This is a genomic window from Microlunatus antarcticus (genome assembly GCF_014193425.1).
GTDB classification, from domain to species: domain Bacteria; phylum Actinomycetota; class Actinomycetes; order Propionibacteriales; family Propionibacteriaceae; genus Microlunatus; species Microlunatus antarcticus.
The window spans coordinates 1,937,221-1,993,438 of the sequence record NZ_JACHZG010000001.1 but is presented as its reverse complement, the minus strand read 5'-3'; the positions used below and the strand labels follow the sequence as shown (position 1 = coordinate 1,993,438).

Here is a 56,218-nt window from a genome sequence, read left to right as displayed (position 1 = left end):
CGAGCCGTACGGTCAGGGCACCAGATCGGGAGGTGCGGGGGCGATGGCGGCGACCATGCGGGAAGTGGCGGAGGCGGCCGGCGTCTCGATCGCCACGGTGTCCTTCGTCGTCAACGACTCCAAGCGGGTGGCGCCGGAGACCCGGCGCAAGATCGAGGACGCCATGGCGCGGCTGGGGTTCCGACGCAACAGCGTGGCCCGGGCCCTGGCCAGCCGGCGGACCCGGATCGTGGCGCTGGTCTACCCGGCGATGGAGCACAAGCTGGGCGGGTCGGCGATGGAGTTCATCACCAGCGCAGCGCGGACGGCCGGCGAGGCCGGCTACCACCTGGTGCTGTGGCCGGTGAGCAACGACGCCGACGAGCTGACCGAGCTGGTGGGCCAGGGGCTGGTGGACGGCGTGCTGCTGATGGAGGTCCAGCTCGAGGACGCCCGCGTCGAGGTGCTCCGGGCGACGCAGACGCCGTTCGCCCTGATCGGTCGTTCCGCGGACCTCACCGGGCTGGTCTACGTCGACATCGACTTCGACCGCACGATGGAGCAGGCCGTCGACCACCTGTACGGGCTCGGTCACCGTCACCTCGTGCTGGTCACCGGCAGCCAGGCCGACGCGAGCTTCCGCAGCTACGGCCCGTACGTCCGCGCGGCGGACGCCTACCGACGCCTGGCCGCCGAGCGTGGCTTCGCGGTCGTGGTTCTGGAGTGCGGGCAGGACACCGACGGGGGCCGCGCGGTCGCCGAGGAGATCGTCTCCACGCGACCGTGGACGACGGGGGTCCTCGTCCTCAACGAGTTCGCCGCACCGGGGCTGGTCTCCGGCCTCCTGCGGCACGGGCTGCGCGTCCCCGACGACGTCTCGGTCCTGTCGGTCCTGACGTCGACCGAGATGAGCACGCTGGTCGACCCCGCCCTGACCGCGATGTCCTCACCCGGCCCGGAGCTCGGCGAGCTGGGCGTGCAGGCCCTCCTCCGGGTCCTCGACGGCGCCGACACCCTGCCGCCCCGGCTCCTCCCCGGCGTCCTCGTGCCCGGCGGCTCGACCGGACCGGTCCGGGCCGGGGCGGCTCCCGTCCCTGACCCGAGCTGCACCCCACGCAGTTAGGTCGTGCGCGACTGAGTTAGCGTCAGAGCCGACAGGATGACGACCGGAAGGCACGGGACCATGATCGACCTCTTCGCCGAGCCAGCACGATGAGCAGGGTCCGCACCGTCGCGCGCGTGGCTCTCGGCGGGATCCTGGTCTTCGCCGGGACGAGTCACCTCACGTTCGCCCGCAGGCCGTTCCGGGCCCAGGTCCCCGAGACCGTGGTCGAGGTCACGCCCCTGAGCACGGACCAGGTCGTGCTCGCGTCCGGGGTGGTCGAGATCGCCTTCGGTGCCACGATCGCCCTCGCGCCGGAGCGGCACCGCCAGCTCGTCGGGAACGTGGCCGCGACGTTCTTCACCGCCGTCTTCCCCGGCAACCTCGCCCAGCTCGAGCACCACCGCGACGCCTTCGGCCTCGACACCGACCGCAAGCGCCGCCTCCGGCTGCTCGGCCAGCCGCTCCTCGTGGCCTGGGCCCTCTGGTCCACCCGCACGCGCCGCTGAACCCCACGAGCCCACCCACCTGCGACCTCCGCCCCGCCCGTCGGCCGCACGACGAGCCGGGCGCCGACCGCCCCCGGCCTGCTTACGGCCGGGCGGGCCGGGTAACCACGTCGGGTCGGAGACGGGGAAGGGACCTGGACGTGACGCTGGAGCATGCGCACCGGAAGGCCGTCCGCCACCGGGTCACCATGACCGGGAGTCCCGAGGTGAGCCCGTCGGTGCTGTCCGAGGCGTGCGTCGACGTCCTGCCGACCGTCGAAGGTGCGGGCATCAGCCTGGCGCAGAGATCGCTGCGGGTGCCGCTCGGCTGGAGCAGCCCCACCGTCGGCATCGCGGAACGTGCGCAGACGACGCTCGGCAGCGGGCCGTGCATCGCCGCCATGCACGCCGGCGCGGCCCGGTCCGCCGACGCGGCGTGGATGGCGCAGTGGTGGCCGGTCTACTGGGACGAGCTGTTCCGGCTGACGCCGTACCGCTCGGTCGTCTCCCTGCCCCTCCGGCGGGCCGAAGAGCCTCCTTTCGGGGCGCTCGACCTGTACTCGACCGGGGAGGACCTCGCCTCGACCCTCTCGCTCCCCGACCTCGAGCACGCCGTGGCCGACCCCATCGCGGCCGTGCTGTCGGGGGCCTTCGCGGCGCTGTACGACGCCGACGCCGAGGTTCCCGAGTGGCTCGGCGACGACCCGGCGGTCGACCGGACGACCGTCTGGACGGCGGTCGGGATGGTCATCGCCGCCACCACCCAGAGCGACGTGGACGCCCTGGCCACGCTGCGGGGCTGGGCCTACCGCAACGGTCTCGATCTCGACGAGGTGGCCAGCAGCCTGGTCGACCGGGAGACGGAGGTCGCGACGGTCCTGGCTGGTTGACCCGGCCCCGCCGCCTCGGTCACCGAGCCAGGAGGCCCGCAGGGTCAGGACGTTGGTCCCTGGGTCCGCCGCCGTCCCCCTGCCATCCTGGGTCGGTCGGTGGCGCGGGGACCTGGTTCGACGCGCTGGGGGGCTCAGTTTCGCTCGGCTCCCGCGCTGCCGGTTCCCACGGGCCATGTCGCTCGGCACCGACCCTGGGACGATGCGCCGTGACCACGCCGCGCTCGCCCGGAAGTTCAGCTTCCGCGTCCAGGCTCCTCCGGCTCCGCGCCGCCCCACGCCCAGCAAGGACATCATCGCTTCGACGCGCTCCACCGACCTCGACCTCTCTGCACCGCCGACCACCGACACCGAACCCCGCCCCGAGTTCCTCGAGCTCGTCGGGCGGCTGTCGGCGACGTACTGCCCGCCCCTGCTGACGACCGAGGTGGTCGACGCGTCCCGGGCGGCGCTGGTCGGCCGGGCCCGCGGGCCGCTGGACGAGGTCGAGGTCCTGGCCCGCTCCGCGCTCGACGCCCGGCTGGCGGAGGCCGCGTCCCGGCCGACCGGCCCCCAGCAGTCATGACCACGGACGGCCGGGCCACCGTGCGCGACCCCGGCGACCTCCGCCTCGACCTGCGCCTCCACGGGCGGGGCCGGGTGCCCGGCCGGCGGGGACCGGTGTTCGACCTGACCGGTTTCGTGCGCGCCCGGGAGCACCGTGACCTCGGCGCCCGGGTCGCCTGGTATGCGGAGGACGCCGACATCCACGTCGTCGACCCGGCCAGCCCGCCCCCCGGCTCCCGGACCGTCCACGGCCGTCCGGCCATCCGGGCGTGGTTCGACAGCCTGGACGCGGCCGGCGGTCTGGTCACCGACCTCGTCGACGGCGGCGACGTCGTCGCCTTCACCGAGCGCTGGACGCGGCGGGACGGCACGTCGGTCGTGGCGGCCAGCACCGCGGAGGTCCGCGACGGCCTCGTGGCCGTGCAGCGCACCGTCCTCGCCTGGGGTGGCGCTTCCACCGCCGACCCGAGCGACGGGTGGACGCGGCTGGGCAAGGACCTCTGGACCACGGCGGGCTGACGCGGCCGTCACACCAGGCCACTGCCGCACGTCAAGGACCGCCGGCTGCCTGACGACCCCGGGGCTCGTCGTTCGCGACCCGGGAAATGCCATAGTCGGGATATGAAGATCCTCTTCGCCTCGGCGCCGGGCTACGGGCTGATGATGCCGCTCGTGCCGCTCGTGTGGGCGGCCCAGGCGGCCGGGCACACGGCCCGGCTCGCCACGACCGGTCGAATGTGCGCCGTCGCCGCGGGCGCCGGCCTCGAGGTGGTCGACGTGTGCCCCGACCAGGACCTCTGGGCTCGGTTGCAGGCCGGGGTCGGCAGGGGGCCGGGCGGAGGTCCGCCCGTGTCGCCCTTCCGCATGTTCACCGAGGAGATGACGCCGGGCACGGTCGAGGCGGCCCGGGAGCACGGGGCCGACCTCGTCGTCTGGACGTCCGACCACGGCAGCGGCGAGCTGGCCGCGACCACCCTCGGGCTGCCCGGCCTGGAGGTCGGCAACCGCGTCTCCTGGTCCACCCGCGACCAGGGTGGACCCGGGAGCGACATCTCCGGCGTCGCGGCGGTCCGTACGCAGCTGGGCCTGGACGGCACGCCGCTGCACATCGTCGCCCGCGTCGACCCACGGGCGCCGAGCATGGGCGGGCTGGTCGACGACGAGCCCGACCCGCGCGACGGCGTGCCCTGGTGGTCCATGCGGTACGTGCCGTTCAACGGCGGCGCCGTCGTCGAGCCGTGGGCCCGGCAGACTCCCGCCCGGCCGCGGGTGCTCGTGACGCTGGGCACCGTCGTCCCCACCGTGGCCGGGACCGACGTCGTCTCCGTGCTGCTGGCGGCGCTGGCCGACCTGCCCGTCGAGGTGGTCCTCGCGCTCGGTGACGCCAGCCTCCCGAAGGGGACGGAGCTGCCCTCGAACGTCCGCGCGGTCGGCTACCTGCCGTTGTCCGCCGTGCTCCCGACGTGCCGGCTGATCGTCCACCACGGCGGCTCGGGCACCACCGCCGCGCCGCTGCACTTCGGGGTGCCCCAGCTGGTCCTGCCCGCGTTCGCCGACAACCCGCTCTCGGCGAAGCGCGTCAGCGACCGTGGTGTGGGGCTGGCGCACGACCCGACCACGCTGGACGTCGAGACGGCCCGGGAGCTCGTCCTCCGGCTGCTGGAGGAGCCCGCCTTCACCACCGCCGCCGCCGAGGTCGCCGCCGAGATGGCGACCCAGCCCAGCCCGGCCGCGGTCGTGGCCCGGGTCGAGGAGGAGCTCGCCCGCTGAGGACGGCGACCCGGCTTGGCTCCGGCCGGGCAGCGGTCAGGCCGACGGCTGGCGCGGACGGGGGTGGTCGGCGCCGGTCCGGTCGTCCTCGAGCTGCCAGTGCACGACGCGGTACGCGAACCCGCCTCGGCCCGCCCCGACGAGCACCGCCACCACCGACGCGACGGCGAGGGCGGTCGCGGCCAGGTCGAGGAGGGGGATGCCGGCGCTCCGCAGCACCAGGTAGCCGCCGATGCCGAGGGCCCAGCGCAGGAGACGCGCCCCTCTCCCCGAGGTCGCTCCGGCCGTGCTCGTCGGCCGGAGGCGGACGACGAGCTCGCCGAGCGTGCGGCCGGTCCGCAGGACGAGCAGGGCGAGCAGCAGCCCCGGGACGAGCCCGGTCAGGACGACCGGCACCAGCCGGTCGGCGCGGGCCGGCAGGTCCACGTCGAGGGTCGCCGCGAGCACGCTCCACCCGACCGCGAGCACGCCCCCGGTGCCGACCCCGGCGGCCCAGTCGCACAGCATGCCGAGCAGCCGCCGACGGGCGGTGACCGGCCGGGGCTCGTCGGGGTCGCCGGTGCGCTGGCCGGGCACCAGCCGCAGCACCGGACCGAGCAGCGCGCCGAGCAGCGCACCCGACGTGTTGGCGATGAGGTCGTCGACGTCGAAGAGCCGGTAGGCGCAGGGGAACAGCGTCCACACCCCGGTCAGCTGGGTCAGCTCCACCAGCAGGGAGACGCCCAGCCCGATCGCGGTGCTGACCACAATCCCGCGGCGCAGCAGGTGCCGCAGGAACATCCCCAGCGGGACGAAGAGCGCGACGTTGAAGACGACCTGCTGCAGCGCCCGGTTCGTCGCCAGCCCGAAGACGCCGCCACGGTTCTCCCGGAGGACGTCGGCGACGAACTGCCCGGGACGCAGCTGCGGCGACACCCGGTGGACCGAGCAGAAGTCGGCCGTCAGCTCGGGCAGCGGCAGGAGCGTGTACGACACGAGGGCCAGCGCGTAGACCAGCGCGGCGAAGCTCAGCACGGTCGGCCCGAGCCCCAGCGTCCCTCGCCGCCGGTACTGCACGGCCACGAACGGCACCAGCAGGGCCAGGGCCACGAACAGGCTGGCGATCACCGCGATCACGGCCGGCAGGACGGTGCTGCTCATCCGGGTCTCCTCCCCGCCCGCGGCGCGGGCGCCCCTACTCTGCACCACGCGGGCCACGCGCCGGACTCCACTAGAACGTTCAAGTACGGTGGCTCGCGTGGGGACGACGGAGGTGGTGCGCGCGCCGCGCACGGGCGGTCGTGAGCTCGCCCCGCTGGTGCCGCTGGCCCTGGTCACCGGGATCTCGCCGCTGGCCACCGACATGTACATCCCGGGCCTGCCCGAGCTCGCGGCCGACCTGGGGACCACCCCCGCGGTCGCCCAGCTCACGCTGACCGCGTTCCTGGTCTCGTTCGCCGTCGGACAGCTGCTCATCGGTCCGCTCAGCGACGCCGTCGGCCGTCGGCGGCTCGTGCTGCTGGGCACGTTCGCCTTCGTCGTCGCGTCGGTCCTGTGCGCCGTCTCCCCCACAGCGCCGGTCCTGCTGGCGGCCCGCGTCCTGCAGGGGCTGGCCGGGGCCGCCGGCTCGGTGGCCGGGCGGGCGATGGTGACCGACGTCCTGGCGGGCGTACGCCGGGCCCGGGTCATCGCCGCGTTGTCGGCGATCAACGCCGTCGGGCCCGTGGTGGCGCCGCTGATCGGCGGCGCGCTGCTGGGGGTCGGCACCTGGCGGCTCACCTTCTGGGCGCTCGCCGCGGTCGGGCTCGCGCTCGCCGTGTCCGTGCTGGTGAGCTTTCCCGAGACGCTCCCGGCGGAGCGACGCTCGGCCGGGTCGGCCTGCTGGCCAGCGCCCGGCGGATGGGGTCGCTGCTGCGCATCCCGCGCTTCTCGCTCTACCTGGCCACCTCGTGCGTGGCCACGGTCGGCTTCTTCGCCTACATCGCGACGAGCGCCTTCGTCTTCCAGACCTGGTACGGCTACTCGACCGCGCGCTACACCCTCGTCTTCGCCACGAACGCGTCCTGCATGATCATCTCGACCCTGGTGTTCGGGAAGATCGTGGGCCGCGTCTCCGAGGACCGCCTCCTCACCGTCGGGCTGGCCGTGGCCACGGTCGGCTCGGCCGGCGTGCTCAGCGCCGCGCTCCTCCACGCCCCGGGCTGGGTCGTGTGGGTCTGCCTCGCCCTGGTCACGGGAGCGCAGGGCCTGGTGATCACCGGCTCCGCGACCCGGACGCAGGCCCTCGGGCAGGCGTCGCCCGGCACCGCCGCCGCCCTGGCCGGCGGCCTCGCCTTCGGGGTCGGAGGCCTCGGGACACCCCTGGCCGGACTGCTCGGCGGCACGCCCGCGGCCATGGGCGGCATCATGCTCGCGGGCCTCGGTCTCGGGCTGGTCCTGCAGACGGTCGGGCCCCGCCTGCTCGTGCGCGACCGCTGAACGACCTCCGGAGCTTCCCTCCGGGTGGCAGGTCGCGGGACCCGCGCGGTCAGCCCCGCTCCGACGCCACCGCCCCCGCAAGGCTGGCGGCGACCGGGAGCCGGGAGAGCAGCACCGCCTGGTAGGCGTGGTAGAGGTCGGGCTTGCCCGACCAGATGGTGCTCGTGGGTGAGTTCGTGGTGTCGAGCTGGTGGTGCCACGAGCCGCGGTCCTCGTCGACGAACACCCCGGCCACGTGGTCCCACCACGCCACGTACCGCTCGCGGTAGCGCGGTTCGCCGGTCAGCTGAGCCAGCGCGGCGGCGGCCCCGATCGCCTCCGCCGGCACCCAGAAGACCCGGTCGGGCACGACCGGCACCCCGTCCCAGCCCGTGGTGTAGACGAAGCCGGGGTGCTCCCCCTCGACCCAGCCGTCCTCGACGGCCCGGTCGAACAGCCGCGCCGAGGTCTCGAAGTGGCGGTCGGGCTCGCCCAGGGCGTGGCCGGTCTGCAGCATCAGCCGGGCCCACTCGAAGGCGTGCCCGATCGTCGCCCCGTACGGGCGGAAGGGGTCGTCCGGGTGGTCGCGGTTGTGCTCGAGCTGCGGCACCCAGCGCTCGTCGTAGTGCTCGGGGATGCGCCAGCCGTGCGTCCGGACCTGCCCCTCGACCCAGGCGCAGATCGCCCCGGCACGTTCGGCGTGCGCGCGGTCGCCGGTGGCGTCCGCCGCGGCCAGCAGCGCCTCGACGAGGTGCATGTTCGCGTTGAGGCCGCGGTAGGGACGGGTCACCGAGAGGTCGGCGGAGACGCTGTCGACGAAGAGCGGCGTCCCGGGGTCGGCGAACACCTCGTACGTCGTCCGCAGCGCGTCGGCCAGCAGGGCCGGACCGCCCGACTCCCCCGCGACCGTCGCCGTGGCGCCGGCCAGGACGACGAACGCGTGCGTGTAGGCCTGCTTGTCCGCATTCGGGGCCGGGTCGGCGGGGTCGGTCGGGCCGGCGGCGGGGTCCGGCACGTGCTCCAGCCAGCCGCCGTGCTCCCGGTCCCGGGCCGCGGTCGCCAGCCCGGCCAGCAGCCGGGCGGCGAGCGGCGTGCAGCCGGGGACGCCCCGCATCCCGCCGAGCAGGTAGACGTGGGCCATCCGGGCGGCCACGTAGACGTCGCCGGTCCGGGCGGGGTCGGGTGCGCCGTCGTCGTCGAGCCAGTGCGCGAGACCGTCGGAGCGGACCACGTGACGACCGAAGCGCAGCAGCGCGCGTTCGTGGGCCGCCAGCCAGCCGGTGTGGGCCGGCGGGTGCGACCAGCCGCGGGCCTCAGGCACCCCGCACCCACACGGTGGTGTCGGTCGGGACGGACCCGTCGACGAGCGGGCCGCTGGCCAGGAGCAGCTCGCCCGGCGGGACGGGCACGGGATCCGGTCCGAAGTTGGTGAGGCAGTGCCAGCCGCCCGCCCTGACCACGTGAAGGACGCCCGGCTCCGACGGGACCCACGTCAGGCCCTCCCCCGAGGTCAGCTCCCGGCGCAGCCGCAGGGCCCGGCGGTAGAGGGTGAGGCTCGAGGCGTCGTCGCCGTTCTCGCGGGCCACGCTCAGGTCGGCGAACCACGCCGGCTGCGGCAGGTGCGGCGGCGCCGAGGCGGGGTCGGGGCTGAAGCCGTACGACGACGGCTCGCTGGTCCAGGGCAGCGGCACGCGGCAGCCGTCGCGGCCCAGGCGCGTCCCGCCCGTCCGGAAGAACGTCGGGTCCTGGCGCTGGCCCGCGTCGATCTCGGCGACCTCGAAGAGGCCGAGCTCCTCGCCCTGGTAGAGGTACGCCGACCCGGGCAGCGCGAGCATCAGCAGCGTGGCCGCCCGGGCGCGCCGGGCCCCGAGCGCCTCGTCGACGGTGATGTCCGGGTCGACGCCGAAGCCGGGGATGTAGCCGATTGCGTTCGGCTGGCCCGCCGCCGCCGTGATCCCGTAGCGCGTCGGGTGCCGGATGACGTCGTGGTTGGAGAGCACCCAGGTCGAGGTGGAGCCGCTCTCGGCCGAGAGGTCGAGGTTCTCGGTGATCACGCGACGCCACGTCGGCGCGTCCCAGGGCGCGGAGAGCAGGTCGAAGTTGAACGCCTGCCCGAGGCTCTCCGGCCTCGCGTAGCGGGCCCGCCGGTGGGCCGGCACCCACGCCTCGGCGACGGCCATCCGCGGCGGGTCGTAGCGGTCGAACAGGGTCCGCCACTCGGCGTACACCTCCTGCACGGCATCGCGGTCGGAGTACGCGTGATTGCCGTCGGCCACGGTCGCCAGCGCGGCGAGGTCGGGCAGCGGCTCGGTCAGGTCCTTCACCAGCAGGTTGGCGACGTCGACCCGGAAGCCGTCGACACCGCGGTCGGCCCAGAAGGCGAGGGTGGCGAGGAAGTCGTCGCGGACGTCGCGACGGTCCCAGTTGAGGTCGGGCTGCTCGGGGGCGAAGAGGTGCAGGTACCACCAGCCGTCGGGAAGGCGCGTCCAGGCGGGCCCGCCGAAGTCGGACTCCCAGTCGCTCGGCGGCTGGTCGCCACCGGGCCCGCGCCCCGACCGGAAGACGTAGCGGTCGCGCTCGTCGGACCCCGGTCCCGCGGCCAGCGCCGCCTGGAACCAGCGGTGCCGGTCCGACGTGTGGTTGGGCACGATGTCGACGATCACCTTGATCTGGTGCGCGTGGAGCGCCGCAACCATCGCGTCGAACGCGGCCAGGTCACCCAGTTCCGGCGCCACGTCGCGGTGGTCGTCGATGTCGTAGCCGCCGTCGGCGAGCGCCGACGGGTAGAACGGGCTCAGCCAGACCGCGTCCACGCCGAGCGCGACGAGGTGGTCGACGTGCTCGCGCACCCCGTCCAGGTCGCCGATGCCGTCGCCGTCGCTGTCGGCGAAGCTGCGCGGGTAGACCTGGTAGACGACGGCGTCGCGCCACCAGTCGGCGGCTGCCGCGCCTTCGGCGAAGTGGGTGGAGCCGACGGAGTCGGGGGGCAGCGGCATGCGGACGTCCTTGTCACGAGAGTTCGGCGACCTGTGCACCGACATCGGTGCACAAGTGGACTACATCCCCATCGCGCCCGTGCCGGGGGGCGTCACCCCGCCGCGATGAGCTGGCGGCGGGCCTCGTCGATCGTGGCCATGATCGAGACCAGCTCGGCGTGCGGGTGCACGGGCGACTCCAGGCGGCCCTCGCCCACGTACGCGGCGAGGTGGACGGCCTGGTGGGCCAGGCCCTCGTTGAGCCGGTCGAAGGTCTGGTCGCGCCAGGTCGACGTCTCCTCCGCCGTGGCCGAGCCCGACGTCAGCGTCAGCCCGGTCGGGCCGAAGAACGGGCTCCAGACGTCCAGCCGGGCCTGCGAACCCATGACCGACGCCGTGACCGGCAGCCGCGCCACCAGCGACGTCGACGCCAGCGCGGTGGCGCCGCCCGACGGCAGCAGGAGGTCGGCCCGCTCGTCCACGCCGGTCGGCGCCAGCGAGCCGACGGCGGTCACGGAGTCGGGCGGCCCGAGGACGGACGAGGCGAACGAGATCGGGTAGACGCCGGCGTCGAGGAGGGCCCCGCCGCCGAGCTCAGCGTTCCAGAGCCGGTGGTCGGCGTCGAAGGGGAACACGAAGCCGAAGTCGGCCCGCACCAGCCGTACGTCGCCCAGCAGGCCGTCGGCGAGGACCTGACGGATCACGTCGGACTGCGGCAGGTAGCGCGTCCACATCGCCTCCTGCACCAGCACCCCGGCGGCGCGCCCGGCGTCGGTGATCTCGCGGGCCTCCGCCGCCGACATGGCGATCGGCTTCTCGACCAGCACGTGCTTGCCGGCCGCGACCGCCTCCAGCGCCTGCGCGTGGTGCAGCGGGTGCGGGGTGGCGACGTAGACGACGTCGACCTGCGGATCCTCGATCAGCGCCGACACGCTCCGGTGCACGGTGCCGATCCCGTGCTCGCGGGCGAACGCCTCGGTCTTCGCCTGATCCCGCGCCACCACGGCGACGGCGCGCTGGGTCGTCCGCCGGTGGAGCGCGGACACGAACGGTCCCGCGATGCCCGTGCCGATCACGCCCCACCGCAGCGCCGGGACCGAGGCGGGGTCGAGCAGACGAGGGCGGGGCAGGGTGACGGGCATGGGTTCATGATCGCGCGAACGCTCGAGCCGCCCGAACGCTCCCTTTGCCTGTCGAAGGGGCGCACAAGTGTCGTGCTCGACACATTTCGCGGATGCCGGAAGGTTCCGGGGTGGTTGCTTGCTCAACCTCTTCGTGAAGATCTACTCCCCCGTCGCGCTCGGCGACCTCCAGCTGTCCAACCGCGTCGTCATGGCGCCGCTCACCCGCAGCCGTTCCGGGGCGGACGGCGTCCCCGGCGAGCTCGTCGCCGAGTACTACGCGCAGCGCGCCAGCACCGGCCTCATCGTCACCGAGGGCACCTACCCCACCCACGAGTCCCGCTCGTACGCCGGCCAGCCCGGCATCGTCACCGACGAGCAGCAGGCCGGCTGGGCCCGCGTCGCCGACGCCGTCCACGCCCGCGGCGGCCACCTCTTCATGCAGGTCATGCACGGCGGCCGCGTCTCGCACACCGCCATCAACGGCTGCGATCGTGTCGTCGCCCCCAGCGCCATCGCGGTCGAGGGCGAGGCCCACACCCCCGAGGGCAAGCTGCCCTACCCCGTTCCCCACGCGCTGACGACCGCTGAGGTCGAGCAGACCCGCGACGCGTTCGTCGCCGCGGCCCGCCGCGCCGTGGACGCCGGCCTGGACGGGGTCGAGCTGCACGGCGCCAACGGCTACCTGCTGCACGAGTTCCTGGCCGCGGGCAGCAACCAGCGCGACGACCAGTACGGCGGCTCGCCGGAGAACCGCGTCCGCCTCGTCGTCGAGACCGCCACCGCGGTGGCCGCCGAGATCGGCGCCGGCCGCGTCGGCCTCCGCATCTCGCCGTCGCACAACGTCCAGGGCGTCGTCGAGGAGGACGCCGACGACGTCGCCACGACGTACGGGCTGCTCGCCGACGCGCTGCGCCCCCTGGGCCTGGCCTACCTGAGCATCCTGCACGCCGACCCGACGAGCGAGCTCGTCCAGGGCCTGCGCGCCCGCTTCGGCGGACACCTGATGATCAACGACGGCTTCGGGGTCGTCACGAACCGCGAGGACGCCGAGAACCTCGTCGACCAGGGCGCGGCGGACACCGTCGCCGTCGGCCGCATGGTCATCGCCAACCCCGACCTGGTCGAGCGCTGGCAGGGCGGGCACGCGGAGAACGAGCCCGACCAGGACACCTTCTACACCGGCGGCCCGAAGGGCTACACCGACTACCCCTTCCTCGACGCCGCCTGACGCGGAAGGCACTCTTCTCACCCGGACCGGACGGTTCTGACGCTGCCGAGCCCTATGCTCGGCGGTCAGAGTCGACCGGTCCGGAGGTGTACGTGCAGGAGGAGCCCCGGGCGAGCGACCTCGCCTACGCCCTCCTGCGCGACATGGTGGTCGACCTCCGGCTGCCGCCCGGCGCGGTCGTCAACGAGCAGCAGCTGACGGGCGAGACCGGCTTCGGACGCATGCCGGTCCGCGAGGCGGTCGCCCGGCTCGCCGCCGACCGGTTCGTCACCGTGGTGCCGCGGCGGGGCACGTACGTCACCCCGCTCGGCCTCGCTGACGTGCTCGGCATGTTCGAGGCGCGGGAGGCGATCGAGTGCGGGGTCGCCCACCTCACGGCCCGGCGAGCCACGCCGACGCAGCTCGAGCGGCTCCGGGAGCTGGCCGACGCGGCGGACCGGGTGCGTTCCGCGGACGAGATCGAGCAGCACCTGCACGCCGACCACGCGATCCACGCGCACCTGGCCGGCGTGACCGGCAACGCGATCCTGCAGGAGTCGGTCGACCTGCTGCTGCAGCACAACCTGCGCTTCTGGCGCTCCTACTGGACGACCCACGAGCCGCGGGCGTCCGACATGCTCTCCCACGCCGACCTCGTCGACGCGATCGCCTCGCACGAGCCCGAGGCGGCCGAGCTGGCCATGCGCCAGCACATCGGCGCGTCCCGCGGGCTGCTGCAGGACGCGTTCCGGCACTAGTCAGCCCCGGGGCACGACCTCGTCGAGGAACCCACGGACCGTGGCGAGGAAGAGCTCGCGCTGCTCGACCTGGGGCGAGTGCCCCGACTCCTCGAAGACGACCAGCCGCCCGTCCGGCACCAGGTCGGCGATCGTCTCCGACATCGACACCGGCGTGACCCAGTCGTGCCGCCCTACGGTGACGAGGACCGGGCAACGCAGCGCGGGGAGCTGCGCCTTGAGGTCGTACGACGGCATGTTGTGCTGGAAGCACCAGTTGTGCGCCTCGTGCCTGTAGATCCCGGCCTCCACCGACGCGGCGTCGCGGACCGGGTCGTGATCATGGTCGTAGAGCGGGATGAGCTCGGCCCACAGCGCCTTGAGCTCGGCGTCGTCGCGGACCCGGCCCTGCCAGTAGCGGTCGAAGTGGTCCCAGTCGATGGCCACCCGGGTCTGGCTGCGGGCGTTCGCGTACGCGAGCGCCAGGTTCGAGGAGTCCGGTGAGGTGTCGCGCAGCACGACCGCCGACACGTGCTCGGGGTGGGCGAGGGCGTACTCCATCGCGATGAACCCGCCGTACGACCCGCCCGCCACCGCGCAGCGCTCGGCGCCGGCCCAGACCCGCAGGGCGTCGACGTCGGCGGCCCACTGCGCGTGCGAGTAGGGCGGCACGGCCTCGCTCCGCCCGCAGCCGCGGGCGTCGAACACGAGCACCCGGTACCGGTCGGCGAGCGGCCCGAACGTCCGCCGGGGCTCGGCCAGCGACCCGATGCCGCCGCCCCCGTGGTGGGCGATGATCAAGGGCGCGCCCTCGTCGCCGTAGAGCTCGACCTCGAGCTCGGCCCCGTTCACCCGCAGCCTCATCAGAAGATCCCGTGCCCGCCGTCGACGGCGATGGTCTGCCCCGTCACCCAGGACGACTCCTCGGCGGTGAAGAACCGCACCGCGTTGGCGATGTCCTCCCCCGTCCCGAGCCGGCGGACGGCGATGCCGGCGACCAGCGCCGCCTGGCCCTCCGGCCCGTAGCTCTCCCACTGCCGCTGCGTGCTCGGGTTGGAGAGCACGAAGCCCGGGGCGACGCAGTTGACGGTGATGCCGAAGCGGCCCAGCTCGTGCGCCGTCTGCCGGGTGAGGCCGATCTGGCCGGCCTTCGCGGTCGCGTACGCCTGGATGCCGGTGAGGCTGACGCTGCGGCCGGCGCCGGAGGAGATGTTGACGACGCGCCCCCACCCCCCGGCCTTCATCCCGGCGACTGCGGCCCGGGTGCAGACGAACGTGCTGGTCAGGTTGGCGTCGACGACGGCCCGCCAGTCGTCGTCGGTGACGTCCTCCAGGGGGCGGCCGGTCTGGCCGCGGACCCCGCCGGCGTTGTTCACGAGGACGTCGACGCCGCCGACCCGCTCGACGAACGCCCCGACCGCGTCGGCGTCGGTGACGTCGAGGGCCTCGACGCCGGCCGGTCCGTCGTCGGGCTCGAGGTCGACCGCGTGCACCCGCGCGCCCTCGGCCGCGAGCATCGTCGCGATCGCCGCCCCGATGCCGTGCGCGGCGCCGGTGACCAGGGCCGTACGACCGCTCAGCCCGCTCACGCGGCGTCCCCGCCCAGCACGCGCTCGACGGTCGCCGCCGCGGCCATCAGGTCGGCGTCACCGCCGCGTCGGCCCATCAGCTGCAGACCCACGGGGAGTCCCCCGTCGGTGCCGCAGGGCAGGACCACCGCCGGCTGGCCGGTCAGGTTGGCGCTCATCGAGAACAGTCCTTCCGTCTCGCCCTCGGGCGAGTCGATGACGGGGGTGGTGACCGGCGCGACGAACGGCACCGCCGGCCCGAGGAGCACGTCCACGCCGTGGAGCAGCGCGTCGGCGGCGGGCAGCAGCGCCTCACGGAGGGCGAGCGCGGAGGTGTACGCGTTCTCGGTCACGTCGCGCCCGGAACGGATCAGCCGGTCGGTGTCCGGGCCGAACCAGGTCGGGTCGGCGGCGAACGGACCGAGCTCGCGCCAGGCCTCGTAGAGGATGACGGGCCCGAAGACCTCGTCCAGCGCCTGCAGCGGGGTCGGGTCGACCTCCACGACAAGGACGCCCGCCGCGACGAGCCGCTCCACGGCCGCCTCGACGGCGGACCGCGTGCCCGGCTGCACCCGCGGGTCCGCCACCTGCTCCGCCAGCAGACCGACGCGCAGGGCGCCGGGCTCGGGCGCGGGCACCGGGGCGACGCCCGTCAGCGCCATGAGCACCGCGGACGCGGTGGCGACGTCGGTCGCGAGCACGCCGACGTGGTCGAACGACGGCGCCAGCGGGGTGACGCCCTCGACCGGGACCAGCCCGTGGCTGGGCTTGAGCCCGACGCAGCCGCAGTAGGAGGCGGGGACGCGGATCGACCCGCCGGTGTCGGTGCCCAGCGCGGCGGGGCAGACCCCGGCGGCGACCAGGGCGGCCGACCCACCGCTCGACCCGCCGGCGGTGAGCGTGGGATCGGCCGGGTTCCGGACCTCCGGTAGACCCGGGTGCTGCGCGCCGGCGGCGTACTCGAGCAGCGCGGCGGTGGCGAAGACGTCGGCCCCCGCGGCACGCAGCCGGGCCACGACCGGGGCGTCGGACTCCGCCGGGCGACCCTCCGCCATCGCGCGCGGGTTGCCGTTGCCCCGCACGACCCCGGCGACGTCGATCATGTCCTTGACCGCGACCGGCATCCCGAGCAGCGGCCCGTCCGCCGCCCGGGCGGGCGCGGGCAGCGTCTCCACCACCGCGGCCAGCGGCCGGCCGAGCCGGTCGAGGCGCTCGTACGCGGCGAGCAGGTCGAGGTTCGCCACGTCGCAGCGGCGCTCCCCGCGCTCGATCGCCCGGACGAGCTCCGCGACCTGGTGGACCAGCGCGCCGCCGACCGCGTCGAGGTCGTCGACCTCGGTCTTGCGGCGCCGGACGGCGAGGTCGCGCCACACCCCGGTCCGCGCTTTGCCGCTGGCCGCGTTGAACGTCACGAGCCGGTCGAGCGAGCCCTCCAGGTCGGCGGGGTCGAAGCCGTCGAACGGCTCCGGCTGGACCGGGGCCAGCGCGAGCACCTCGCGGGCCAGGGCCAGCATCAGCGGCCGGTACGCCGGGCGGCCCAGGGCGTCCGCGATGGTCAGGTCGGAGACCGAGGTGGCGAAGAGCATCGCCCCGTACGCCTCCTTGCTCCACAGGTAGCCGGCGATGGTGTCGGTCGCCTCCGCCCAGGGCAGGAGCGCCGCCACCTCCCGCACGCGGTCCGAGATCCGCCCCGGGCGCGCACCCAGCTCGCCCACCCGGACCGTGGCGACGTTGCCCTGCGCGATGACCCCGGGCGCGATCAGGTCGGCGCCGAAGTTCACGAACCCGACGACGACGCGCTCGGGACCCAGGACGTCACCGAGCGCGTCGGCGGTCATCCCGTTCTGCAGCGACACCACGTAGCCCTCGGGAGCGAGCCGGTCGCGCAGCAGCTCGGCGGCGGCCCGGGTGTGGTGCGACTTCACCGCCACGAGGGCTCGCTCGACCCGGTCGGGGAGGTCCGCCGGCAGCACGGCGCGTACGGGCACGGTGACGTCGTCGGTGTCGGCGGGACCGGTGACCCGGAGCCCGGACGCGTTCAGGGCGTCGACGTGCGCGGGGTCCGCGTCGCAGAGCAGGACGTCGTGGCCCGCCCTCACCAGCTGCGCCGCGATCGTCCCCCCGACGGCTCCCGCCCCGACCACCAGCGTCTGCACGGGGAGAGCATGCGGCCCGGTGCGCCCTTCCGCAAGGCGACACGAACCCGTAACATCCGCGTGATGTTCGGCTGACATCTCAGGCATATGTTCACCCTCGCCGTTCCACCCCACGTCTCGGGAGACTCCTTTGCGCAAGCCACTCGTCGCACTCGCCACCGCCGTCCTGCTGCTGGGCGCGTCCGCCTGCGCCGACAACGGGTCCACCCCCTCGAGCAGCGGCTCGGGCGCCGCGGGCGGCGGGAACCTGACGATCGTCCGCGCCCAGGACAGCGTGTCGATGGACAACACGATGGTCTTCTCCAACGCCTCGATCTGGGTCTTCCAGCAGATGTTCGAGTCGCTCTACGAGGTCACCCCCGACGGCAAGGACGTGCAGCCGCTGCTGGCCGAGGGCTACAAGCTCTCCGACGACAAGCTGACCTGGACCTTCACCCTCAAGCAGGGCGTGAAGTTCAGCACCGGTGCGCCGATGACGTCGGAGGACGTGAAGTTCAGCCTGGACAAGGCCCGCGCCACCAAGGGCGGCTGGGAGTTCCTCGACGTCGCGATCAAGTCCGTCGACGCGCCCAACCCGAGCACCGTGGTGATCAAGACCAAGTACCCGTGGGCGCCGCTGCTGGCCGACCTCGCCAACTTCAACAACGCGGTCCTGCCCAAGGACTACGGGGGCAAGACCTCCGAGGAGTTCTACAAGGCGCCGGTCGGCACCGGGCCCTTCGTCTGGGACCACTGGGACAAGGGCACCGAGCTCCAGCTCAAGAAGAACCCGACCTACTGGGACGCCGGCAAGCCGAGCATCGACAGCGTGACCTGGAAGGTCGTGCCCGACGACAACTCCCGGAACGTGCAGATCCAGGGCGGCCAGGCCCAGATCAACGAGAACCCGCCGTTCTCCAGCATCGAGCAGCTCAAGGGCCAGCCGAACGTCAAGGTCGACCTGTTCCCGAGCACCAAGACCGACTACGTGATGATGAACCAGAACGAGAAGCCGTTCGACGACGTGCACGTGCGCCGCGCGATCTCGTACGCGATCGACCGTGAGGCCCTGGTCAAGACGCTGCTCTTCGGCAACGGGACCCCGGCGAACTCGTTCCTCATGCCGAACGTCCCCTTCTACGACCCCGCGACCCCGGGCATCAGCTACGACATGGCGAAGGCCAAGGAGGAGCTGGCGCAGTCGTCGGTGCCGAACGGCTTCACCACCACGTTCCTGGCCTCCTCCGGCGACTCGACCGACCAGGCTCTGGCGCAGGTGCTGCAGTCCTCACTCAAGCAGCTCGGCATCGACATGAAGATCCAGAACGTCGACCCGAGCGCCGCGCACGACCTGCAGCAGAGCCAGAAGTACCAGATCAGCCACAGCTACTGGACGATGGACATCGCCGACCCGGACGAGCTGGTGACCTTCGCGGTCGACCCGAGCGCCGGCAGCCACTCCTTCTACACCAGCTACGACAACCCGCAGGTCATCGCCGACACCAAGAAGGCCGAGCAGACCTTCGACACGGCGGGCCGGCAGGTGCTCTACAGCGCGATCCAGAAGCAGGCGGCCGACGACGCGTTCATGGGCTTCCTCTACTACTCGCCCTTCAGCTACGCCTACAGCACCAAGGTCAGCGGTTTCCAGGTCTACCCGACCGGCAACTACCACCTCGAAGACGTGACGCTCGGCCAGTGAGGCACCTCGCGTTCCTGGGCCGACGCCTCGTCGGCACCGTCCCGGTCCTGCTCGGCATCTCGGTGATCGTCTTCTTCATGATCCACCTGGTGCCGGGCGACCCGGCGCGGACGCTGCTCGGCAACCGCGCGACCGACGAGGCCGTGGCCGCCCTGCACGCCCGCTTCGGGCTGGACCAGCCGCTGTGGCAGCAGTACCTGTCGTTCCTCGGCCGGCTGCTCCACGGCGACCTCGGCCGCTCGATCCTGTACGACACGGACGTGAGCGAGCTCGTCGGCCTCCGGCTGCCCGCCACGCTCTGGCTGCTGGTCGCGGCGACCGTGCTGGCGCTGCTGATCAGCATCCCGCTGGCCGTGCTCGCGGCGACGCACCGCGGCCGGGCGGCCGACCAGGTCGTCCGGGCCGTGCCGCTGCTCGGGCTCGGCATGCCGACCTTCTGGGTCGGGATCATGCTCGTGCTGCTGCTCGCGCTCAAGGTCCACGCGTTCCCGGTCTCGGGCTTCGGCAAGACCCCGGTCCAGCACCTGAGCTCGATCGTGCTGCCCGGGCTCACCATCGCTCTGGCCATGACGCCGATCCTGATCAGGAGCCTGCGGACGTCCATGATCGGCGTGCTCGACAGCGACTACGTCGTGACCGCGCGGGCCAAGGGGCTGTCGCACCGCCGGGTGATCCTCGCGCACACCCTGCGGAACGCGTCCGTCTCGTCGATCACGGTGCTCGGCGTCAACATCGCCTACCTCGTCGGCAGCACGCTCGTCGTCGAGCGGGTCTTCGCCCTGCCCGGGCTCGGCACGATGATGCTCGACGCGATCTTCAACCGCGACTTCCCCGTCGTGCAGGGGGTGACGCTGGTGTTCGCGCTCATGGTGGTCGCGGTCAACCTGCTCACCGACCTCGCCCACGCCGCCCTCGACCCCCGGATCGAGCTCGCATGACCACCGCCCCCCTCGCCGGCGCGCCCGGCCTGCCCGGGCTCCGCGACCGGTCCCGCACCCGGACGCGCTCCCTCCGGCTCAACCCGACGCTCGTGATCGGGCTGTCCCTGCTCGCGCTGATCGTGCTCGCCGGCGTGGCCGCCCCGTTGATCACCCGCTGGGACCCGGTGCAGCAGGACCTAACCAGCTCGCTGCTGGCCCCCGGCAACGGTCACCTGCTCGGCACCGACCAGCTCGGCCGCGACGTGTTCGCCCGGCTGCTCTACGCCGCCCGGGTCGACCTGCGGGTCGGCGCGCTCGCCGTGCTCTTCCCGTTCCTGATCGGCACGACCCTCGGGCTGCTGGCCGGCTGGTTCGGCGGCTGGTTCGACGTCGTCCTGATGCGGCTGGTCGACATGGTCGTCGCGTTCCCGTCCTTCGTCCTGATCATCGCGCTGGTCTTCGTGCTCGGCCAGGGCACCACGAGCATCTACGTGGCGATCACGCTCGTCGGCTGGGTCGCGTACGCCCGGATCGTCCGCGGCGAGGTGCTGGTGGCCAAGGAGCAGGAGTACGCGCTGGCCGCGCGGGCCAGCGGGCTGCCGACCTGGCGGATCCTGCTGCGCCACCTGCTGCCCAACGTGCTGCTGCAGGCGTTCGTCTTCGCCATGAGCGACGTGGTCCTGTCGATCCTGGCCATCGTCACGCTCGGCTACCTCGGGCTCGGCGTGCCGCCGCCCACCCCCGACTGGGGCTCGATGATCGCGGAGGGCCAGGGGTTCGTGTTCACCAAGTGGTACCTGACCGCGGCACCCGGCTTCGCCGTCGTGCTCGTGGGTCTGGCCCTCGCGCTCGTCGCCGACGGGACCGTCCAGCGGAGCGGGCGCCGATGAGCACGCCGCTGCTGGAGCTGCACGACCTCGACGTCGAGATCCCGCTCGCCGACGGCACGCTGCACGCCGTCCGCGGGGTGTCGCTCACCGCGTACGCGGGGCAGGCCGTGGGGCTGGTCGGCGAGTCCGGCTCGGGGAAGAGCCTGACGCTGCGGGCGGCGATGGACCTGCTGCCCGTCCCGGCCAAGATCACCGGCGGCAGCGTCGTGGTCGCGGGTCAGGACGTCACGGCGATGAAGCCCGCGCAGCGCCGGGCGGTCGTGTCGTCGCAGATGGCGATGATCTTCCAGGACGCGCTCACCGCCCTGAACCCGACGATGCGGATCGGCGACCAGGTCGCGGAGGTGCCGCGGCAGCGGCTCGGGATGAGCGCCTCCGCGGCCCGGGCCCGGGCGCTCGACCTGCTCGACCAGGTCGGCATCCGCGACCCCGAGCAGCGCTACCGCGCCTTCCCCCACGAGCTGTCCGGTGGCATGCGGCAGCGCATCTGCATCGCCATCGCGCTGTCCGCCGAGCCCGGCCTGATCCTGGCGGACGAGCCGACCACGGCGCTCGACGTGACGATCCAGGCGCAGGTCCTCGGCGTCCTCGACGGGCTGCGGCAGGAGGGCGTCGGGCTGGTGCTCGTCACGCACGACCTCGCCGTGGTCAGCAGCACCTGCTCCGAGCTCAACGTCATGTACGGCGGCCGCGTCGTCGAGCACGGCTCGACCGACGTGCTGCTCTCCGCGCCGCGGCACCCGTACACCGCGGCGCTGCTGCGCTCCGTGCCCGACCCCGACGAGCCGGTCCACCGCCTGCTCACGATCCCGGGCGCCCCGCCCGACCTGCTGCAGCCGATCACCGGCTGCGCCTTCGCGCCGCGCTGCCCGGCCGTGGTCGAGCGGTGCGCGACGGAACGTCCCCCGCTGATGGACGTGAGCGCCGCGACCGCGGCCGGTCACACCAGCGCCTGCTGGCGGGCCGAGGAGCCGGAGCGCTGGCCCGGCTCGATCGGCGAGGCCGCGCTCGGGGTCGCCGAGGAGCTCCGCGTCGTCGAGGAGAGGGTGCACCGATGAGCGAGGAGCTGCTCGCGGTCGAGGGTCTGGTCCAGCACTTCCACGGCCGCGGCGGGGTCTGGTCGCGGCTGAGCGGGCGCGGGCCGTCGGTGGTCAAGGCCGTGGACGGGGTCGACCTGACCCTGCACGCCGGCGAGACGCTCGGCCTGGTCGGCGAGTCCGGGTGCGGCAAGTCCACGCTCAGCCGGTGCGCGGCCGGGCTCTACACCCCCACCGCCGGGGTCGTCCGCTACGCCGGGCAGCCGCTGCACGGCGCACCGACGCCGGAGCAGCGTCGGCTCGTGCAGATGGTGTTCCAGGACCCGTACAGCTCGCTCAACCCCCGGATGACCGTCGGCCAGACGCTCGGGGAGGTCCTCGCGTACCACCGCGTGGTCCCGCGCGCCCAGGTCGCGACGCGGGCCCGCGAGCTCGTCGACCTGGTGGGGCTGCCGGTCCGCGCGATCGACCAGCTGCCGCGCTCGTTCTCCGGCGGCCAGCGCCAGCGCATCGGGATCGCCCGGGCGCTCGCGCTCGAGCCTCGGGTGCTGATCGCCGACGAGCCGGTGTCCGCGCTCGACGTGTCCGTGCAGGCCACGATCATCAACCTGCTGCTCGACCTGAAGGAGACGCTGGGGCTGTCGATGCTCTTCGTCTCGCACAACATGGCGGTCGTCCGCCAGATCAGCGACCGGATCGCCGTCATGCACGACGGCGTCGTGGTCGAAGAGGGAGACACGTCCACGGTGTTCCAGCACCCCACCCACGACTACACCAGGCTGCTCCTGGCCTCGGTCCCCCGCATCGGCGGCGGCCCGGCCCGGGCGCCCGAGACGAGCCGGCGATGAGCGCGGTCCTCCCGACGGTCATCGGCTCCGAGCGCAGCGAGATCGGCCTGCCCGCCGCCGCCGCCGTGCTGCGCGCGGGCGGTTCCGCGCTCGACGCCGTCGAGGTGGCACTGCGGGCGTGCGAGGACAACCTCGCCGACCACTACGTCGGCACGTCCGGCCTGCCGAACGCCCGCGGCGTGGTCGAGCTCGACGCCTCGCTGATGGTCGGCTCCAGCCGCGCCTTCGGTGCCGTCGCCGCCCTCCAGGGCTACCCGAACCCGGTCTCCGTCGCGCGTGCCGTCCTCGAGCGGCTACCCCAGCACTGCGTCCTGGTCGGCGAGGGTGCGGCCACGTTCGCGGCGGAGTCCGGCTTCACCACCGCCGACCTGCTGACCGACGAGTCGCGACGGCTGTTCCACGAGGCGCTCGCCGAGGCCGAGGGCAACGTCGAGGGCGAGCGGGCGGAGGGATCCGAGGGCGACCGTGCGTACAAGGCGGCCGCGCTGGACCTGGTCCGCCGCTTCGCCCCGCACGACGGCCCCTGGGGCACGATCAACGTCATCGCGCTCGACGCGAGCGGCGAGATGGTCGTCGGCGTCTCCACCAGCGGCTACCCGTGGAAGTACCCGGGCCGGGTCGGCGACTCGGCGCTGCCGGGCGCGGGCAACTGGTGCGACCTGCGCGGCGGCGGTGCCGCGTGCACCGGCCGCGGCGAGCTGAGCATGCGTGCCGGCACCGCCCGGTCCGTGGTCGAGGGGCTGCGCCGTGGCGAGGACGTCGTGGCCGCCTGCCGCGAGGCGCTGGAGGACGCGGCGACCCTGCCGGACGCCTTCCGCGCCGAGCTACGCGTGCTCGCGCTGACCCCCGACGGCCGGCACGGCGGGGCGGCCGGGACCGCCGGCGCCACGTACGCCGTCATGACGACCGAGTCGTCCGAACCCGAGATCCACGACAGGAGCGTGCTGTGAAGGTCTTCTTGTCCTCCGACATGGAGGGCACCGCCGGGGTGGTCGACTGGAGCCAGTGCCTGGCACCCCAGCCCGAGTACCAGTACTACCGGGGCCTGCTGCAGGACGAGGTGAACGCCGCGATCGACGGCGCCATGTCCGCCGGGGCCACCGAGTTCCTGGTGAACGACTCGCACTCGTCGATGCAGAACCTGCGCCCCGACGCGCTCCACGGGCGGGCGCGCTACCTCTCCGGGCGCCACAAGCCGATGTACATGATGCAGGGCCTCGACGCCTCGTTCGACGCCGTGTTCTTCGTCAGCTACCACGGCTCGATGGCCAGCGAGGCGTCGACGCTGTCGCACACCTACAACCCGCGCGCCATCGCCCGGGTCCTGCTGAACGGCATCGAGGTCGGCGAGTCCGGGATCAACTCACTCGTCGCCCTCGGCCACGGCGTGCCCGTCGTCCTGATCACCGGCGACGACACGACCGCCGAGGAGGCCGCGCGGATCACGCCCGGCGTCGTCCCCGCGGTGGTCAAGCACTCGGTCACCCGGTTCGCCGCCGAGTCCCTGCACCCGGAGGAGGCCAAGGAGCTCATCCACGACGCCGCCGGCCGGGCGATTGCGGGCCTGGGCGACGCGCAGGTCCCCGCGATCACGCTGCCCGCGACGCTCGAGGTCCTGTTCCTCAACGGCGACTTCGCGGAGATGGCCACGTGGGTCCAGGGCGTGACCCGGGTCGACACCCGGACCGTCACGTTCTCCGACGAGGACCCGATCCGGCTGTTCCGCACGTTCATCACCGTGGTGCAGCTGACCCGGGCGATCGTCGAATGACGCGGCTCGAGGGCCGCGTCGCGCTCGTCACCGGGGCGGCCGGCGGGATCGGTGCGGCGATCGCGGTCGCGATGGCGGCCGAGGGCGCGCGGGTGGTCGTCGCCGACGTGAAGAACGGCGGCGCGACGGTCGCCACGATCGAGGCCACGGGCGGTCAGGCGCTGGCCGTGGCCTGCGACGTCGCCGACCCCGCGCAGGTCGAGGCGGCCGTGGCGGCGGCGGTCGACGCGTACGGCGGGCTGGACGTGCTGGTCAACGACGCCGGCATCTCCGGCGGCTCGGGTCTCGCGCACGAGGTCGAGGTCGAGGACTGGCTGCGGACGGTCGCGGTCAACCTGACGGGACCGTTCCTGTGCGTGCGCGCCGCGATGCCGCACCTGCTGGCGTCCGGGCGCGGGCGCGTCGTCAACATCGCCTCGACGTACGGGGTGGTCGGCGCGCCGCAGGCTGCCGCCTACTGCGCGACCAAGGGCGGCGTGGTGAACCTGACCCGCCAGCTCGCCGTCGACTACGGTCCGCTCGGGGTCCGGGTGAACGCGATCCTGCCGGGCTACATCGACACCGACATGGGCGGCTACCGCGCGGGCCTGGGCCCTGAGGGCGCGGCCGCGGCCAACGCCCGGCGGAACGCGGCCGCGGGGCTCCAGCCGCTCGGACGCCAGGCCGGTGCGGAGGAGGTCGCCAGCGTGGCCGTGTTCCTGGCCAGCGACGAGTCGTCCTTCATGACCGGCGCGATCGTCCCGGTCGACGGGGGCTGCACGACCACGTTCCGTCACCCCTGACCCGGCACGTTGTCTACGCTCTCCGCATGGGGGCGTCGAGCGGGTCGCGGTCGACGCCCGTCCGCACCCCCGCTCGGGGGTCGGCCCGGCTGAGCCGGGTGGGCCTGCTGTCCGCGGTGCCGCTGCTGCTCGCGACCGGTGCGCACCTGGTCGGCGGCGGGGACGTCCTGCCGGTCGGCGTCCTCCTCGGCGCGGCCGCGCTCCTGCTGGTGTCGACGCTGGTCAGCGTCGACCGGTGCCGGTTCGCCGTCCTGCTGCCCCTGCTCGCGGCCGAGCAGGTCCTGCTGCACCTCCTCTTCTCCGCCGCGGACACCGCGGCGATGTGCCTGCCCTCGGCGGCGGCGGCCGGGGCGCACGCGGGCCACGCCGCGCACGGGGCGGCGGCGACGCTCGACCCGGGTTCCGCGGCCGGCCTGCAGGCCTGCGCCGAGAGCCACGCGATGGGCGCGAGCTGGCTCATGGTCGGCGCGCACGCCGCCGCGACGCTCGCGGTCGCGTGGCTGCTCGCCCGCGGCGAGGCCTGGTGGTGGCGCACGGTCGCCACCCTCGTCCTCCTCGTCGCCGCTCGCCCGACCCGCCGGCGGCCGCGCGCCCTGGCCGTCCTGGCCCGTCCGGTGCTGCTCGCCGGTCGCCTCGTGCTCGACGCCGCGTCACCACGCGGCCCACCGCTCTGCTCCTGAGCCCGTCCTTCCTGCGCGCACCGCGCTCCCCCGGTCCCTCGAGGCCGTCGAGCGGAGCGGCGGTGTCGCGTCCCCGTCGTGACCCAGGAGAACCATGACCACCACCCTCGGCGCCCCCGAGCGCCTGTCCGATCCCGTCGAACCGCCCGGTCCGCCCGACACCCCGGGTCGGCGCCGTCCCACCCGCCTCTTCGCCGGTGTCTGGCGCTGGCACTTCTACGCCAGCTTCCTCGTCGTGCCCGTCCTCGCCCTGCTGGCCGTCACGGGTCTGATCTACCTCTTCCGCTTCCAGCTCGAACCCGCCCTGCACCCTGACCTCCTGCACGTCGACCCCCGTCCGGGGGTGACGGCCGCCGCGTTCGACGACCAGCGCGAGGTCGTCGAGGAGGCCCTCGACGCGGACGGACTCACGGGGGCGTACATCGCCTCGATGACGGAGCCGCGGGACACGGAGTCCCCGACGCGCATCACCGTCACGCTGCCGGACGAGTCGAGCCGCGACTACTTCGTCGACCCCTACCGGCTCGACGTGCTCGGCTCGCTCGACCCCGACGCCACGCTGTCGGGCACGGCCGTCCGGCTGCACGCGAACCTCATGACCGGCTGGGTCGGGGACGCGGTGATCGAGCTCGGCGCCTGCTGGGCGGTCGTCATGTCGCTCACCGGCTACTACCTGTTCGTCCGCGGCTGGCGCGCACGGCGACGGGCCGCACGCCAGGCCCGGACCGACGCCCGCGTACGGCAGACGCACGCCGTCGTCGGTGCGGTCGCGGGGGTCGCGCTGCTCGGGCTGATCGTGTCCGGGCTGCCGTGGACCGGCGTCTGGGGCGCGAAGGTGCAGGAGCTGGCCACCACGCAGGGCACCTCGCTGTGGTCCGACGACCACGGCGGCGCCTCGCAGCCGACCACCACGATGGACGAGTCGCTGCCGCACAGCCACGCGGGCGACGTCCCGTGGGGCCTCGGCCAGACGACCAGACCGACCTCCGACGTCGGCGACTACACGGGGACGGTGGCCAACCTCGACACCGCCGCGCTCGTGGCCGACGAGGCGGGGCTGGCCCACCCGTACACGACCCTGCTGCCGACTACGCCGGACGGCACGTTCGCGGTGATCGGCTACGCCTTCGACGACCCGGGCCAGGAACGGACCGTCCACGTCGACCGCTACACCGGCGCGGTCGCCGGCACGTACGGCTACGCCGACTACTCCGGCGTCGCCAAGGTCGTCAGCCAGGGCATCGCGCTGCACGAGGGTCGTCGGCTCGGCCCCGTGAACATGGCGCTCTCGGCGGCGATGTGCGTGGGGATCCTGTTCCTCTGCGTCAGCGGCCCGGTCATGTGGTGGCGTCGGCGGCCGAAGGGTGCGGGCCGGATCGGCGCGCCCCGGGGACGGATGCCGCTGGCCGCGACGCCGGCGCTCGTCGCCGGGCTGGTCGTCCTGGGGGTGCTGCTGCCGCTGTTCGGTGCCTCGCTGGTCCTGGTCGTGCTGCTCGACCAGCTCGTCTTCCGGCGCTCGCCGCTCCTGACGCGCTGGCTGGACGTGCGCTGACGACAGCGGGGAAGTTCTGGCCGCGACTACCCGGTCAGAACTTCCCCGCTCTCATAGGGACGCCGAACAAGAACCGCTAACACTTGTAAGTCAATGGGTGTAGCGTCACACCTGTGAGCCGAACTGATGACCCTACCGTCGAGATCGTCCTGCCCGGGGTGGTGGAGCCGGACGGGTTGCAGGTGCGGACCCGCGACCTCGCCGCGCCGGGCCGCGGCGAGGCCCTCGTGGACGTCGAGGCGACGGGGGTGTCCTTCGCCGAGCAGGCGATGCGGCGCAACCGCTACCCCGGTCAGCCGCGCTTCCCCTTCGTGCCCGGGTACGACGTCGTGGGACGGGTGACCGCGGTCGGCGCCGGCGTGGACCCGGCCCTCGTCGGGCAGCGGGTGGCCGCCCTGACCAAGACGGGCGGCTGGGCGAGCCGGGTCCTCCTGGACGCCCGGGACCTGCTGCCCGTCCCCGAGGGTCTCGACGCCGGCGAGGTCGAGAGCCTCGTCGTCAACGGGATCACCGCCTGGCAGATGCTGCACCGGACCGCTCAGGTGGCGCCCGGTCAGACGGTCCTGGTGCACGGCGCGAACGGGGGCGTGGGCACGACGCTCGCCCAGCTGGCGCGGCACCACGGCGTACGCGTCATCGGCGCGGCCCGCCCCCGCCACCACGACGCGCTGCGCCGGCTCGGCGTCGAGCCCGTCGACCCCTCCGATCCGGCGGCGATGGACGCGCAGGTCCGGGCGCTGGCGCCGGGTGGGGTCGACGCCGTCTTCGACAACCTCGGTGGCCCGACGCTGCTCCGGTCGTGGCGGCTGCTGGCGCCGGGCGGATGGCTGGTCAGCAGCTCGATCGCCTCCGTCACCTCGGGGAACCTGGTGTGGGCGTTCCTGCGGCTGCTGGCCCGCCTCGCGCTGTGGAACCTCGCGCCCAACGGCCGGCACGCCGGCTTCTACGACATCTGGGCCGGTCACCGCACCCGGCCGGGGAGGTTCCGGGCGCACCTGCGCACCGACCTCGACGCGGTCCTCGCCCTGCTCGTCGCCGGGGTGCTCGTCCCGGAGGTCGCCGCGCGGCTGCCCCTGACGGAGGCGGCCGAGGGCCTGCGGGTCGCCGAGGAACGGACCCGGCTCGGCAAGGTCGTCCTCCTCCCCTGACCGCCCCGCTCAGTCGGCGCTGAGCTCCGCCTCCGGGCGGCGGCCCACGACGGTCCCGTGGACGGCCGCGACGATCGTCACGACCGCGAAGGCCGCGGTGTGCAGCAGGGACGTCGGCAGCGGTGCGGCGCCGAGGGCGAGGACGACGGGGACCAGGACCAGCGGCCACGGCCAGACGGGTCGCCAGGAACGGGCCGTCCCCGCGACGATCATCGCGTTGCCGGCGTAGAAGAGGGCGAGCCCGCCGGCCAGGAGCCAGGCCGACTCCGACGGCCCGGGGGTCTCCGGGTGCACCGCCAGACCCTCGAGCCCGACGCCGACCAGGACCACGCCGAGCGCCAGCGGGAAGTGGCCGAAGACGAAGAGGTCGTGGCGCTGGTCGGCGTCCGGCGGCTCGTCGTCGGGTCCGGGTCGTCGTCGCCGTCCTCCTCGCCGTCCTCCTCCGCGGTCTCCTCGAGCTTGTTCGCGCCGCTGGTGGCCGCCACGTCGAAGTAGGCCCACCACAGGCTCGCGGCCAGCAGCAGACCCGCGATCCCGACCGCGACCGACGGGGCGGCCCAGGAGGCGTCGTGGGTCCCGCGCGCGGCGCCGCCCACCGCCTCCCCGAGCACGAGGATGACCAGCAGCCCGAAGCGCTCGGGCAGGTGCTCGATGTGCAGCGGCAGCCGGTCGTCCCGCAGGGTGGCGAGGACCGGCCCGACGGCGTCGATGAGGACGGCGACCGCCCAGAGCCAGTAGCGGCCCGGGGCGGGGACGGCGACCGAGACCGCCCACAGCACCGTGCTGACGCCGATGCAGAGCAGGTAGACGTTGATGGTGGGTCGCGCCTGCGCCACGTGCCGCCAGGCGCGGGCGTAGAGGCCGAGCAGGACCAGCCGCCCGACGAGGTAGCTCACGGCGAAGGGGACGGCGTACTTCCCGACGGCGTCGGACGCGCTGGCCGCGCAGCCCGCGATGGCCGCCGTCGCGCCCAGCTTGGCCAGCCGGAAGACGAGGTCGTCGGTGTCGAAGCGGTTGGCGTAGAGGGTGAAGCCCATCCACGAGAACCAGATGGCGGTGAAGAGGCCGGCCATGACCAGCAGGCCGTGCCAGGACAGGTCGGTGTAGAGGCTGTGCGCCAGCTCGAGGACGACCAGCACGTACGCCAGGTCGAAGAACAGCTCCAGCCGGCTCGCCGAGCCCGCCCGGCCCAGGTGAAGCCGGGGCGGGCGTACGAGCGGCTGCACCGCACCACGAGTCACCCGTGGAGTGTGACGGACCCGGCGGGTGCCGCTCCCCGTCGTCCGCCTACCGCTCGCAGGCGATGCCGTCCTTGTCGCGGTCGCTCTTCTTGTTCTTCTTGTACGTGGCGTCGTCGACGGTGAAGTCGTCCACCGACCCGCCCTTGTCCACCGCGCCCTTCTTGCCGACGCCGTTCTCGTAGACCTTGTTCAGGGCCGTGCAGTTCTTGTACGTCTTGGCCACCGGGATCACCTCGACGTGGTCGCCGTCGTCGACGACGCCGCCGTAGCCGTACGCGAACGTCCCCGACTGGCTGGCCTTGACCGTCGTCGACAGGCGGCCCTTCTTGTCGCTCTTCACCGTCTTGACCTTGGTGAAGTCGCCGCCGTCCTTGGCGAAGTAGAGGGTCGCCTTGACCTTGACCGGCTTGTCGTCCCGGGCGACCGTGCCCTTGACGGTGATCTTCTTGCCCTTGCGGGCCGGCTCGGGCGAGGCGTTCGTGGAGACCGTCACCTCCGGCGCGGGCACGCCGACCACGTCGACGTCCTGGTAGAGGATGTCGTCCTCGTCGAGCCCGTCGCCGACGAGCAGCGCGACCTCGGCGGGGCCGTCGGCGAACACGCCCTCCCGCACCTGCAGCGCCACCGGCGTCGCCGCGTGGGCGACGCCGTCGCACTGCACGGGCGTCCCCTCGTCCCCGTTGTCGGCCGCCGCCTTGTAGCCCTGCTCGGCCAGCGGCTGGAAGACGATCACGGTGAGGGTGTCGGAGACGGTCGAGCCAGGCGTCCCGCAGGTGTAGGTGACCGAGGCCGAGGCCGTCGTCCGGCTGGCGAACTGCACGCGGGCGCCGTCCACCTCGATCGCCGCTGCCGCGGCCGAGGCGGTGCCCGGCACGAGCGCGGCGGCACCCGCGAGGGCCAGGAGGGACAGCCCGGACAGGGCACGGCGCAGCGTCATTCTGAGAAACCTTTGGCTCGGGATCGGCAGATCCTAAGCCGCGAGCGGTGCTGCACGAGGGCGAACCGGCGGAATGGAACCGGGCCGGACCCGGTTGGAGACGTACGGCGCCCGCGGTCGTGCGCTCCCCTCTACTGCTGGAGAGCCCACCCATGGTCCAGACCATCGCGCCGTCGCGCGCATCCTCCGAGAAGGGGCAGCGCGGCAACCACCGCTGGCTGGCCCTCGGCGTCATCGCCATCGCCCAGCTCATGGTCGTGCTCGACGCGACCATCGTGAACATCGCGCTGCCGAGCGCGCAGCGCGACCTCGGCTTCACCGACGACAGCCGCCAGTGGATCATCACGGCCTACTCGCTCGCCTTCGGCGGGCTCCTGCTCCTGGGTGGCCGGATCGGCGACCTGTTCGGCCGCAAGAAGATCTTCATCATCGGCCTCGCCGGCTTCGCGCTGGCGTCGGTCCTGGGCGGGCTCGCCCCCACGTTCGGCACGCTCGTCGGCGCGCGGGCGCTGCAGGGGGCCTTCGGGGCCCTGCTCGCGCCGGCGGCTCTGTCGCTGCTCACGACGACGTTCACCGACCCGCGCGAGCGGGGCCGGGCGTTCGGCGTCTTCGGTGCGGTGGCCGGGTCCGGTGCGGCCGTCGGTCTGCTGCTCGGAGGCGTGCTGACCGAGTTCACCTCCTGGCGCTGGTGCCTCTACGTGAACGTCTTCTTCGCCGTCGTCGCGATCATCGGCGCGGCGGTCCTGCTCCCGAAGTCGCAGCCCAGCGGGCGTCCCACGTTCGACGTGCCCGGCATCCTCACGATCACCCTCGGCCTCGTCGGCGTCGTCTACGGCTTCTCGAACGCCGAGGTGAACGGCTGGGGGGCTCCCGTCACGGTCGCGAGCCTCGCCGTCGGCGCCGCGCTGATCGTGGCCTTCGTGCTGATCCAGCAGCGGGTCGCGCACCCGCTGCTGCCGCTGCGCATCATCCTCGACCGGGACCGCGGCGGCGCCATGCTGGCCCTCGGCCTCGCGGCGATCGGGATGTTCGGGATCTTCCTGTTCCTGACCTACTACCTCGAGCTGAGCCTCGGCTACAGCGCGCTGAAGACGGGCCTCGCCTTCGTCGCCATGCCGCTGTCGATCATCTTCAGCTCGAACGTCATCGGCGGCCCCCTGCTGCCCCGGGTCGGACCCAAGCTGCTGATCTTCATCGGTGGCATGTTGGCCTCGATCGGCCTGCTGCTGCTGACCCGGACCGAGCTCGACAGCTCGTACGTCACCGTCGTGCTGCCCGGGCTCGTCGTGATCGGCCTCGGGATGGGCCTGATCTTCTCCTCGGCGATCTCCACCGGCACCTCCGGCGTCCAGCGGGAGGACGCGGGCGTGGCCTCGGCGACCGTCAACACCATGCAGCAGATCGGCGGCTCCATCGGCACCGCGCTGCTGAGCACGATCTACGCCGGCTCGGTGCGCCGCTACGCCGCCGCCAACCCGGGGATCCAGGACGTCCAGGCGTACGCCGTCCTGCACGGTTACCACGTCGCCTTCACCATCTCCAGCGCCGTGCTCTTCGCCGTCGCCCTCGCGGGCGGGCTGATCATCCACCGCAAGAGCACCCGCGTCGCCCGCACGGACGCGCACGCCGAGCCCGTCCCGGTCGCCGCTCACTGACGGTCGGCCGGCCCCCTACTCCTCCGGATCAGCGCTTCGGAGCAAGAAAGCGCTGACTCCCGGCGTCCTGCTGTTGCAGCGAGGTGCCGGGAGTCAGCGTTTCGCGCTGATGCTCAAGCTCGATCGTCTGCAGCAAACAAGATCACGAGCGCGACACGGTCTTGGTACCCCCCTTGCGGCCCCGGCCGCAACTCGTGTTTACTCTCGCGCAACACGAGTTGAACGAGGGAGTTCACATAGTGAAGCGCATCATCCTGGACACCGATCTCGCCATGGGCGCCCCCGGGTCCGACATCGACGACGGCTTCGCTCTCGCGCTGGCCCACGCGGATCCGGACATCCAGATCGACCTGATCACGACGGTCAACGGCAACACCGATGTCGAGAGCGCAACGATCCTCACGGGTGAGCTGGCGCGCCGGCTCGACCTCGGCGACATCCCGATCGTCAAGGGCGCCGCGGCGGCCTTCACCCACCCCGAGGTGAGGCGGACCCCGTCCGACGAGGTCCTCGCTCTCAGCGCGGGCGCCCGCCCGGCCTCCGAGGGGTACGCGGCGGTCGAGATCGTCCGGCACGTGATGGCCAACCCCGGCGAGATCACCATCGTGGCGATCGGGCCGCTGACCAATGTCGCGGCCGCGATCCTGCTGGAGCCACGGCTCGCCGAGAACGTGGCCGAGATCGTGATCATGGGCGGCGTCTTCTTCGGCACCATGCCGGACCGCAAGATGCCCGGGGAGTTCAACGTCTGGGTCGACCCGGAGGCGGCGGCGGCCGTGCTGCGGTCCGGCGCAACGCTGCGCTGGGTCGGTCTGGACGTCACGCTCCAGGTGCGCCTCACCACGGCGGACGCCGAGCGGATGCGCGCCGCCGACACCCCGTTCGCGCCCTTCGCCGGTGAGTCGACCCTCGGCTGGATCGAGCACATCAGCCGGTTCGAACCCGACGGCGGCGACTCCTGCGCCATGCACGACCCGCTCGCGGTCGCGGTCGTCACGCATCCCGAGCTCGTCACCTTCGTCGACGCGCACGTCTCGATCGTCACGGGCGACGGCCAGGCCCGCGGGGTCATGATCACCGACCTGCTGCGCACCGACGAAGCCCCGCCCGCCAACTGCCGGGTGGCTCGGTCCGTCGAGGCCGCGGCCTTCACCGAGCACTTCCTCACCCTCGTCGGCGGTCTCTGACCGGCTCCGGCCACCCGTACGACCCTCTCCGCTCGTCCACGAACGAACCCAACGAAGGGAACCCCGCCGTGACGCACCCGAATCACCCCCTCACGAGACGGCGCATGCTCGGCGCCGTCGCCGCCCTCGGCACGACCGCTCTCCTGGCCACCGCCTGCGGGGGGTCCGACGCGTCGTCGTCGGCACCCTCAGCCGGCGGTTGGACGGTGCCCGTCAGCGACCCGACCGCGACGATCAACGTGCTCAGCCACCTGAGCCTCAAGAACGACAAGATGCAGGACGTGATCGACGCCTTCCAGAAGGCCCACCCGACCATCAAGGTCAACTTCGAGACCATCCCCTTCGACTCGCTCGCCAGCACGATCGACGCCCGTGTCGCGAACAAGGACGGCAGCCCGGACGTCTACTGGGCCGACCAGCCACGTATCTCTGCGCTGGCCGCCCGGGGTGAGGCCGAGGACCTGACGAGCGCCTTCTCGCAGTACAAGGACACCTTCGCCCCGACCGCGTACGACGCCGGCGTCTACCAGGACAAGCTCTGGGCGCTGCCGATCGCGAACTCCACCCAGCTGCTCTACTACAACAAGGACCTGCTCAAGAAGGCCGGTCTGCCCGAGCCGTCGGCGTCGGTCGACCAACGGATGACCTGGGAGCAGTTGACCACCGACGCGAAGAAGGCCAAGGACGCCGGCGCCCAGTACGGCTTCCTCTTCGGGCAGTTCGACCGCTACTACCAGCTCGAGCCGCTGCCCGTGCAGCTCGGCGGGTCGCCGGGCGCCTCCGGCGACGGCAACCTGACGCCCGACTTCTCCTCGGACGCCTGGGTCAAGGCGCTCACCTGGTACGGCAGCCTGTTCGCGGACGGCGTCGCGCCCAAGGGGGTCACCTCCGAGCAGACCGACCCGGCCTTCCTCGGCGGGCGGGCCGCCTACATGGTCGAGGGCCCCTGGCTCCTGCCGCAGCTGAAGGAGTCCAAGGTCGACTGGGGTGTCGCACCGCAGCCGGTGTTCGAGGGCGGCAAGCCCGCCACCCCGACCGGGTCCTGGTCGTTGGCGATGAACCCCTTCAGCAAGCAGAAGGAGGCCGCCGCGATCTTCATCAAGTGGATGGCGGTCGACGACGGCGGCGGCGGGTACATCAAGTACCTCCCGGCTCCCGAGCTCGCGGCCAGCACCGAGGGCAAGCAGGTCTACTTCGCCAAGGACGTCTTCAGCTCGCCGCAGGGCAAGGACGCCGCCACGATCATCGACTTCGAGACCAGCAGCACGGCGGTCAACCGGATCTCCACGATCGGCTACATCGAGTTCGAGACGATCATGAACCAGATGTTCGCGGACGTCCGGAACGGCGCTGACCCGAAGAGCGCGATCGACGCGAGCACGGCGCAGCTCAAGACGGCCTGGCAGAAGTACCAGTGAGCGTTGCGAGGACGACGGCGGACCGGCCCGCGCCGCTGCGGCGGCGGCGGGCCGGGCGTCGGCAGGAGCTCTTCTGGGGCGCGGTCTTCCTGGCGCCGGTCCTGGTGTCACTGGTCGTCCTGCGCATCGTGCCCGCGGTGGGCGCGATCACCTCGAGCCTGTACAAGGCCTTCCCCGGCGGGATCATCCCCGCCACGTACGCCGGCCTGGCCAACTACCGCTCCCTGTTCGCCGACCCCGGCTTCAACGCGACCATCGTCCGGACGATCGTCTTCAACCTGATCATCAACCCGGCGCAGATCCTCGTCGCGCTGCTCGTCGCGGTGCTGCTCGTCCAGCGGATCCCGCTGGTCGGGCTGTGGCGGACGCTCATGTTCGTCCCGGTCACCATCCCGATCGTCGGGTCTTGCATCGCCTGGGGCGCTGCGCTCAACCCCGAGGGCCCGGTCAACGCGATCATCAGCGCGCTCGGGGGCGATCCGCAGCCGTTCTTCACCTCGCCGGGCCAGGCGCTCGCCTCCATCATGGTGATCGCTTCGTGGATCGGCATCGGCTACTGGATGCTCTTCCTGGTGTCAGGGCTGCAGGCCATCCCCGAGGAGCTCTATGACGCCGCGAAGATCGACCGAGCGGGCCCGGTCCGTACCTTCCTCAGCATCACGATCCCGATGCTGCGTCGGCCGCTGCTCTTCGTCCTGGTCGCCGACACAGTCGCGAACTTCGTGCTCTTCGTCCCGGTCCAGCTGCTCACCGGCGGCGGGCCGCAGAGCAGCACCACCCTGCTGATGTTCGAGGCCTACCGGACGTCGTTCGCGTACGGCAGCCGTAACCTCGGCGCCGCGCAGGTCGTCCTGCTCACGGCGATCATGCTGTTCTTCGTGCTGCTGCAGTTCCGGCTGCTGCGTGAGGAGGGTGAGTCCTCGTGACCACCGTCCAGCCGGACGTCGCGGTCGCCGCCCCGGCCGCCGGCGGCTCGCGTCGCCAGGTCGGCTCGCGGCCCATGGTGACAGCCGTGCTCACCGCCGTCGCCGTCCTGGTGGCGGTCGCCTTCATCCTGCCCGCCCTGTGGATCCTCGTCGGCTCGTTCCGTCCGACCGAGGACATCTTGTCGAGCATGTCGCCGCTGACCTGGCAGCTGTTCGTGCCCACGGAGGTGACGCTCGACAACTACAGCCGCCTCCTGCTCGACTCGGGTTTCTCCCGCGCGTTGCTCAACTCGGCGTTCGTCTGCATCGCCTCGGTGCTGATCGGTCTCCTCGTCTCGGCGATGGCGGCATACACGCTCGCCGTCTACCGTTTTCCGGGCCGCAACATCGTGTTCGCCCTGGTCGTCATCAGCTTCATGGTCCCCTTCGAAGCCATCGCGATCCCGCTGTCGCAGCAGTTCATCACGTGGGGGCTCGGGAACACGCTCATCGGGCTCATCCTGCCGGGCATCGGCAACGGGCTCGCGGTGTTCAACCTGCGCCAGTACTTCCTCGGCATCCCGGCCTCGTACCGCGAGGCCGCGATGCTGGACGGGGCGTCGGAGCCACGGATCCTCTTCGGGCTCTACCTGCGCATCAGCGGGCCCGCGCTGACCAACTCGGCGGTGCTGATCTTCCTCGGGCAGTGGACCGCCTACCTCTGGCCGCTGCTGGTGATCAGCAACACGCGCCTGCAGCTGGCCCCGGTCGCCCTGGCCAGCACCTTCGGCGAACGCTCCGCCGACTACGGGCAGAACTTCGCGGGCACCGTGCTGCTGGCGCTGGTCCCGGCGATCAGCATGCTCGTGCTGCAGAGGTTCTTCGGTCGGCTGTCGTTGACCAGCGGGGAGAAGTGACCGTCGCTGAAGCCGGCGTCGTCGGTCCCGCGCCTTCGCCACGCCCCGCGAAGGTCATCGTCGTCGGGTCGGCGAACCAGGACTACATCGTCCGAGTGCCGGCCCCGCCCGGCCCGGGTGAGACCGTGCTCGCCACGAGTTTGCTCAAGCAGCCCGGGGGCAAGGGCGCGAACCAGGCGGTGGCGGCAGCGAGGCTTGGCGGCGACGTGACGCTCGTGGCCTCGGTGGGCGACGACGACGACGGCGCCCTGCTCATCCGGCAGCTGCGCTCGGAGGGCGTGGACACTGCCGACGTGGAGATCATCAGTCGCGGTCGGACCGGCCTCGGCCTGGTGTCGGTCGACGACTCGGGCGAGAACTCCATCACCGTGGTTCCCGGCACCAACTTCGCCCTGACGACCGACCGGGTCCGCCGCACCATCGGTCGCGTCGCAGACGAGACCGGAGCAGCGACGATGATCGCTCAGGCCGAGGTCCTGCCGGAGATCTTCACCGCCGCCATCCGCGCCGCTGAGGCCTCGGGTGCTCGCGTGATCTTCAACCTCGCCCCGTTCCAGCCGGTCGCAGACGACCTGTTGGCGGCCTGCGACCCGTTGGTGCTCAACGAGGCGGAGGCGAGCGGCCTCTTGGGCCGTCCGGTGGGAGGTGCGGCACAGGCAGCGCGCGCCGTCGACGAGCTGCGCGGCCGCGCCCGGTCGGTCGTCGTCACCGTCGGGGCTGAGGGAGCGTGCTGGGCAGACGCGTGGTCGTCCGGGCACGCACCGGCCGAGAAGGGCGTGAACACCGTCGACACCACGGGGGCCGGCGACGCCTTCGTCGGCGCGGTCGCGGTCGAGCTCGCCCGGGGTGCCACGCTCGAAGAGGCCGTGACCGTGGGCGTCCGAGCTGGCACGTTCGCCATCACCAGTCCCGGAGCCCAGTCGTCGTACGCCGGCCGCGAGGACCTCGGGCTCGAGCGCGGTCCGGTGGATCGACCGACGCGCGTCCTTCATCCCTGCGGCGCTCCGGGGTGACGTACGGTCGTCCGTGGTCGTGACCCGGTCGGACGTCGCACGGGAGGCTGGTGTCTCCCCCGCCGTCGTCAGCTACGTCCTCAACAACGGACCACGTCCGGCCTCGGCCCAGGCCCGCGCCCGGGTCCTCGACGCGGTGCAGAAGCTGGGCTACCGGCCGAACGCCATCGCCAGCGCGCTTCGCGCCGGCAGCACGCGGACCGTCGGGTTCCTGACCCCGAACCGGGGCAACCCCTTCTTCGGCGCACTGGCGGAGGCCGTCGAGCAGAACCTGAACGACCAGGGCTACCTGATGCTCGCGGCCAACACCCATGGCTACCAGCCAGACGAGCTGAAGCTGCTCCGGACCTTCGTCGACCGGCGTGTGGACGGGTTGATCATCTCGGGCGGCACCACGCTCGTCGGACCAACGCTGCAGGAGGTCGAGCAGCCGGTCCTCGTCTTCGACGACCCGGGTAGCTGGGCCGGGTGCTCCTCCGTCCAGCCCGAGGACCATCTCGACGCCGCAGCCGCCGTGGACCACCTCCAGAACCACGGGCACGACCTGATCGCTTGCGTCGTCGGGCCCCCTCGGATTGGTTCGGAAGCGAGACGGTTGGCGGGCTGGCGTGCCCAGCAACGGCTGCGCGGCGTCTACGCGGGGGACGAGCTCGTCGCCTTCGCCGACCAGAGCGAAGCGGGAGGTGACCAAGCCGCCAGACTCCTCCTGAGCGACCACGGGCGTCCGGCCACGCTTCACGGCCGGCGACCCACGGCCCTCTTCGTCGCGTCCGACGTCCAGGCCATTGGTGTCCTGTGGGCCTGCCACGAGCTCGGCGTGCGCGTCCCGGAAGACGTTGCCGTCGTCTCGATGGGCGGCACACGTGCCGCCGCCTACTCCATCCCGACCCTGACGACCGTGCGCCAGGACGTCGTCTACCTCGCCACCACCGGGTGCACCCAGCTGCTGCGGCTCGTCGCGGATCCTCTGACGCCGCAGACCCATCTGCGGGTGCGGGGCAACCTGGTCGTCGGCCAGACCTGCGGCTGCACGGTTGCCGGGTCCGGCTAGCCCTTCTGGTCACTCCTCCCGTACCGGGTCCCGGGCCCGGTGCCCCGCTGGCACGAGCGCGATGACGACCCAGCCGAGGGCCATGGACAGGTGCAGGTGCACCGCGTCGGCGCCAGTGAAGAGCGGGCTCGCAAGCTCACCGCTGACGCTGTTGTTGGTCGCGTGCAGCAGCATCGCGACGAGGACGCTCTCCCGGGCGAAGCGCTAGACGCTTGCGATGACAGCGCTCACGGCCATGATCACGACGAGGTCGGGGCCGGTGAGGAAGAGCATCACGGCCAGCAGCACCGAGAGCTACGTCTAAGCGCGGAGCGCCGCCACGCTGTTCTCACCCGCCTGCCACACGACGGTGAGCACGATCGCGGCCCCGGCCAGGTCCTTCAAGCCCAAGCGTCCCTCGGAGAGCGCGAGTACGACGACCGCCGCGACGAAGGGGGCAAAGCCCGCCGGCCCGCTCAAGGACGACCAGCCGAGCAGCCAGGCGCCGTAGGGCCCCAGGAGAACAGGCACGCCAGCACGAAGAAGGCGCCCAGCGGGTGACGGCGCACCAGCGAGCGGGCCGCGGGCAGGCACGCTCGAGCTCCGTACGAGAGACGTCGGGCCGGGGCGTACTTCGGAGCGGTCGGCGGCAAGGTGGGCCATGCCCCTCACGCTTCTCGTCCGCGGCGCCGGTGTCATCGATCGCAGATACCGGGTCTGCGGAACCGCAGGGTCGCGACGGGGGCGGGTCTGGCCCCTGGAGGGTCGGCAGTCCGCTGCTGACGGGGACGTGTCGTACGGTGACCAGACGCACTGCAAGTACGACCCGGACGGGGTTGCCGGAACGGGCGGCTCCTCGGGTCCGAGGAGGTCAGCGTGCGGATCGACCAGCTCGACCACCTCGTGCTGACCGTAGTCGATCTCGAGCGGACGGTCCGCTTCTACGTCGACGTCCTCGGCATGGAGGCCGTGGTGTTCGAGGACGACCACGTGGCGCTGCACTTCGGCGACAGCAAGATCAACCTGCACCAGGCCGGGAACGAGTACGAGCCGAAAGCCGCCCGTCCCGGACCCGGGACGGGTGACCTCTGCTTCACCACCTCGGACCCGCTCGACGTCGTGCAGGCCGAGCTCGCCGCCCACGGGGTCGCGGTCCTCGAGGGACCGGGCCCGCAGACGGGTGCCCGGGGCCCGTTGCGGAGCGTGTACATCCGCGACCCGGACGGCAACCTGGTCGAGATCAGCAACGAGCTGGGCTGACAGGGACGGTGGGCGATCCGTACGCGGGACCAAGGTCCCGCGATCGAGGACCATCGACGCTCGCGGTCGGCCCCGGGGTGCGACGAGGCTGGCTCGGGGCCGAGCCGCCCCGGCGGGTACGCCTGCTCGCGGCGCGGCCCCGGCGGGGGGGCTGCCATGTCGCCCCGCCCGGTCGTCTGCCGCGATCTGGACCCCCCCTCCAGCGCGCCGGCCGGGCGGGGTCCCGCCGGAGACCCGGCGGCGGACCGGCTCAGCCGCGTGCCTCCGACTCGTCGTGGCGGACCTCGGTCCGCAGGACGGCGGCCTGGGTACGGCGCTGCAGCTTCAGCTTCGACAGCAGGCTGGAGATGTAGTTCTTCACCGTCTTCTCGGCCAGGAACAGCCGCTGCCCGATCTCCCGGTTGGAGAGACCCTCGGCGATGAGGTCGAGGATCTCGAGCTCGCGCTCGGACAGCCCGCTGATGCGGCTGTCGGGCTCCGGCGGGCGCCGGAGTCGTTCGAGCAGCTTGCCGGTCATGAGCGGGTCGATCAGCGACTGCCCGGCGGCCACGGCCCGGATCGCGTCGGTCAGCGAGGACCCGCGGATCTGCTTGAGCAGGTAGCCCGACGCCCCCGCCAGCACCGCGGCGAAGAGCGCCTCGTCGTCGTCGTACGAGGTGAGGACGAGGCACCGGGTCGCAGGGTGGCGCGACCGCACCTCGCGGCACAGGTCGATGCCGCTGCCGTCCGGCAGGCGGGCGTCGAGCACCGCCACGTCGGGCCGGCAGGCCGGGATCCTCGTCAGCGCCTGCGCGACCGTCGAGGCCTCGCCGACGACCTCGATGTCGGAGGTCCTCGAGAGCAGCTCGGTGATCCCCCGCCGGACGATCTCGTGGTCGTCGAGCAGGAACAGCCGGATCGGGGGCCGGGTCACGTCAGCGGGATCGACCATCGCAGCACCGTCCCGCCCGCCGGCCGCCGGCTGAGGCGACAGCTCCCCTGGCGCTGGAGCGCGCGCCGCTCGAGGTTGTGCAGACCGCTGCGCCGCGACAGCCGGTCCAGCCCGATCCCGTCGTCGGAGACCACCACGGTGAGCGCGGCGCCGAAGGCGGTCACCCGGACGGACACGCTCGACGCCCGGGCGTGACGCACCACGTTGCTGAGCGCCTCGCGGCAGACCGCCTCGACGTCACCGACGAGCGCCTCGTCGGCGAGCGTGTCGACCGGGCCCTCGAAGCTCACGTCGGGGTCGAAGCCGAGCCCGGGCGTCGCCTCGTCGGTGACCTCGAGGACGGCGGACCGGAGCGTCCGGACCGTCTCCGACGCCTGCAGCCGGAAGATCAGGTTGCGGATCTGCCGCACGGTCACGTCCAGGTCGTCGACGACCGAGACGAGCCGGGGCGCGGTGACCGGGTCCGACGAGCCGGCCAGGCCCTCGAGCGTGAGCCCGAGGGCGTACAGCCGCTGGATGACGTGGTCGTGGAGGTCGCGGGCGATGCGTTCGCGGTCCTGCAGCACGACCAGCTGCTGCTGGTCGGCGCGCGCCTGGGCCAGCTCCATGGCCAGGGCCGCCTGCGCGGCGAACGACTCGCTCAGCACGAGGTCGCTGAGGTCGAACGCCGGGCGCCCGTGCCGCCGGACCACGACCAGCGCGCCGCGCGAGCCCTCGGAGCCGTGGAGGGGCAGTCCCAGCACCGCGCCGACGTCCACGATCGAGCGCAGGTGGATGACGAAACCCTCCTCCACCTCCTGCGAGCCCATCCGGACGCCCTTGCCGGTGGCCAGCGCGAGGGCGGCGACGCTGCGCAGGGCCGGGTAGGTCATGCCCTCGATCTCGGACGCCCGTACGCCCCGGGCGAGCTGCACCCGGAACGTCCCCGGCTCGGACGCGGGCACGACGACCGAGACGACGTCGGCCCGGGTCAGCGCCAGGACCGTGTCCGCGATGAGGGCGACCGGGTCGTCGCCGGGCGACGGGTCCAGCAGGGCCGAGCTGACCTGGGCCACCGCCTCGGCCCAGTGCTGGCGGCGCTGGCTGTCCTCGTAGAGCCAGCTGTTCTGGATGGCGAAGCCGGCCGTCACCCCGAGGGCGTCGAGCACGGCACGGTCCTCCGCGGTGAAGCCTCCACCCCCGGCGGGCTCGGAGAGGTAGAGGTTGGCGTGGACCGCGTCCCGGACCGTGATCGGCACCCCGAGCAGGCCGTGGTCGGCGGCGAGCCCGCCGTTCCTGCGGACCGCGTCGTCCGGCGTCCCCACGTGGACGAGCTCCGCCGGCTCCCCGTCGGTCCCGACCACGCCCACGGCGGCGTAGCGGGCGTCGACGAGGTCACGGGCCGACGAGGCGATCTGACGGAGGACGGTCGTCATCGACAGCTCGCTCAGGATGGCGCGGTCGGCCTGCATCAGCAGCTCGAGACGGCGCTGCGACAGTGCGACCACGGGGGCCTCCGGGTCGGCCAGCACGTCTGCCTCCCGGGGGCCTCGACACGTCACCGCGGTGGAGGGCAGCACCCGGCTCGGTCCTGCTCCCCACCTCGGTCGGCAGCGGTGACCTCCGGCGCCCCCTGAGTCCCCCAACTCGTGCGCGCCTCGGGTCCTCCGCTGACCACCTCAGTGAACGCCCCTGCCCGGGGGCGGCGACAGGGACTTCCGTCCCGAATCACCGGGACCAGGGCGTCTCCGGGCGGCGGGTCCCGGACCGGCCGTCGAAGCGCAGGAGCTACGGGAGCGGAGGTTCCTCGACCGCGTCCGGGCCGCGCTCCTCGTCGGCGGCGTGCAGCGAGGCCAGCCGGGCGCGGGCGAGGTCGTCGGTGGGCCGGTGCCCGGTGACGGCGCCGACGAAGCCGTCGCGGTCGAGGACCAGCAGCCGTGCCGGCGTCAGCGTGGTGACGGTGGCCGTCCGGGGACCCGGCTCCAGGAGGGCGATCTCGCCGAAGGCCTCGCCCGCACCCAGCCGGCGGACCTCCCGCCCGTCGCGGACGACCACCGCCGCACCGGACGCGAGGACGTAGAACTCGGCCGCCGGCTCGCCCTGGCGGACGACGTCGGTCCCGGGGTCGACCCGCCGGACCTGGGCGCTCCGGGCCAGGCGCTCGACGCCCACGAGCGACAGGGCGGCGAAGAGCGGCACCCGGCGCAGCAGCTCGACGTCCTCCGTACGCCCCCCGGCCAGGGCGTCGAGGCGGCTGAGCCGCCGCCAGGTCAGCACCGGGGCCAGCGCGAGCACGGCGCCGGTCAGCACCATCGCCCCGCCCAGCCCGAGCGCCGCCACGAGCGGCGGGGCGAGCAGCGAGCCGAGGGCGACGACCGCGGCGGCGAGCGCGTTGAACGCCCCCCAGGCCCGCCCCGCGAGGTGGTCGGGCACGAGCCGGTTGACCAGCGTGTAGCCGGAGACGTCGAGCAGCGCGTTCCCGAAGCCCAGCAGGGCGAGCGAGGCCGAGGCGGGACCGGCCTGCGGCCAGATCCCGATCGCCACGACCGGCAGGCCCCAGAGCACGATCCCGAGGGCGATCCAGCGGCTCCCGCGCCGCGGTCCCAGACCCATCGCCACGACGGCGCCGACCAGCCCGCCCAGGCCCATCGCGATGAAGAGGCGGCCGGCCAGCGACTCCGAGCCGCCGACCACGGAGGTGGCGACGAGGACCACGAAGACGTTCAGGAGCCCGCGCATCACGGTCTGGCCGAGGAAGAGCGAGACGGCCGGCCGCAGCCCGGGCCGTGCGAGCACCCGGAAACCGAGCAGGGGTGCCAGCCACGCGTCCCGGGTCGAGCCGGGCACGCGCCGGGCCGGCACGAACGGGGTCCGGATCGTCGCGGCGACGACCGCGGCCACGCCGAGGAGCACCACCAGCACGCCGAGCACGCCCGGGGGGCCCAGCACCCCGAGCAGGGCCGCGCAGAGCCCCGGCCCGACGACCGTGCCCAGCGCCTCGAGCGTCGCGAAGCCGGCGTTCGCGGCGATCAGGTCGGTGGGTGAGGTGACCAGGGTCGGCACCATCGCCTGCAACGTGGGCCGGACGGCCGCCGACAGCGCCGAGCCGGCCGCGACGACCACGAGCAGGGCCGGGAGCCCGGCGTCCGTCACCGCGCACCACACGAGGAGGCCGGCCAGGACGGACGAGCCGGCGTAGACCGCGGCAAGCAGCCGGCTGCGGGACCAGCGGTCGGTCAGCACCGACGCGGGTGCGCTGAGCAGCGCCGCCGGGAGGACGCGTACGGCCCCGACGAGCCCGACGGCCGCCGGCCCGGAGGCGTCGAGCGCCAGCAGCGAGACGGTGATCAGCAGCGCCCAGTCGGCCGTGATCCAGACGCCCCAGACGAGCAGGAGCCGGGCCAGGTCACGGTGCCGCAGCGCCTGCCGCGTGCCGCGGAGCCGTTCGCGCAGGACCCCGGCCGCGCCCACGTCGCCGCCCTAGCCGACCACGGTGAAGTGCTCGGTGCCCAGCAGCGGCCCGAGCACCCGGCGGGGCAGCAGCTCGGGGTCCAGCGCGTACTGCGAGCGGTGCGCGACCAGGGCGGCGATCTTCTGGTCGAGGGCGGCGCCGACGTCCAGCGTGACGTCGCCCGCCGGCGCGGGGGGCACGACGGGCGTCCGCCCTCCCGCCTCCGGTGCGGTCACGGTCGCGGTCGCCCCGATGCCCCGCCCGGCCGACAGGTCACGGCCGCGGGGCGCGAGGACGAAGCACGTCACGTCGTCGCGGGCGATCACGTGGGCGTTGCGCGGGCGGCCGCTCGCCAGACCGTCCTGACCCACGAACGAGCCCGGCCCGCTGCTGTCCTTGGTGACGAGCGTCCCCGCGGCGTCCTCCACCACGATGTCGACGGTGCCGGACAGGAGGCAGAACAGCTCGTTCGACGGCTCGCCCTGCTCGATCACGTACGACCCGGCCGGGAACCACTGGACCTGCAGGTGGTCGGCGGCGAAGCCGAGGACCGACGAGCCGTCGGCGAACAGGCGCAGGGCGTTCCCGAAGCCCGCGGTGCCGGCGAACCGTTCCTCGCCCGAGGTCAGCCAGTCGACGAGCAGGTCGAGCAGGAGGCGGTCCTGGGCCGGGAACCGGGCGTGGAGCACCCGGGGCGGGCGCGTCAGCTGCGCCCGGGCGGCGAGCACGGCGCGCGAGGACGTCATGTGGTCGGGGTGGCCGAAGCCCCCGTCCTCGCCGAACGTGACGACCACGTCGGGCGCGAGACGTTCCAGGATCGAGCGGACCAGCGCGACCACCTCGGGGAAGGGCCGGCCGGCCAGGGTGCCGTCGCCGAGGTCGAGGCACTCGACGTGGTCGATGGCGAGCGCCGCCGCGGACGCGTGGAGCTCGGCGACCCGGGTGGCCCCGAGCGTGCGGCGGGTGGCCGTCGCCGAGTCGCGGATCTGCCCGGCGTCGCCCCGGGTCAGGGACACGACGGCGGTCTCGGCCCCGGCCGCAGAGGCGCGGGCGATGGTGCCGCCCATGCAGAAGACCTCGTCGTCCGGGTGCGCGAAGAGCCCGAGCACCCGCAGCGGCCGGCCGAGTGGTCCGGCGGGCCCGAGCAGGGCCGCGAGGTCGTCGGGGAACGCGGCCGGGGCAGTCATGCTGCGCACACGCTAACGGCTGGGCCCTCCGGGGTCTGGCCCTGGTCGACCCGCGCTGCTAGCGTCCGCAAGATGCCCACCAGGCGCGCGCTGCTGCTGATCGCCGACATCGGCGGCTACACCGAGTACATGACCTTCCACCGCAGCGTGCTCGGGCACGCCGAGGCGGCGACGGCCCGCATGCTCGACCGGATCGTCGACGCGGCCCGGGGCTTCCGGCTGATCGAGATCGAGGGCGACGCCGCGTTCCTCGCCCGCGACGTGGACTCCCTCGACGGTGCGTCCGCGCTGGCCGCGGCCACGGACGCGACGGTCGCCATGCACCGCGCCTTCCACACCGAGCGCCGCTTCATCGAGCTCAACATGTGTCCCTGCGGCAGCTGCAAGCAGACCAACGGGCTCAAGCTCAAGTTCGTCGCGCACGTCGGCGAGGTGGCCACGCAGACGATCCGTCGACGCGAGAAGCTCGTCGGGGTGGACGTGATCCACGTCCACCGGCTGCTCAAGAACCCCGTCGCGGTGCCGGAGTACCTGCTGGTCTCCGACGACCTGCTGGACGCGGGCGGCGCCGAGGCCGACGGCCTCGTCACCCACGCGCTCGCGCTGGACCTCGAGGGCATCGGCCCGGTCCGGACCCATTACGTCGACCTCGAGGACCTGGCCTCCCACACCCCCGCCCCCGACCCGTCGTGGCCGCGGCGGATCGGCGGGACCTTCGCGATGGTCGGCCGTGGGCTCCCCCACATCGTCCGGCGCCGACGGGCACCGGCTCTCGGCACGGTCTGATCCGGGCCCGCCGGGCGGCACCGGTCCTCGTCCGGCTTCAGCAGCCGGTGCGCCCGAGCGGGCCGACCGCGTCGGTGTCGAGCAGGGTCTGCACCGAGCCGCGGTCCTTCGACGCGGGCGCGAAGCCGACGGTGACGACCGGGCCGCCGTCGGCGTAGATGCCGCCGTAGGTCGGGGTGACCTGCGCGGAGGACCAGCTACGCAGGTCGGCCGCGTACATCGCGTCGTCCGCCGCGTAGACGACCACGTCGCCGGCGATCCGCGGCAGCTGGGGCGAGTCGTCCGCCTCGAGGAGCCGCCGCGGCTCCGGCCAGCCGGCCCGCCAGACGTCGACCTCACGACCCTTGGCCCCGCCGACCCAGGTCAGGGTGTCGGCGTCGCCGGCCAGGTAGTACGGGCCGCGCACGCCCGCCAGCGCGGCCGGCACCTCGGCGGGCTCGTGCGTCGCGAGGTCCAGCATCCGCAGCGTGCTGGTCTTCCCCGGCCCGTCGCTGTCCGCCCAGACGAGGTCGTCGCCGAAACGGACGGGCGCCCGGCCGTAGCCCTTGCTCAGCCGTACGGTGCGGCCGTCCTCCAGGCGGTAGCCCGACAGGACGGTGTGCTCCGGGTCGGCGTCACGGGTCTGGGTCCAGTAGAGCCAGCCGTCGGCCAGGACCGGGTCGACGAACGGCGTCTGCATGAGGTCGCCGTGACGGTCGGGCTCGCCGTGCGCGACGCGCACCGGCTTGGCGGTGCTCCGGCTGTCCCAGACGTAGAGGGAGAAGTCCTCGAAGCTCGAGTACGACTGGTCGACGCGGTAGGCCAGGTAGCGGCCGTCCCAGGTCGCGCCGAGCACCTGCCACTCCGGGTGGTCGAGCCCGAGGTCCTGCACCACGCCGCGCTCGTCGCCCCGGCGCCACTCCAGGACGTGCTGCTCGCCCTTGACCGTGGACACCAGGAACGTCGTCCCGTCGGCGGCGCCGAGCGCGACCGTGAGGGTCTCGCCCTTCGCCGGGTCGACGACACCGTCGTCGAGGGCCGCCTGCCACCGCGCGGGCAGCTCGACGCGGCACGGTTCCTCGGCGCTGACCGTCGCCGGGGCGGTGGTCGGGCCGGGCGAGGTCGCGGGGGTCGCCGCGGTGGCCGGGGCCGTCGCGGAGGCGCCGGGTCGGGCCGGCGTCGTCGGTGCCGAGCACCCGGCCAGCAGCAGGACGGTCAGGCCGACGACGAGGGGCCGCGACCTACCAGATGTAGCCACGGGCCCCGAAGATCGTGACGATCTTGTCGGAGTCGATCTCGTTGTAGCGGTCGACCGGCCCCTGCCAGGAGATGCCCGAGCCGGAGACCGGGTCCGCGTAGCGGGTGGTCTCGCCGTCGTCGTCGTAGCCGCGGACCGCGACCCAGTGGTAGATGGTCCGGTTGGGGTGGCCGTTCAGGTGCGGGCCGTTGGTGACCTCGACCGCGTTGCCGGCGATGCCCTGCTTGTGCACGGCGATGTCGGTCACGAGGCGCTTCTTGTACGTCTCCTTGTCCGACTTGCTCGGGCTGTACGGGAGGTTGGCCGCGGCGTACTCGACGTCGTCGCCGTAGTGCTCGAGCGCCTTCTCCATCGGGTAGTTCCCCGCCCCGCTGTACCAGTTGGTCCCGTTGCGGGTGGTCTTCAGCCGCTTCGCCGCGGTGGTCTGGGAGATCTTGGTGCCGTCGACCTGGACGAGCGTGGCCAGCGTCGCCGGGCCGCACCAGTAGGTGCGCGACTGCGCCTTCTGCTTTACCGACTTGAGCGACTTGTGGCTCGGCAGGTCGGGCTCGTCGTCAACCGCGGCGAGGGAGCGCGCGTTCGGGCCGGTCTGCCCGAAGGCCCTGGCCACCTCGGCGTCCTTGCGGGCCGTCTCGCGCTGCTGCGCGGCGGTGAGGACGGGTACGCCGACGACCGGCGACTGCTCGACGCCCGACGCTGACGGCGACGCCGGCGGCGGGTCCTGCACCGACCTGCCGTTGCCGCCCGCCCACGCCGGACCTGCGAGCAGCGGCAGCCCCAGGCTCAGCGCGGCGAGCAGTCCCAGCCGCGTCGTTCTCCGCAGCATGTCAACCCGTGCCGGCACGATCGATCCCTCTCGTCAGCCCCGAGCTGAGCCGACGACCCCGTCGGTGCGGCGACCTTAAGCAGGTCTCAGGGAAGGCGCAACCGATGGGTCTGAAGGGGCGAGTGAGACTTGAGCGTCGAGGTCTGGCTCTCGACGTCGACCGCACCTCGAGGTCCCGACCCGGTGCGAGGGCCAGGGGTCAGGCGTCAGGGGAGGATCGAGTCCACGTAACCCCCGTCGGCGCGGACGGCACCCCCGATCGTGGCGGAGGCGAGGTCGGAGCTGAGGTAGGCGACGAGCCGGCCGATCTCCGGCGGCTCGATCAGGCGTTGGACCAGCGACTGCGGGCGGTCCTCCGCCATGAACCTCGGCTCCGCCTCGTCCCACGGGAGGTCACCGGCGAGCTCGCGCGCGAAGTCCTCGACTGTGGATCATCTCGGCCGGCGTGACGATCGCGGAGTCGCTGGCGATGCTGACGACCCGGCCCCACCGGCGCTCGATCATGCCCGGCAGGTAGGTCCGGACCAGGCGGACGGCCGAGAGCACGTTCACCTCGAAGGAGCGCCGCCGACCTCGTCGCGGACGGCCTGCGCCGCCGTGGTGGTCCGGTCCTCGTCACGGCTATTGACGACGAACGTCCAGCCCCGGCCCGGGCGAGCTCGACGGCGATGGCCGCCCCGATGCCCTGGGTCGACCCCGAGACGAGGGCCGTCCTGCCGGTGAGGTCGATCTGGAGTCCGAGGCTCAAGGATCCAGCATCGTCGACCGCTCCGCCGCGACTGCCTGCGGGGATGGTCTATAACTGGGGGTGCTGTCACACAGCCTCGCAGGAGTGCGGGACGCCGCCTGGTCTCCAGGCCGCGGTCCCCCGGGTCCGCGGACCCGAGCACCGTCATTGCACGACCACCCCGACCCGCACCCTCGTGCGCCGCGCGCACCCAGAACCTCTCGTGCCGGTGGGGCGGGGCAGACGGTCGATCCGGGCCATCCGTGCACCGACCGCCCTCCCGACGACAGCGAAAGGCCTCTCGTGAGCCTCCACACCGACGGCGTCGGCCCACGCGGGGCGGCCGGGTCGAGGGAACCGGTCCGACCGTCGCCCGTCGTCGAGCTCGGCACCCCGGCCTGGTGCTGGTCCCGCCTGCGCCTCACCGCCGTGGGCGTCCTGTCGTCGGGTCCCGGGCCGCGTCCGACCAGCGTGTCCGTGGGCTACACCGAGACCGGCGGGCAGATCGTCGTCCCCGTCGACACCGAGGTCGGGGACGTGTCGTCGCTGGCCGGTTCCGCGCTGACCCTGGCCCTGACCGGACGCACCGAGGACGGCCTGCGCTGGGTCGTCCGGGCCACCGGGACCGCCCTGCTCTCCCTCTTCGAACCGGACTCGCTCGAGGCCTGCCGGAGCAGCCACCCGGCCCGCAGCAGCGCGCCCCTGCCCAGCGACGCGCTGCTCGTCCCCGTCACCTGGCTCCGCGGCTACCGCGAGGCACCGCTCCGCGCACCCGCGCAGGGCTGAGCCCTCAGCGCGGGGTCGGCCGGACCGCCGTCACCTCGGCCGGGGAGAGGGGCCGGCCGTCGGACGCGACGAAGCTCAGGCTCACGGACTCCCCCGTCGCCGCCTCCACGAACGTGGCCGGCCGGGCCTCCGCGTCGGGGCGGTGCTCCCGGCCCCAGGTGCTCAGCGCGCCCAGCACGAGGCGCAGGTCCTCCCCGGCCGGGGTCAGCACGTACTCCTCGCGCTGCCGCCCGCCGTCGACCCGGTACGGCCGGCGCTCGAGCACGCCGACGTCGACGAGGGTGGCCAGCCGATCGGTCAGGACGTCGGGGGCCACCCCGAGCGCCTCGCGGAAGTCGGAGAACCGCGTCCGGCCCCAGCACGCCTCGCGGACGACGAGCAGCGTCCACTTCTCCCCCAGCACCTCCAGGCTCCGGGCGATCGAGCAGTGGTCGTTCCGGGGTGCGGCGGGCATGACCCGATGGTAGCCCTGGGTTGGAACTACCGATCCAGGTGCTAGGTTCATCTCTCCAACCCAGCTACGGTCCCTGACGGACCGCGGCTCAGCGACAGGACATCGACGTGGCCCGTACGAAGACCAGCCCCGGCCCGACCCTGGGGCGGCGCGCCAGCTTCTGGACCGCCGCGGCCGTCGCCGCCCTCGCGCTGTGGACGAGCGGCGCGCCCAGCGTCAGCTACCCCTTGTACGCCGCGGAGTGGCACCTCACCCCGACCACCACGAACGCGATCTTCGCGGTCTACCCGATCGTGCTCGTCGTCGTGCTGATCGTGCTCGGGGACCTCTCCGACCACATCGGCCGTCGCGCCTCGATCGTCCTGGGCCTGGTGGCCGTCCTGGTCGGCGTGCTGCTCTTCGCCCTCGCGCCGAACGTGGTGTGGGTGTTCGTGGGCCGGGCCTTCATGGGGCTCGGGGTCGGGCTGTCGCTGAGTCCGGCGTCGGCCGCCATGGTCGACTTCAGCCCGCCCGGGCAGGTGGCCCGGGCGAGCTCGATCACCACCGCGGCGACCGCCACCGGGCTCGCGCTGGCCACGCTGGTCGGCGGGGCGCTCGTGCAGTACGCGCCCTACCCGCTGCACCTCGACTACTGGGTCCTCGCCGTCGTCGTCACCGGGGTCCTCGTGCTGGCCTGGTTCCTCCCGCGCCACGTGGCGAACGAGGACCCACGCCCGTGGCGGCTCCGCGGGCTGACCGTGCCGCGGGGTCTCGGCGGCACCTTCGCCACCGCGGTGCTGGCGGTCAGCGCCGCGTACGCGCTGGGCTCCGTCGTGCTGGCCATGGGCGCGCAGATCGCCCGGCAGCTCGTCGGCTCGAGCAACGTGCTGGTGACCGGCGCGCTGCTGTCGGTCTCCGCGATCGTCATCGGCGTCGTGGCCGTCGTCTCGCGCCGGCTGCCGGCGCGGTGGCTGATCGGCTCCGGGACCGTCGCCTCGATCCTCGGCCTCGGGCTGCTCACGCTCTCGGCGAGCGCGCACTCGCTGCCGCTCTTCTTCGCCGGCATGGTGCTCGGCGGGGCGGGCTACAGCTTCAACTTCCTCGGCGGCCTGACCCTGGTGAACGCGCACGCCCCCGCCACCCACCGCGCCGGGATGCTGTCCTCGGTGCTGGTCGTCGCCTACCTCGTCCAGGGTGCCGCCGCCTTGCTGCTGGGGGCCATCGCGACCTCGGGCGGGCTCGCCGTCGCCCTCGACGTCGGCTGGCCGGCCATCGGGGTCATCTGCGTCGCCGCGCTCGTGCTGGTCCTCGTGGTCCGGCGTCCCCGGGCCGTCGTCGCGTGACCGCCACCACCTGCCCTTGCCACCGGCCCCCGAACCTGACGACACTCACGACGTGAACCCTCCGCCAGGCGTCGACGTCGTCCCGGACGAGCCCGACACCGCGGCCGACGGGCTGGTCGAGGGCGCCGCCGAGCCGGCCGGCCCCGACGAGGCGCAGACGCCCTGGCTCCGGCGGGGTCAGAGCAGCCTGCGCGCCCTGCTGCTCAGCGAGTCGGGCAGCGCCGGCGTGCTCGTCGCGGCGATCCTCGTGGCGCTGCTCTGGGCCAACCTCAGCCCCGCCTCGTACACCGGGGTCTGGACCACCGAGCTGTCCGTCCGCCTCGGCGGGCGCGAGATCGCGATGGACCTGCAGGAGTGGGTGAACAAGGCCCTGATGACCCTGTTCTTCCTCGTCGTCGGGCTCGAGGCCCGACGCGAGCTGGACCTCGGCGAGCTCCGTGACCGCAAGCGGTTCCTGCTCCCCCTCGTCGCCGGGCTGCTCGCGATGGCGATCCCGGTGCTGATCTACCTGGCGGTCAACCGGGGCGGGCCGGGCGCCGACGGCTGGGGCGCGGCCATGTCGACCGACACCGCGCTCTCCCTCGGCCTCGTCGCCGTCGTGGGCCGGATCGTCCCGGAACGCGTCCGGCTGTTCCTGCTCACCGTCTTCGTCGTCGACGACCTCGTCGCGCTCGTGGTCATCGCGATCTTCTACAGCGAGTCGATCGACGTCACCGCGCTCGTCGTCGCCGTGGTCGTCTTCGCCGCGATCCTCCTCGCGGCGCGGACGCGGGTCGGCGGACCCACCTTCTTCGCCGTCGCGGGCGTCGTGCTGTGGCTCGCCCTGCTCCGCAGCTGCGTCGACCCGGTCGTCGCCGGCCTGGCCATCGGGCTGACCGCCTCGGCGTACACCCCGACCCGCGAGGGCCTGGAGGGCGCGACGGCGCTGTTCCGCACGTTCCGGGAGGAGCCGACGCCCGAGCTCGCCCGCAGCGCCAGCGCCGGCGTCACCGCCACCCTGTCGCCCAACGCCCGGCTGCAGCGCTTCTACGTGCCCTCGACCACGTACGTGATCGTCCCGCTCTTCGGGCTGGCCAACGCCGGCTTCGTGCTCGACGAGGACCTGCTCGCCCGCGCCTGGGCCTCCCCGATCACGCTGGGCATCGTCCTCGGCTACGTCGTGGGCAAGCCCGCGGGCGTGCTGCTGGCGAGCTGGGCGGTCACCCGCCTCAGCCACGGCCGCATCAAGCCGCCGGTCGGCTGGCTCGCTGTCGCCGGGAGCGGCACGATCGCGGGCGTCGCCTTCACCGTCTCGCTGCTCATCGCGACCCTGGCCTTCGACGGCCCGGAGCTGGCCGAGGCCAAGCTCGGCATCCTCGCCACCAGCGTGCTGGCGCTGGGGGTGACCACCGTCGTGTTCCAGACCTCGAAGCTCCTGGACCCGGACCGTCGCGCGCGGGCGATGCTCGGCAGCGCGACGGCCCTGCTGGACCTCGCCGAGCCCTTCGACGACACCCGCGACCACTACCGCGGCCGGCGCGACGCGAGCGTGGTCCTCTACGAGTACGGCGACTTCGAGTGCCCCCACTGCGGTCTCGCGGAACCGGCCGCCCGGGCCGAGCTCGACTCCGACGACGACCTGCTCTTCGTCTGGCGGCACCTGCCGCTGACCGACGTCCACCCGCACGCCCAGCTGGCGGCGGAGGCGTCGGAGGCGGCCGGCAAGCAGGGTGCGTTCTGGCCGCTGCACGACCTGCTGCTGACCCACCAGGACCACCTGAAGCGGTCGGACCTGCTCGGCTACGCCGGCGGGCTCGGGCTCGACGTCGACCGCTTCGCCGAGGACCTCGACCGCCACGTGCACGCCGACCGGATCGCGAGCGACATCGACTCGGCGGACCGCAGCGGCGTCTCGGGCACCCCGACCTTCTTCGTGAACGGCCGCCGCCACTACGGCGCGTACGACGCCGCCTCGCTCCAGCAGGCCGTCGCGTCGGCCAGGGAACGCGCCGGGATGGCGGACGCTCCTAGCGCGTCAGCTCCTCGCCGATGACGGCGACGAAGTGGTCGACGTCGGCCTCGGTCGTGTCCCACGCCGCCATCCAGCGCACCTCCGAACGCGTCCGGTCCCAGTCGTAGAAGCGGACCCGTTCCCGGATCCGGTCCGCGACGGTCGCCGCGAGGCTGGCGAAGACCGCGTTCGCCTGGGTCGGCCGGGTGAAGGTCAGGCCGGGCAGCGTGCCGCCGGCGACGCCGGCCTCGAGCGCCGTACGCAACCGGGCCGCCATCGCGTTCGCGTGCCGCGCGCTGCGCAGCCCGAGGTCGTCGTCGAAGAGCGCGAGGAGCTGGGCCGACGCGAACCGCATCTTGCTCGTGAGCTGCATCGTCAGCTTGCGGAGGTAGACGAGCCCGGTCGCCCGCGCCGGGTCGAGGACCACGACGGCCTCGGTGCCGAGCAGCCCGTTCTTGGTGCCGCCGAAGGTGAGCACGTCCACCCCGACGTCGCTGGTGAAGGCGGCGAACGGCAGGTCGAGCGCGGCGGCCGCGTTCCAGATCCGTGCGCCGTCGAGGTGCACGGCCATCCCGTGGGCGTGCGCGTGCTCGGCGACGGCGCGGATCTCGTCGGGGGTGTAGACGGTGCCGACCTCGGTGCTCTGGGTGAGGCTGACCGCCAGGGGCTGCGCCCGGTGCTCGTCGCCCCAGCCCCAGGCCTCGCGCTCGACCAGCTCGGGGGTCAGCTTGCCGTCCGGCGTGGCGACGGGGAGCAGCTTGAGCCCGGTCACGCGCTCCGGGGCGCCGGCCTCGTCGGTGTGGATGTGGGCGGTGTCGGTGCAGACGACCGCGCCCCAGCGCGGCAGCACGCTGGTCAGGCCGATGACGTTGGCGCCCGTCCCGTTGAAGACCGGGAACGTCTCGACCTCGGCGCCGAGCTGCTCGCGCATCACGTCCTGCAGCCGCGCGGTGTAGGCGTCCTCGCCGTACGCGACCTGGTGGCCGCCGTTGGCGGCGGCGAGCGCCTCGAGGACCTCGGGGTGGACGCCGGCGTAGTTGTCGCTGGCGAAGCCGCGCCAGGTCGGGTCGTGCAGCGGGGTGCTCATCGCCGACGATCATCCCAGAGGCGCCGGGTCGCCCCACCCGTGACGGCGGTGCGCTGGACTTTGGGCCATCGGGTACGAAGGACCCGTGGCCCCTTCACCTGCACCGGTGTTCGTGCGGGCGGTCGGGACCGCCGTCCCGGTGACCGTGCTGCGCCAGCCCGAGTTCCGCGACGTCCTCGCCGCGCAGCCCGGGCTCAGCCGCCTCGGCGTCCGTCGGTTGCGTGCCGCGTTCGACGCCTCGGACATCGACACCCGCCACACGGTGATGGGTGAGCTCGGCAGGGACCACGGGGTCGACGCGGGCTCCGATCCCGTGCACTACGACCCCCGCAGCTCCCTCGTGCTGGCCCCGTCGACCGGCACGCGCAACGCCGCGTACGTCCGCGAGGCCCCGCCGCTGTTCCTCGCGGCGGCCAAGGACGCCCTCGGCGCGAGCGACCTGGTCGCCGACGACGTCACCCACGTCGTCACGGTGTCCTGCACGGGCTTCTTCGCCCCCGGGCCGGACTACCTGCTCGTCCGCCAGCTCGGGCTCCCCGTGACCACGCAGCGGTTCCACCTGGGCTTCATGGGCTGCTACGGCGCGTTCCCGGCCCTCCGGCTGGCCCAGGCCGTCTGCCGCGCCGACCCCGAGGCGGTCGTGCTCGTGGTCTGCGCCGAGCTGTGCTCGCTGCACCTGCACGTGGGCGACGACCTCGACACGATCCTGTCCTCGTCGCTGTTCGCCGACGGCGCGGCCGCGGCGGTGGTCACCGGACGGGCCCCCGCCGCGGGCTCCGAGACGGTGACGCTCGACGCGCTCGGCACCACGCTCAGCGACGACGGCGAGGCCCACATGGCCTGGACCATCGGCGACCTCGGCTTCGACATGGTCCTGAGCCGCTACGTCCCGCGCATCCTCGGGTCGTCGCTGCCCGCCGCCCTGCCCTCGCTGCTCGGTCTGCTCTCCCCCACCGAGGTCGACCGCTGGGCGGTGCACCCGGGTGGGCGCAGCGTGCTCGACCAGGTGCAGGCGGCGCTCGGGCTGAGCGACGACGACCTGGCCCCGTCGCGCGACGTCCTGCGCCGCTACGGGAACATGTCCAGCCCCACCGTCCTCTTCGTGCTGGCCGAGCTGCTCCGGGCGCCCGCAGCCGGGCCGGAGCAGCTCGCGGGCCTCGCCTTCGGCCCCGGGCTGACGGTGGAGAGCGCGCTCCTGACCCGGACCCCGGCGGCATGACCGACCTGGCCCGGCGGGAGACGTCCGCGGTCGAGCTGATGGACGACCCGGCCTGCGACCTGACCCGGCTGGAGCGGACGTACGCCCAGTTCGCCGTGGTGAACCGGCTCGTGTCGGGCTGGCGGCGGCTCTACATCGCCACGCTGCGCCCGGTGCTGGCCGCGAGCCCGCGCCCGACCCTGCTCGACGTCGGCTTCGGGGGCGGCGACGTCGCCCGCTGCCTGGACCGGTGGGCGCGGCGCGACGGCCTCGACCTGGCGGTCACCGCCATCGACCCGGACCCGCGCGCCGCCGCCTTCGTCGACCGGCGGCCGAGCGGTGACGTCACGTTCCGCCGGGCGAGCAGCGCCGACCTCGTGGCCGAGGGCCGCCGCTACGACGTCGTC

The 56,218-nt window shown here is 73.3% G+C and carries 56 protein-coding genes and 1 pseudogene (1 of these 57 cut by a window edge); 35 read left to right on the top strand and 22 right to left on the bottom strand.

Annotated elements, in window-relative coordinates; all coding sequences use genetic code 11:
• The first annotated feature begins 43 nt into the window (after positions 1-43).
• The 6 genes from FHX39_RS09230 (at position 44) to FHX39_RS09205 (ending at position 4,775) form a co-directional block, all read left to right on the top strand.
• Positions 44-1,102, top strand: a complete 1,059-nt coding sequence (locus tag FHX39_RS09230) for a LacI family DNA-binding transcriptional regulator (RefSeq protein ID WP_198423321.1) — start codon at positions 44-46, stop codon at positions 1,100-1,102.
• Between the two features lie 89 nt (positions 1,103-1,191).
• Positions 1,192-1,590 carry a DoxX family protein gene (locus FHX39_RS09225; protein ID WP_183337779.1) on the top strand — a complete coding sequence of 133 codons (399 nt, stop codon included), beginning with the start codon at positions 1,192-1,194 and terminating at the stop codon, positions 1,588-1,590.
• Between the two features lie 140 nt (positions 1,591-1,730).
• Positions 1,731-2,459, top strand: a complete 729-nt coding sequence (locus FHX39_RS09220) for a hypothetical protein (RefSeq protein WP_183337777.1) — start codon at positions 1,731-1,733, stop codon at positions 2,457-2,459.
• Positions 2,460-2,661: 202 nt separating this feature from the next.
• Positions 2,662-3,024 (top strand): hypothetical protein, encoded by a 363-nt coding sequence (locus FHX39_RS09215; RefSeq protein ID WP_183337775.1) that lies wholly within the window; start codon positions 2,662-2,664, stop codon positions 3,022-3,024.
• Positions 3,021-3,524, top strand: a complete 504-nt coding sequence (locus FHX39_RS09210; RefSeq protein ID WP_183337773.1) for a nuclear transport factor 2 family protein — start codon at positions 3,021-3,023, stop codon at positions 3,522-3,524. The genes FHX39_RS09215 and FHX39_RS09210 overlap by 4 nt, the downstream gene beginning before the upstream one ends.
• A 102-nt stretch (positions 3,525-3,626) precedes the next feature.
• On the top strand, positions 3,627-4,775 hold the full coding sequence (locus tag FHX39_RS09205; protein WP_183337771.1) for a nucleotide disphospho-sugar-binding domain-containing protein: 1,149 nt from the start codon (positions 3,627-3,629) through the stop codon (positions 4,773-4,775).
• A gap of 36 nt (positions 4,776-4,811) precedes the next feature.
• Here FHX39_RS09205 and FHX39_RS22420 read toward each other — a convergent pair whose 3' ends face one another.
• Positions 4,812-5,915 carry a VanZ family protein gene (locus FHX39_RS22420; RefSeq protein WP_183337769.1) on the bottom strand — a complete coding sequence of 368 codons (1,104 nt, stop codon included), beginning with the start codon at positions 5,913-5,915 and terminating at the stop codon, positions 4,812-4,814.
• Between the two features lie 202 nt (positions 5,916-6,117).
• Between FHX39_RS22420 and FHX39_RS22415 the strand changes: the two are divergent.
• Positions 6,118-6,567: pseudogene (locus FHX39_RS22415) on the top strand (MFS transporter); the annotation flags it as partial.
• A complete protein-coding gene (locus FHX39_RS21735; protein WP_332836942.1) occupies positions 6,522-7,232 on the top strand; it encodes an MFS transporter in 711 nt (236 codons plus the stop codon). The pseudogene FHX39_RS22415 and the gene FHX39_RS21735, both read left to right, overlap by 46 nt.
• 49 nt (positions 7,233-7,281) lie before the next feature.
• On the opposite strand, the gene FHX39_RS09185 is transcribed toward FHX39_RS21735, so the two are convergent.
• The 3 genes from FHX39_RS09185 to FHX39_RS09175 form a co-directional block, all read right to left on the bottom strand.
• Complete coding sequence (locus FHX39_RS09185; RefSeq protein ID WP_183337763.1) at positions 7,282-8,532, bottom strand: AGE family epimerase/isomerase; 1,251 nt, start codon at positions 8,530-8,532, stop codon at positions 7,282-7,284.
• Entirely contained in the window at positions 8,525-10,207 is a 1,683-nt protein-coding gene (locus FHX39_RS09180) for an alpha-amylase family glycosyl hydrolase (RefSeq protein WP_183337761.1), read from the bottom strand. The genes FHX39_RS09185 and FHX39_RS09180 overlap by 8 nt, the downstream gene beginning before the upstream one ends.
• Positions 10,208-10,299: 92 nt before the next feature.
• Positions 10,300-11,328 (bottom strand): Gfo/Idh/MocA family protein, encoded by a 1,029-nt coding sequence (locus FHX39_RS09175; protein ID WP_183337759.1) that lies wholly within the window; start codon positions 11,326-11,328, stop codon positions 10,300-10,302.
• Between the two features lie 118 nt (positions 11,329-11,446).
• Between FHX39_RS09175 and FHX39_RS09170 the strand changes: the two genes are divergently transcribed.
• On the top strand, positions 11,447-12,538 hold the full coding sequence (locus FHX39_RS09170; RefSeq protein ID WP_198423320.1) for an alkene reductase: 1,092 nt from the start codon (positions 11,447-11,449) through the stop codon (positions 12,536-12,538).
• Positions 12,539-12,630: 92 nt separating this feature from the next.
• The gene (locus tag FHX39_RS09165) at positions 12,631-13,275 is read left to right on the top strand and encodes a GntR family transcriptional regulator (protein ID WP_183337757.1); all 645 of its coding nucleotides are present in this window, start codon (positions 12,631-12,633) and stop codon (positions 13,273-13,275) included.
• Here FHX39_RS09165 and FHX39_RS09160 read toward each other — a convergent pair whose 3' ends face one another.
• From FHX39_RS09160 to FHX39_RS09150, 3 genes are read right to left on the bottom strand one after another with little or no spacing between them, the layout of a single operon-like run.
• Complete coding sequence (locus FHX39_RS09160; protein ID WP_183337755.1) at positions 13,276-14,118, bottom strand: alpha/beta fold hydrolase; 843 nt, start codon at positions 14,116-14,118, stop codon at positions 13,276-13,278.
• Positions 14,118-14,843, bottom strand: coding sequence for an SDR family NAD(P)-dependent oxidoreductase (locus FHX39_RS09155; RefSeq protein ID WP_183337753.1), 726 nt, complete (start codon positions 14,841-14,843; stop codon positions 14,118-14,120). The genes FHX39_RS09160 and FHX39_RS09155 overlap by 1 nt, the downstream gene beginning before the upstream one ends.
• Positions 14,840-16,978, bottom strand: coding sequence for an amidase family protein (locus FHX39_RS09150; RefSeq protein ID WP_183337752.1), 2,139 nt, complete (start codon positions 16,976-16,978; stop codon positions 14,840-14,842). The genes FHX39_RS09155 and FHX39_RS09150 overlap by 4 nt, the downstream gene beginning before the upstream one ends.
• A gap of 130 nt (positions 16,979-17,108) precedes the next feature.
• On the opposite strand from FHX39_RS09150, the gene FHX39_RS09145 reads away from it, so the two are divergent.
• The 11 genes from FHX39_RS09145 (at position 17,109) to FHX39_RS09095 (ending at position 28,287) form a co-directional block, all read left to right on the top strand.
• A complete protein-coding gene (locus FHX39_RS09145; protein WP_183337751.1) occupies positions 17,109-18,659 on the top strand; it encodes an ABC transporter substrate-binding protein in 1,551 nt (516 codons plus the stop codon).
• On the top strand, positions 18,656-19,597 hold the full coding sequence (locus tag FHX39_RS09140) for an ABC transporter permease (RefSeq protein ID WP_198423319.1): 942 nt from the start codon (positions 18,656-18,658) through the stop codon (positions 19,595-19,597). The genes FHX39_RS09145 and FHX39_RS09140 overlap by 4 nt, the downstream gene beginning before the upstream one ends.
• A complete protein-coding gene (locus FHX39_RS09135) occupies positions 19,594-20,469 on the top strand; it encodes an ABC transporter permease (RefSeq protein WP_183337750.1) in 876 nt (291 codons plus the stop codon). The genes FHX39_RS09140 and FHX39_RS09135 overlap by 4 nt, the downstream gene beginning before the upstream one ends.
• Entirely contained in the window at positions 20,466-21,527 is a 1,062-nt protein-coding gene (locus FHX39_RS09130) for an ABC transporter ATP-binding protein (RefSeq protein ID WP_183337749.1), read from the top strand. The genes FHX39_RS09135 and FHX39_RS09130 overlap by 4 nt, the downstream gene beginning before the upstream one ends.
• The gene (locus tag FHX39_RS09125; protein WP_183337748.1) at positions 21,524-22,354 is read left to right on the top strand and encodes an ATP-binding cassette domain-containing protein; all 831 of its coding nucleotides are present in this window, start codon (positions 21,524-21,526) and stop codon (positions 22,352-22,354) included. Before FHX39_RS09130 ends, FHX39_RS09125 begins: the two co-directional genes overlap by 4 nt.
• Complete coding sequence (locus FHX39_RS09120) at positions 22,351-23,304, top strand: isoaspartyl peptidase/L-asparaginase (protein WP_183337747.1); 954 nt, start codon at positions 22,351-22,353, stop codon at positions 23,302-23,304. Before FHX39_RS09125 ends, FHX39_RS09120 begins: the two co-directional genes overlap by 4 nt.
• Positions 23,301-24,125 (top strand): M55 family metallopeptidase, encoded by an 825-nt coding sequence (locus tag FHX39_RS09115; RefSeq protein WP_183337746.1) that lies wholly within the window; start codon positions 23,301-23,303, stop codon positions 24,123-24,125. The genes FHX39_RS09120 and FHX39_RS09115 overlap by 4 nt, the downstream gene beginning before the upstream one ends.
• Positions 24,122-24,907 (top strand): SDR family NAD(P)-dependent oxidoreductase, encoded by a 786-nt coding sequence (locus FHX39_RS09110; protein WP_183337745.1) that lies wholly within the window; start codon positions 24,122-24,124, stop codon positions 24,905-24,907. Before FHX39_RS09115 ends, FHX39_RS09110 begins: the two co-directional genes overlap by 4 nt.
• Before the next feature lie 26 nt (positions 24,908-24,933).
• Positions 24,934-25,587, top strand: coding sequence for a hypothetical protein (locus tag FHX39_RS09105; RefSeq protein WP_183337744.1), 654 nt, complete (start codon positions 24,934-24,936; stop codon positions 25,585-25,587).
• 94 nt (positions 25,588-25,681) lie between these two features.
• Positions 25,682-27,139 (top strand): PepSY-associated TM helix domain-containing protein, encoded by a 1,458-nt coding sequence (locus FHX39_RS09100; protein WP_183337743.1) that lies wholly within the window; start codon positions 25,682-25,684, stop codon positions 27,137-27,139.
• Positions 27,140-27,252: 113 nt separating this feature from the next.
• Complete coding sequence (locus FHX39_RS09095; RefSeq protein ID WP_183337742.1) at positions 27,253-28,287, top strand: medium chain dehydrogenase/reductase family protein; 1,035 nt, start codon at positions 27,253-27,255, stop codon at positions 28,285-28,287.
• A 9-nt stretch (positions 28,288-28,296) separates the two neighbouring features.
• Here the strand turns inward: FHX39_RS09095 and FHX39_RS21730 are convergent, their stop codons facing one another.
• The 3 genes from FHX39_RS21730 to FHX39_RS09080 are packed head-to-tail and all read right to left on the bottom strand — an operon-like array spanning position 28,297 to position 30,465.
• On the bottom strand, positions 28,297-28,611 hold the full coding sequence (locus tag FHX39_RS21730; RefSeq protein WP_269778649.1) for a low temperature requirement protein A: 315 nt from the start codon (positions 28,609-28,611) through the stop codon (positions 28,297-28,299).
• Positions 28,497-29,528, bottom strand: coding sequence for a low temperature requirement protein A (locus tag FHX39_RS09085; RefSeq protein WP_183337741.1), 1,032 nt, complete (start codon positions 29,526-29,528; stop codon positions 28,497-28,499). The genes FHX39_RS21730 and FHX39_RS09085 overlap by 115 nt, the downstream gene beginning before the upstream one ends.
• 46 nt (positions 29,529-29,574) lie before the next feature.
• A complete protein-coding gene (locus FHX39_RS09080) occupies positions 29,575-30,465 on the bottom strand; it encodes an excalibur calcium-binding domain-containing protein (RefSeq protein ID WP_183337740.1) in 891 nt (296 codons plus the stop codon).
• Positions 30,466-30,617: 152 nt separating this feature from the next.
• On the opposite strand from FHX39_RS09080, the gene FHX39_RS09075 reads away from it, so the two are divergent.
• The 7 genes from FHX39_RS09075 to FHX39_RS09045 all read left to right on the top strand — a co-directional run bounded on the left by FHX39_RS09075 (position 30,618) and on the right by FHX39_RS09045 (position 38,611).
• Positions 30,618-32,120, top strand: a complete 1,503-nt coding sequence (locus tag FHX39_RS09075; protein WP_183337739.1) for an MFS transporter — start codon at positions 30,618-30,620, stop codon at positions 32,118-32,120.
• 239 nt (positions 32,121-32,359) lie between these two features.
• Positions 32,360-33,307 carry a nucleoside hydrolase gene (locus tag FHX39_RS09070; RefSeq protein ID WP_183337738.1) on the top strand — a complete coding sequence of 316 codons (948 nt, stop codon included), beginning with the start codon at positions 32,360-32,362 and terminating at the stop codon, positions 33,305-33,307.
• Between the two features lie 104 nt (positions 33,308-33,411).
• Positions 33,412-34,725, top strand: a complete 1,314-nt coding sequence (locus tag FHX39_RS09065; protein WP_183337737.1) for an ABC transporter substrate-binding protein — start codon at positions 33,412-33,414, stop codon at positions 34,723-34,725.
• A complete protein-coding gene (locus tag FHX39_RS09060; protein WP_332836752.1) occupies positions 34,722-35,651 on the top strand; it encodes a carbohydrate ABC transporter permease in 930 nt (309 codons plus the stop codon). The genes FHX39_RS09065 and FHX39_RS09060 overlap by 4 nt, the downstream gene beginning before the upstream one ends.
• Positions 35,648-36,547, top strand: coding sequence for a carbohydrate ABC transporter permease (locus FHX39_RS09055; RefSeq protein ID WP_332836751.1), 900 nt, complete (start codon positions 35,648-35,650; stop codon positions 36,545-36,547). The genes FHX39_RS09060 and FHX39_RS09055 overlap by 4 nt, the downstream gene beginning before the upstream one ends.
• Positions 36,544-37,560 carry a ribokinase gene (locus tag FHX39_RS09050; RefSeq protein ID WP_183337736.1) on the top strand — a complete coding sequence of 339 codons (1,017 nt, stop codon included), beginning with the start codon at positions 36,544-36,546 and terminating at the stop codon, positions 37,558-37,560. The genes FHX39_RS09055 and FHX39_RS09050 overlap by 4 nt, the downstream gene beginning before the upstream one ends.
• A gap of 13 nt (positions 37,561-37,573) precedes the next feature.
• Entirely contained in the window at positions 37,574-38,611 is a 1,038-nt protein-coding gene (locus tag FHX39_RS09045; RefSeq protein WP_183337735.1) for a LacI family DNA-binding transcriptional regulator, read from the top strand.
• Positions 38,612-38,620: 9 nt separating this feature from the next.
• On the opposite strand, the gene FHX39_RS09040 is transcribed toward FHX39_RS09045, so the two are convergent.
• Both FHX39_RS09040 and FHX39_RS09035 read right to left on the bottom strand, forming a co-directional pair.
• Positions 38,621-38,785 (bottom strand): hypothetical protein, encoded by a 165-nt coding sequence (locus tag FHX39_RS09040; protein WP_183337734.1) that lies wholly within the window; start codon positions 38,783-38,785, stop codon positions 38,621-38,623.
• A 126-nt stretch (positions 38,786-38,911) separates the two neighbouring features.
• Complete coding sequence (locus FHX39_RS09035) at positions 38,912-39,121, bottom strand: hypothetical protein (protein WP_183337733.1); 210 nt, start codon at positions 39,119-39,121, stop codon at positions 38,912-38,914.
• 345 nt (positions 39,122-39,466) lie between these two features.
• Here FHX39_RS09035 and FHX39_RS09030 point away from each other — a divergent pair, with 345 nt between their 5' ends.
• Complete coding sequence (locus FHX39_RS09030) at positions 39,467-39,850, top strand: VOC family protein (RefSeq protein WP_183337732.1); 384 nt, start codon at positions 39,467-39,469, stop codon at positions 39,848-39,850.
• A 250-nt stretch (positions 39,851-40,100) separates the two neighbouring features.
• Here FHX39_RS09030 and FHX39_RS09025 read toward each other — a convergent pair whose 3' ends face one another.
• From FHX39_RS09025 to FHX39_RS09010, 4 genes are all read right to left on the bottom strand, one after another.
• Positions 40,101-40,781 (bottom strand): response regulator, encoded by a 681-nt coding sequence (locus FHX39_RS09025; RefSeq protein ID WP_183337731.1) that lies wholly within the window; start codon positions 40,779-40,781, stop codon positions 40,101-40,103.
• A complete protein-coding gene (locus tag FHX39_RS09020) occupies positions 40,760-42,268 on the bottom strand; it encodes a GAF domain-containing sensor histidine kinase (RefSeq protein ID WP_183337730.1) in 1,509 nt (502 codons plus the stop codon). Before FHX39_RS09020 ends, FHX39_RS09025 begins: the two co-directional genes overlap by 22 nt.
• A 280-nt stretch (positions 42,269-42,548) precedes the next feature.
• Positions 42,549-44,231, bottom strand: a complete 1,683-nt coding sequence (locus tag FHX39_RS09015) for an MFS transporter (RefSeq protein WP_183337729.1) — start codon at positions 44,229-44,231, stop codon at positions 42,549-42,551.
• Positions 44,232-44,240: 9 nt separating this feature from the next.
• Positions 44,241-45,398 (bottom strand): PIG-L family deacetylase, encoded by a 1,158-nt coding sequence (locus tag FHX39_RS09010; RefSeq protein ID WP_183337728.1) that lies wholly within the window; start codon positions 45,396-45,398, stop codon positions 44,241-44,243.
• Between the two features lie 72 nt (positions 45,399-45,470).
• Here FHX39_RS09010 and FHX39_RS09005 point away from each other — a divergent pair, with 72 nt between their 5' ends.
• The gene (locus FHX39_RS09005) at positions 45,471-46,184 is read left to right on the top strand and encodes a DUF2652 domain-containing protein (protein ID WP_183337727.1); all 714 of its coding nucleotides are present in this window, start codon (positions 45,471-45,473) and stop codon (positions 46,182-46,184) included.
• Between the two features lie 37 nt (positions 46,185-46,221).
• Here FHX39_RS09005 and FHX39_RS09000 read toward each other — a convergent pair whose 3' ends face one another.
• From FHX39_RS09000 to FHX39_RS20655, 4 genes are all read right to left on the bottom strand, one after another.
• The gene (locus FHX39_RS09000; protein WP_183337726.1) at positions 46,222-47,421 is read right to left on the bottom strand and encodes a hypothetical protein; all 1,200 of its coding nucleotides are present in this window, start codon (positions 47,419-47,421) and stop codon (positions 46,222-46,224) included.
• Complete coding sequence (locus tag FHX39_RS08995; RefSeq protein ID WP_183337725.1) at positions 47,405-48,247, bottom strand: C39 family peptidase; 843 nt, start codon at positions 48,245-48,247, stop codon at positions 47,405-47,407. The genes FHX39_RS09000 and FHX39_RS08995 overlap by 17 nt, the downstream gene beginning before the upstream one ends.
• Positions 48,248-48,453: 206 nt before the next feature.
• The gene (locus FHX39_RS20660; protein ID WP_198423318.1) at positions 48,454-48,609 is read right to left on the bottom strand and encodes an SDR family oxidoreductase; all 156 of its coding nucleotides are present in this window, start codon (positions 48,607-48,609) and stop codon (positions 48,454-48,456) included.
• Positions 48,610-48,640: 31 nt separating this feature from the next.
• Complete coding sequence (locus FHX39_RS20655) at positions 48,641-48,793, bottom strand: hypothetical protein (protein WP_198423317.1); 153 nt, start codon at positions 48,791-48,793, stop codon at positions 48,641-48,643.
• 484 nt (positions 48,794-49,277) lie between these two features.
• Between FHX39_RS20655 and FHX39_RS08985 the strand changes: the two genes are divergently transcribed.
• Entirely contained in the window at positions 49,278-49,760 is a 483-nt protein-coding gene (locus tag FHX39_RS08985; RefSeq protein ID WP_183337724.1) for a hypothetical protein, read from the top strand.
• A 4-nt stretch (positions 49,761-49,764) separates the two neighbouring features.
• Here FHX39_RS08985 and FHX39_RS08980 read toward each other — a convergent pair whose 3' ends face one another.
• Positions 49,765-50,214, bottom strand: a complete 450-nt coding sequence (locus FHX39_RS08980) for a winged helix-turn-helix transcriptional regulator (RefSeq protein WP_183337723.1) — start codon at positions 50,212-50,214, stop codon at positions 49,765-49,767.
• A gap of 107 nt (positions 50,215-50,321) precedes the next feature.
• Here FHX39_RS08980 and FHX39_RS08975 point away from each other — a divergent pair, with 107 nt between their 5' ends.
• A complete protein-coding gene (locus FHX39_RS08975; RefSeq protein ID WP_183337722.1) occupies positions 50,322-51,536 on the top strand; it encodes an MFS transporter in 1,215 nt (404 codons plus the stop codon).
• 52 nt (positions 51,537-51,588) lie between these two features.
• Entirely contained in the window at positions 51,589-53,568 is a 1,980-nt protein-coding gene (locus FHX39_RS08970; RefSeq protein ID WP_198423316.1) for a Na+/H+ antiporter NhaA, read from the top strand.
• On the opposite strand, the gene FHX39_RS08965 is transcribed toward FHX39_RS08970, so the two are convergent.
• On the bottom strand, positions 53,543-54,613 hold the full coding sequence (locus FHX39_RS08965) for a threonine aldolase family protein (RefSeq protein ID WP_183337721.1): 1,071 nt from the start codon (positions 54,611-54,613) through the stop codon (positions 53,543-53,545). The genes FHX39_RS08970 and FHX39_RS08965 overlap by 26 nt on opposite strands.
• An 85-nt stretch (positions 54,614-54,698) precedes the next feature.
• Between FHX39_RS08965 and FHX39_RS08960 the strand changes: the two genes are divergently transcribed.
• Together FHX39_RS08960 and FHX39_RS08955 are read left to right on the top strand one after the other, a co-directional pair.
• Positions 54,699-55,832 (top strand): type III polyketide synthase, encoded by a 1,134-nt coding sequence (locus FHX39_RS08960; RefSeq protein ID WP_198423315.1) that lies wholly within the window; start codon positions 54,699-54,701, stop codon positions 55,830-55,832.
• A protein-coding gene (locus FHX39_RS08955; protein ID WP_183337720.1) for a methyltransferase domain-containing protein crosses the window boundary here: on the top strand, positions 55,829-56,218 show its 5' portion. The gene runs 318 nt beyond the window's last position; the window shows 390 of its 708 coding nt (coding positions 1-390); its start codon is at positions 55,829-55,831; its stop codon lies off the right edge, out of view. Before FHX39_RS08960 ends, FHX39_RS08955 begins: the two co-directional genes overlap by 4 nt.

What these genes read in the sequence shown, in the direction of transcription:
- FHX39_RS09230 (WP_198423321.1), top strand. Translation starts at nt 44, where the DNA reads ATGGCGGCGACCATGCGGGAAGTGGCGGAGGCGGCCGGCGTCTCGATC.
- FHX39_RS09225 (WP_183337779.1), top strand. Translation starts at nt 1,192, where the DNA reads ATGAGCAGGGTCCGCACCGTCGCGCGCGTGGCTCTCGGCGGGATCCTG.
- FHX39_RS09215 (WP_183337775.1), top strand. Translation starts at nt 2,662, where the DNA reads ATGCGCCGTGACCACGCCGCGCTCGCCCGGAAGTTCAGCTTCCGCGTC.
- FHX39_RS09210 (WP_183337773.1), top strand. Translation starts at nt 3,021, where the DNA reads ATGACCACGGACGGCCGGGCCACCGTGCGCGACCCCGGCGACCTCCGC.
- FHX39_RS09205 (WP_183337771.1), top strand. Translation starts at nt 3,627, where the DNA reads ATGAAGATCCTCTTCGCCTCGGCGCCGGGCTACGGGCTGATGATGCCG.
- FHX39_RS22420 (WP_183337769.1), bottom strand. Translation starts at nt 5,915, where the DNA reads ATGAGCAGCACCGTCCTGCCGGCCGTGATCGCGGTGATCGCCAGCCTG.
- FHX39_RS09180 (WP_183337761.1), bottom strand. Translation starts at nt 10,207, where the DNA reads ATGCCGCTGCCCCCCGACTCCGTCGGCTCCACCCACTTCGCCGAAGGC.
- FHX39_RS09175 (WP_183337759.1), bottom strand. Translation starts at nt 11,328, where the DNA reads ATGCCCGTCACCCTGCCCCGCCCTCGTCTGCTCGACCCCGCCTCGGTC.
- FHX39_RS09160 (WP_183337755.1), bottom strand. Translation starts at nt 14,118, where the DNA reads ATGAGGCTGCGGGTGAACGGGGCCGAGCTCGAGGTCGAGCTCTACGGC.
- FHX39_RS09135 (WP_183337750.1), top strand. Translation starts at nt 19,594, where the DNA reads ATGACCACCGCCCCCCTCGCCGGCGCGCCCGGCCTGCCCGGGCTCCGC.
- FHX39_RS09130 (WP_183337749.1), top strand. Translation starts at nt 20,466, where the DNA reads ATGAGCACGCCGCTGCTGGAGCTGCACGACCTCGACGTCGAGATCCCG.
- FHX39_RS09125 (WP_183337748.1), top strand. Translation starts at nt 21,524, where the DNA reads ATGAGCGAGGAGCTGCTCGCGGTCGAGGGTCTGGTCCAGCACTTCCAC.
- FHX39_RS09120 (WP_183337747.1), top strand. Translation starts at nt 22,351, where the DNA reads ATGAGCGCGGTCCTCCCGACGGTCATCGGCTCCGAGCGCAGCGAGATC.
- FHX39_RS09110 (WP_183337745.1), top strand. Translation starts at nt 24,122, where the DNA reads ATGACGCGGCTCGAGGGCCGCGTCGCGCTCGTCACCGGGGCGGCCGGC.
- FHX39_RS09105 (WP_183337744.1), top strand. Translation starts at nt 24,934, where the DNA reads ATGGGGGCGTCGAGCGGGTCGCGGTCGACGCCCGTCCGCACCCCCGCT.
- FHX39_RS09100 (WP_183337743.1), top strand. Translation starts at nt 25,682, where the DNA reads ATGACCACCACCCTCGGCGCCCCCGAGCGCCTGTCCGATCCCGTCGAA.
- FHX39_RS09080 (WP_183337740.1), bottom strand. Translation starts at nt 30,465, where the DNA reads ATGACGCTGCGCCGTGCCCTGTCCGGGCTGTCCCTCCTGGCCCTCGCG.
- FHX39_RS09075 (WP_183337739.1), top strand. Translation starts at nt 30,618, where the DNA reads ATGGTCCAGACCATCGCGCCGTCGCGCGCATCCTCCGAGAAGGGGCAG.
- FHX39_RS09065 (WP_183337737.1), top strand. Translation starts at nt 33,412, where the DNA reads ATGCTCGGCGCCGTCGCCGCCCTCGGCACGACCGCTCTCCTGGCCACC.
- FHX39_RS09040 (WP_183337734.1), bottom strand. Translation starts at nt 38,785, where the DNA reads ATGCTGCTGCACGCGACCAACAACAGCGTCAGCGGTGAGCTTGCGAGC.
- FHX39_RS09025 (WP_183337731.1), bottom strand. Translation starts at nt 40,781, where the DNA reads ATGGTCGATCCCGCTGACGTGACCCGGCCCCCGATCCGGCTGTTCCTG.
- FHX39_RS09010 (WP_183337728.1), bottom strand. Translation starts at nt 45,398, where the DNA reads ATGACTGCCCCGGCCGCGTTCCCCGACGACCTCGCGGCCCTGCTCGGG.
- FHX39_RS09005 (WP_183337727.1), top strand. Translation starts at nt 45,471, where the DNA reads ATGCCCACCAGGCGCGCGCTGCTGCTGATCGCCGACATCGGCGGCTAC.
- FHX39_RS08995 (WP_183337725.1), bottom strand. Translation starts at nt 48,247, where the DNA reads ATGCTGCGGAGAACGACGCGGCTGGGACTGCTCGCCGCGCTGAGCCTG.
- FHX39_RS20660 (WP_198423318.1), bottom strand. Translation starts at nt 48,609, where the DNA reads ATGGCGGAGGACCGCCCGCAGTCGCTGGTCCAACGCCTGATCGAGCCG.
- FHX39_RS08980 (WP_183337723.1), bottom strand. Translation starts at nt 50,214, where the DNA reads ATGCCCGCCGCACCCCGGAACGACCACTGCTCGATCGCCCGGAGCCTG.
- FHX39_RS08965 (WP_183337721.1), bottom strand. Translation starts at nt 54,613, where the DNA reads ATGAGCACCCCGCTGCACGACCCGACCTGGCGCGGCTTCGCCAGCGAC.